42 protein-coding genes (1 of these 42 cut by a window edge) are annotated in these 42,225 nt (G+C 72.3%); 30 read left to right on the forward strand and 12 right to left on the reverse strand.

What is annotated here, in order from left to right; all coding sequences use genetic code 11:
- Window positions 1–34, reverse strand: partial view of an iron-siderophore ABC transporter substrate-binding protein gene (locus LV457_RS18935; protein ID WP_232173083.1) — the beginning only. 1,052 nt of this gene lie to the left of the window's left edge; the window shows 34 of its 1,086 coding nt (coding positions 1–34); it begins with the start codon at window positions 32–34; its stop codon lies off the left edge, out of view.
- A gap of 143 nt (window positions 35–177) precedes the next feature.
- On the opposite strand from LV457_RS18935, the gene ctaD reads away from it, so the two are divergent.
- Window positions 178–1,923, forward strand: coding sequence for a cytochrome c oxidase subunit I (gene ctaD / locus LV457_RS18940; protein WP_232173084.1), 1,746 nt, complete (start codon window positions 178–180; stop codon window positions 1,921–1,923).
- A gap of 4 nt (window positions 1,924–1,927) precedes the next feature.
- On the forward strand, window positions 1,928–3,154 hold the full coding sequence (serB, locus tag LV457_RS18945; protein WP_232173085.1) for a phosphoserine phosphatase SerB: 1,227 nt from the start codon (window positions 1,928–1,930) through the stop codon (window positions 3,152–3,154).
- A gap of 7 nt (window positions 3,155–3,161) precedes the next feature.
- On the opposite strand, the gene LV457_RS18950 is transcribed toward serB, so the two are convergent.
- A complete protein-coding gene (locus LV457_RS18950; RefSeq protein ID WP_232173086.1) occupies window positions 3,162–4,604 on the reverse strand; it encodes a PLP-dependent aminotransferase family protein in 1,443 nt (480 codons plus the stop codon).
- 62 nt (window positions 4,605–4,666) lie between these two features.
- Between LV457_RS18950 and LV457_RS18955 the strand changes: the two genes are divergently transcribed.
- The 8 genes from LV457_RS18955 to LV457_RS18990 are packed head-to-tail and all read left to right on the forward strand — an operon-like array spanning window position 4,667 to window position 10,839.
- On the forward strand, window positions 4,667–4,813 hold the full coding sequence (locus tag LV457_RS18955; RefSeq protein WP_232173087.1) for a hypothetical protein: 147 nt from the start codon (window positions 4,667–4,669) through the stop codon (window positions 4,811–4,813).
- Entirely contained in the window at window positions 4,810–5,532 is a 723-nt protein-coding gene (locus LV457_RS18960) for a YitT family protein (protein WP_232173088.1), read from the forward strand. The genes LV457_RS18955 and LV457_RS18960 overlap by 4 nt, the downstream gene beginning before the upstream one ends.
- Window positions 5,487–6,332 (forward strand): ABC transporter ATP-binding protein, encoded by an 846-nt coding sequence (locus LV457_RS18965; RefSeq protein WP_232173089.1) that lies wholly within the window; start codon window positions 5,487–5,489, stop codon window positions 6,330–6,332. Before LV457_RS18960 ends, LV457_RS18965 begins: the two co-directional genes overlap by 46 nt.
- A complete protein-coding gene (locus tag LV457_RS18970; RefSeq protein WP_232173090.1) occupies window positions 6,329–7,198 on the forward strand; it encodes an NUDIX hydrolase in 870 nt (289 codons plus the stop codon). The genes LV457_RS18965 and LV457_RS18970 overlap by 4 nt, the downstream gene beginning before the upstream one ends.
- Entirely contained in the window at window positions 7,195–7,950 is a 756-nt protein-coding gene (locus tag LV457_RS18975; RefSeq protein WP_232173091.1) for an enoyl-CoA hydratase, read from the forward strand. The genes LV457_RS18970 and LV457_RS18975 overlap by 4 nt, the downstream gene beginning before the upstream one ends.
- Window positions 7,951–7,959: 9 nt before the next feature.
- Entirely contained in the window at window positions 7,960–8,931 is a 972-nt protein-coding gene (locus LV457_RS18980; RefSeq protein WP_232173092.1) for a class I SAM-dependent methyltransferase, read from the forward strand.
- Window positions 8,865–10,100 carry a class I SAM-dependent methyltransferase gene (locus tag LV457_RS18985; protein WP_232173093.1) on the forward strand — a complete coding sequence of 412 codons (1,236 nt, stop codon included), beginning with the start codon at window positions 8,865–8,867 and terminating at the stop codon, window positions 10,098–10,100. The genes LV457_RS18980 and LV457_RS18985 overlap by 67 nt, the downstream gene beginning before the upstream one ends.
- A 58-nt stretch (window positions 10,101–10,158) precedes the next feature.
- Complete coding sequence (locus LV457_RS18990; RefSeq protein ID WP_232173094.1) at window positions 10,159–10,839, forward strand: esterase; 681 nt, start codon at window positions 10,159–10,161, stop codon at window positions 10,837–10,839.
- Window positions 10,840–10,854: 15 nt separating this feature from the next.
- Here LV457_RS18990 and LV457_RS18995 read toward each other — a convergent pair whose 3' ends face one another.
- Window positions 10,855–12,156 (reverse strand): PQQ-binding-like beta-propeller repeat protein, encoded by a 1,302-nt coding sequence (locus LV457_RS18995; RefSeq protein WP_232173095.1) that lies wholly within the window; start codon window positions 12,154–12,156, stop codon window positions 10,855–10,857.
- An 88-nt stretch (window positions 12,157–12,244) separates the two neighbouring features.
- On the opposite strand from LV457_RS18995, the gene LV457_RS19000 reads away from it, so the two are divergent.
- Window positions 12,245–12,982 (forward strand): acyltransferase, encoded by a 738-nt coding sequence (locus tag LV457_RS19000; RefSeq protein WP_232173096.1) that lies wholly within the window; start codon window positions 12,245–12,247, stop codon window positions 12,980–12,982.
- Between the two features lie 66 nt (window positions 12,983–13,048).
- On the opposite strand, the gene LV457_RS19005 is transcribed toward LV457_RS19000, so the two are convergent.
- The 3 genes from LV457_RS19005 to LV457_RS19015 all read right to left on the reverse strand — a co-directional run bounded on the left by LV457_RS19005 (window position 13,049) and on the right by LV457_RS19015 (window position 16,681).
- Window positions 13,049–14,281 (reverse strand): glycosyltransferase family 4 protein, encoded by a 1,233-nt coding sequence (locus LV457_RS19005; RefSeq protein ID WP_232173123.1) that lies wholly within the window; start codon window positions 14,279–14,281, stop codon window positions 13,049–13,051.
- Between the two features lie 79 nt (window positions 14,282–14,360).
- Entirely contained in the window at window positions 14,361–15,881 is a 1,521-nt protein-coding gene (locus LV457_RS19010; protein ID WP_232173097.1) for a glycoside hydrolase family 57 protein, read from the reverse strand.
- Window positions 15,878–16,681: a bifunctional 2-polyprenyl-6-hydroxyphenol methylase/3-demethylubiquinol 3-O-methyltransferase UbiG gene (locus LV457_RS19015; RefSeq protein WP_232173098.1), complete on the reverse strand. Its 804-nt coding sequence runs from the start codon at window positions 16,679–16,681 to the stop codon at window positions 15,878–15,880. Before LV457_RS19015 ends, LV457_RS19010 begins: the two co-directional genes overlap by 4 nt.
- 210 nt (window positions 16,682–16,891) lie before the next feature.
- Here LV457_RS19015 and LV457_RS19020 point away from each other — a divergent pair, with 210 nt between their 5' ends.
- The 6 genes from LV457_RS19020 (at window position 16,892) to mnmA (ending at window position 22,816) form a co-directional block, all read left to right on the forward strand.
- Window positions 16,892–17,683 (forward strand): electron transfer flavoprotein subunit beta/FixA family protein, encoded by a 792-nt coding sequence (locus LV457_RS19020; RefSeq protein WP_232173099.1) that lies wholly within the window; start codon window positions 16,892–16,894, stop codon window positions 17,681–17,683.
- Window positions 17,684–17,698: 15 nt separating this feature from the next.
- Window positions 17,699–18,655, forward strand: a complete 957-nt coding sequence (locus LV457_RS19025) for an electron transfer flavoprotein subunit alpha/FixB family protein (RefSeq protein WP_232173100.1) — start codon at window positions 17,699–17,701, stop codon at window positions 18,653–18,655.
- 172 nt (window positions 18,656–18,827) lie between these two features.
- A complete protein-coding gene (locus LV457_RS19030) occupies window positions 18,828–19,664 on the forward strand; it encodes a GNAT family N-acetyltransferase (protein ID WP_232173101.1) in 837 nt (278 codons plus the stop codon).
- Window positions 19,661–20,482 carry a 1-acyl-sn-glycerol-3-phosphate acyltransferase gene (locus LV457_RS19035; RefSeq protein WP_232173102.1) on the forward strand — a complete coding sequence of 274 codons (822 nt, stop codon included), beginning with the start codon at window positions 19,661–19,663 and terminating at the stop codon, window positions 20,480–20,482. Before LV457_RS19030 ends, LV457_RS19035 begins: the two co-directional genes overlap by 4 nt.
- 43 nt (window positions 20,483–20,525) lie before the next feature.
- Window positions 20,526–21,722, forward strand: coding sequence for a cysteine desulfurase family protein (locus tag LV457_RS19040; RefSeq protein ID WP_232173103.1), 1,197 nt, complete (start codon window positions 20,526–20,528; stop codon window positions 21,720–21,722).
- Window positions 21,722–22,816, forward strand: coding sequence for a tRNA 2-thiouridine(34) synthase MnmA (gene mnmA / locus LV457_RS19045; RefSeq protein ID WP_232173104.1), 1,095 nt, complete (start codon window positions 21,722–21,724; stop codon window positions 22,814–22,816). Before LV457_RS19040 ends, mnmA begins: the two co-directional genes overlap by 1 nt.
- Here the strand turns inward: mnmA and LV457_RS19050 are convergent.
- On the reverse strand, window positions 22,782–23,396 hold the full coding sequence (locus tag LV457_RS19050; protein ID WP_232173105.1) for a sensor domain-containing protein: 615 nt from the start codon (window positions 23,394–23,396) through the stop codon (window positions 22,782–22,784). The genes mnmA and LV457_RS19050 overlap by 35 nt on opposite strands.
- A 100-nt stretch (window positions 23,397–23,496) precedes the next feature.
- On the opposite strand from LV457_RS19050, the gene LV457_RS19055 reads away from it, so the two are divergent.
- Window positions 23,497–24,507: a methionine synthase gene (locus LV457_RS19055; RefSeq protein ID WP_232173106.1), complete on the forward strand. Its 1,011-nt coding sequence runs from the start codon at window positions 23,497–23,499 to the stop codon at window positions 24,505–24,507.
- Between the two features lie 20 nt (window positions 24,508–24,527).
- On the opposite strand, the gene LV457_RS19060 is transcribed toward LV457_RS19055, so the two are convergent.
- On the reverse strand, window positions 24,528–24,923 hold the full coding sequence (locus LV457_RS19060; protein ID WP_232173107.1) for an MmcQ/YjbR family DNA-binding protein: 396 nt from the start codon (window positions 24,921–24,923) through the stop codon (window positions 24,528–24,530).
- 58 nt (window positions 24,924–24,981) lie between these two features.
- On the opposite strand from LV457_RS19060, the gene ligA reads away from it, so the two are divergent.
- Entirely contained in the window at window positions 24,982–27,093 is a 2,112-nt protein-coding gene (gene ligA, locus LV457_RS19065) for an NAD-dependent DNA ligase LigA (RefSeq protein ID WP_232173108.1), read from the forward strand.
- Here the strand turns inward: ligA and LV457_RS19070 are convergent.
- Window positions 27,090–27,758 carry an amino acid-binding protein gene (locus tag LV457_RS19070; protein ID WP_232173109.1) on the reverse strand — a complete coding sequence of 223 codons (669 nt, stop codon included), beginning with the start codon at window positions 27,756–27,758 and terminating at the stop codon, window positions 27,090–27,092. The genes ligA and LV457_RS19070 overlap by 4 nt on opposite strands.
- A gap of 83 nt (window positions 27,759–27,841) precedes the next feature.
- On the opposite strand from LV457_RS19070, the gene gatC reads away from it, so the two are divergent.
- The 5 genes from gatC (at window position 27,842) to gatB (ending at window position 32,984) form a co-directional block, all read left to right on the forward strand.
- Entirely contained in the window at window positions 27,842–28,141 is a 300-nt protein-coding gene (gene gatC, locus LV457_RS19075) for an Asp-tRNA(Asn)/Glu-tRNA(Gln) amidotransferase subunit GatC (protein ID WP_232173110.1), read from the forward strand.
- A complete protein-coding gene (gene gatA, locus LV457_RS19080) occupies window positions 28,138–29,646 on the forward strand; it encodes an Asp-tRNA(Asn)/Glu-tRNA(Gln) amidotransferase subunit GatA (RefSeq protein ID WP_232173111.1) in 1,509 nt (502 codons plus the stop codon). Before gatC ends, gatA begins: the two co-directional genes overlap by 4 nt.
- Before the next feature lie 38 nt (window positions 29,647–29,684).
- Window positions 29,685–30,716: an ATP-dependent 6-phosphofructokinase gene (locus LV457_RS19085; RefSeq protein ID WP_232173112.1), complete on the forward strand. Its 1,032-nt coding sequence runs from the start codon at window positions 29,685–29,687 to the stop codon at window positions 30,714–30,716.
- Between the two features lie 94 nt (window positions 30,717–30,810).
- Entirely contained in the window at window positions 30,811–31,458 is a 648-nt protein-coding gene (locus LV457_RS19090) for a hypothetical protein (RefSeq protein ID WP_232173113.1), read from the forward strand.
- Between the two features lie 11 nt (window positions 31,459–31,469).
- Window positions 31,470–32,984, forward strand: a complete 1,515-nt coding sequence (gene gatB / locus LV457_RS19095) for an Asp-tRNA(Asn)/Glu-tRNA(Gln) amidotransferase subunit GatB (RefSeq protein WP_232173114.1) — start codon at window positions 31,470–31,472, stop codon at window positions 32,982–32,984.
- Here the strand turns inward: gatB and LV457_RS19100 are convergent, their stop codons facing one another.
- The gene (locus LV457_RS19100; RefSeq protein WP_232173115.1) at window positions 32,985–34,118 is read right to left on the reverse strand and encodes a sorbosone dehydrogenase family protein; all 1,134 of its coding nucleotides are present in this window, start codon (window positions 34,116–34,118) and stop codon (window positions 32,985–32,987) included. It abuts the gene before it with no gap.
- Window positions 34,119–34,256: 138 nt separating this feature from the next.
- Here LV457_RS19100 and LV457_RS19105 point away from each other — a divergent pair, with 138 nt between their 5' ends.
- On the forward strand, window positions 34,257–35,117 hold the full coding sequence (locus LV457_RS19105) for a DoxX family protein (protein WP_232173116.1): 861 nt from the start codon (window positions 34,257–34,259) through the stop codon (window positions 35,115–35,117).
- Window position 35,118: 1 nt separating this feature from the next.
- On the opposite strand, the gene LV457_RS19110 is transcribed toward LV457_RS19105, so the two are convergent.
- Entirely contained in the window at window positions 35,119–35,457 is a 339-nt protein-coding gene (locus LV457_RS19110; RefSeq protein WP_232173124.1) for a PH domain-containing protein, read from the reverse strand.
- 304 nt (window positions 35,458–35,761) lie between these two features.
- Here LV457_RS19110 and LV457_RS19115 point away from each other — a divergent pair, with 304 nt between their 5' ends.
- The 5 genes from LV457_RS19115 (at window position 35,762) to LV457_RS19135 (ending at window position 41,848) form a co-directional block, all read left to right on the forward strand.
- Window positions 35,762–37,630 carry an acetolactate synthase large subunit gene (locus LV457_RS19115; protein ID WP_232173117.1) on the forward strand — a complete coding sequence of 623 codons (1,869 nt, stop codon included), beginning with the start codon at window positions 35,762–35,764 and terminating at the stop codon, window positions 37,628–37,630.
- Between the two features lie 2 nt (window positions 37,631–37,632).
- Complete coding sequence (gene ilvN / locus LV457_RS19120) at window positions 37,633–38,142, forward strand: acetolactate synthase small subunit (protein WP_232173118.1); 510 nt, start codon at window positions 37,633–37,635, stop codon at window positions 38,140–38,142.
- A 49-nt stretch (window positions 38,143–38,191) separates the two neighbouring features.
- A complete protein-coding gene (gene ilvC, locus LV457_RS19125) occupies window positions 38,192–39,193 on the forward strand; it encodes a ketol-acid reductoisomerase (RefSeq protein ID WP_232173125.1) in 1,002 nt (333 codons plus the stop codon).
- Between the two features lie 61 nt (window positions 39,194–39,254).
- Window positions 39,255–40,841, forward strand: a complete 1,587-nt coding sequence (gene serA / locus LV457_RS19130) for a phosphoglycerate dehydrogenase (RefSeq protein ID WP_232173119.1) — start codon at window positions 39,255–39,257, stop codon at window positions 40,839–40,841.
- A complete protein-coding gene (locus LV457_RS19135) occupies window positions 40,838–41,848 on the forward strand; it encodes a 3-isopropylmalate dehydrogenase (protein ID WP_232173120.1) in 1,011 nt (336 codons plus the stop codon). The genes serA and LV457_RS19135 overlap by 4 nt, the downstream gene beginning before the upstream one ends.
- Window positions 41,849–41,973: 125 nt before the next feature.
- On the opposite strand, the gene LV457_RS19140 is transcribed toward LV457_RS19135, so the two are convergent.
- Window positions 41,974–42,225 (reverse strand): HNH endonuclease (locus tag LV457_RS19140; protein WP_374198895.1); only part of this gene is annotated, 252 nt, incomplete at its 5' end.

A 42,225-nucleotide genomic window follows, 5' to 3' on the forward strand; every position in this document is an offset into this window, starting at 1 on the left:
CCGCGGCGGCGGCCCAGACACCGGGTCTCTGCACGTGGCCGACGGTAACACCCGCCGTCGGTGACCCAATTACGACAGTTCGTAGGACCCATTCCCCCGGACCCGCTGACGGGGGATAGGATTTGGACACGTGCGCGTGGGTAATCCCGCCGACGCAACCGCGGTTTGGAGGAGCTCTTGACAGCCGAAGCGCCCCCTCTCGGAGGACTCGAGGCCCGTCGCCCGTTCCCGGCACGGCTCGGCCCCAAGGGCAGCCTGATCTACAAGCTGATCACCACGACCGATCACAAGCTGATCGGCATCATGTATTGCGTCGCCTGCTTCGCCTTCTTCCTCATCGGCGGCCTGATGGCGCTGTTCATCCGCACCGAGCTGGCCGTCCCGGGCCTGCAGTTCCTGAGCAACGAGCAGTACAACCAGCTGTTCACCATGCACGGCACCGTGATGCTGCTGTTCTACGCGACGCCCATCGTGTTCGGCTTCGCGAACCTGGTGCTGCCGCTGCAGATCGGCGCACCCGATGTCGCCTTCCCGCGGCTGAACGCCTTCTCGTTCTGGCTCTTCCTGTTCGGCGCGCTGATCGCCCTTGCCGGGTTCATCACCCCCGGCGGCGCGGCGGACTTCGGCTGGACCGCGTACGCGCCGCTGTCGGACGCCATCCACTCGCCCGGCGCCGGCCCCGACCTGTGGATCATGGGCCTGGCCGTCGGTGGCCTGGGCACCATCCTCGGCGGCGTCAACATGGTGACCACCGTGGTCTGTATGCGCGCGCCCGGCATGACGATGTTCCGGATGCCGATCTTCACCTGGAACATCCTGGTGACGTCGATCCTGGTGCTGCTGGCCTTCCCGCTGCTGACCGCCGCGCTGTTCGGGCTGGCCGCCGACCGCCACCTCGGCGCCCATGTCTACGACCCGGCCAACGGCGGCGTCCTGCTGTGGCAGCACCTGTTCTGGTTCTTCGGGCACCCCGAGGTGTACATCATCGCGCTGCCGTTCTTCGGCATCGTCACCGAGGTGTTCCCGGTGTTCAGCCGCAAGCCGATCTTCGGCTACTCGACGCTGATCTACGCCACCATCGCGATCGCCGCGCTGTCGGTGGCGGTGTGGGCACACCACATGTACGCCACCGGTGCGGTGCTGCTGCCGTTCTTCAGCTTCATGACATTCCTGATCGCCGTGCCCACCGGCATCAAGTTCTTCAACTGGATCGGCACGATGTGGAAGGGACAGTTGACGTTCGAGACGCCGATGCTGTTCGCCGTCGGCTTCCTGCTGACCTTCCTGCTCGGTGGGCTCTCGGGCGTGCTGCTCGCCAGCCCGCCGCTGGACTTCCACGTCACCGACTCCTACTTCGTGATCGCCCACTTCCACTACGTGCTGTTCGGCACCATCGTGTTCGCGACGTACGCCGGCATCTACTTCTGGTTCCCGAAGATGACGGGCCGGCTGCTCGACGAGCGGCTGGGCAAGCTGCACTTCTGGCTGACGTTCATCGGCTTCCACACCACGTTCCTGGTGCAGCACTGGCTGGGCAACGAGGGCATGCCGCGCCGCTACGCCGACTACCTGCCGTCCGACGACTTCATGGCACTGAACATCGTCTCGACGTCGGGCGCGTTCATCCTCGGGGCGTCCACCATCCCGTTCGTGTGGAACGTGTTCAAGAGCTGGCGGTACGGCGAGCCGGTGACCGTCGACGACCCCTGGGGCTACGGCAACTCGCTGGAGTGGGCCACCAGCTGCCCGCCGCCGCGGCACAACTTCACCGAGCTGCCCCGCATCCGCTCCGAGCGGCCCGCGTTCGAGCTGCACTACCCGCACATGGTCGAACGCATGCGCGCCGAGGCGCACATCGGCAAGCACGCCACCGTGGGCGAGTCGTCGGACGGCATGGGCCCGCGGACGGAGCCCGATCGCTGATCGCGTGCCCGCCGCGAAGGTCTCGGTCCTCATCACCGTCACGGGGGTCGACCAGCCAGGCGTGACCTCGGCGCTGTTCGAGGTGCTGTCCCGCCACCGGGTGGAACTGCTGAACGTCGAACAGGTCGTCGTCCGCAACCGGTTGACGCTGGGCGTGCTGGTCGCCTGCGATCCGGCGGCCGCCACCGGGTCGCTGCGACGCGACGTCGAGGCCGCGATCCACGGGGTCGGCCTGCAGGTGTCGATCGAGCCGTTCGGTGACACGCCGATCATCCGAGTGCCGTCGACGCACACCATCGTGGTGCTGGGCCGGCCGGTGACGGCCTCGGCGTTCTCGGCGCTGTCGCGGGAGCTGGCGAAGCTGGGCGTCAACATCGACTTCATCCGTGGGATCTCGGACTATCCGGTGACCGGACTCGAGCTCGGGGTGTCGGCGCCGGCGGAGGCCGAGACGTCGATGGCCACGGCGCTGGCCGCGGTGGCCACCGAGGAGCGGGTCGACCTGGCGGTCGAGCGGTACAGCCTGGCGCGGCGCGCCAAACGGCTCATCGTGTTCGACGTGGACTCGACGCTGATCCAGGGCGAGGTCATCGAGATGCTGGCTCACCGGGTCGGTGCGGGGGACGAGGTCGCCGCCATCACCGAGGCGGCGATGCGCGGCGAACTCGACTTCGCCGAGTCGCTGCGGCAACGGGTGGCGACGCTGGCGGGGCTGCCGGCCACGGTGCTCGACGAGGTCGCCGAAGAGCTCGAGCTGACGCCCGGGGCGCGGACCACCCTGCGCACGCTGCGGCGCCTCGGCTTCCAGTGCGGCGTGGTGTCCGGCGGGTTCCGGCAGGTGATCGAGCCGCTGGCGCGCGAGCTGATGCTCGACTTCGTCGCGGCCAACGAGCTGGAGATCGTCGACGGCAGGTTGACCGGCCGGGTCGTCGGGCAGATCGTCGACCGTCCCGGAAAAGCCAAGGCGCTGCGGGACTTCGCGCACCGGGCCGGGGTGCCGATGGAGCAGACGGTGGCCGTCGGCGACGGTGCCAACGACATCGACATGCTGACCGCCGCGGGCCTGGGCGTGGCCTTCAACGCCAAGCCCGCGCTGCGGGAGGTGGCCGACGCGTCGCTGAGTCACCCATACCTGGACACCGTGCTGTTCATCCTCGGGGTCACCCGCGCCGAGATCGAGGCGGCCGACGCCAGCGACGGCACCTACCGGCGCGTCGACATCCCCGACTGAGCGCCCGTCAGACCACCAGGGTGCGGCCCTGCGGCCCACACGATCCGGTGACGGTGCGCCAGGCGTGCGCGAGCAGTTCGACCGCCTCGGTCAGCTGCGGTTCGGGCAGCGTGTAGGGCACCCGGATGAAGCGTTCGAGGGTGCCGTCCACGCCGAACCGTGGGCCCGGCGGGATCTCCAGGCCGAGCCGTGACGCCGCCGCCGAGAGCGCCGAGCTGTTCGGCGCGGGCAGCCGCAACCACAGCGACATGCCGCCCGTCACCCCGCCGGCGACCGGCCGCCACTGCGGGAGGTGGGTCGCCAGCAGCGACAGCAGCAGATCGCGGCGCCGGCGCAGCAGGGCGCGACGGTCGGGCAGCACGTCGTCGGCGACGGCCAGCAGCCGCGCGGCGGCCAGCTGCTCGACGATCGGCGTGCCCATGTCCACCGACGGGCGCAGCGCCGCGAGGGTGGCGACGGTGCTGCGCTCACCGCGGATCCAGCCGATCCGCAGACCGCCCCAGAACGATTTCGACATCGACCCGACGGTGAGCATCAGGTCGTGGCGACGCCCGGCCGCGGCGACGGGCGCCGGCACCGGATCGGTGAGCCACATGTCGGTCATCGTCTCGTCGACGACGGTGGGCGTGCGGGTGGCGGCCACGATCTCGCCGAGGCGCTCGCGGTCCGGCGCGGGCATCGTCACGCCGGTGGGGTTCTGGTTGTCGGGAATCAGGTAGGCCAGTGCGGGCGCGACCTGCCGGATCGTGGCATACATGGCGTCCAGATCCCACCCGTCGTCAGTCATGGGCACCGGCACCGCCCGGGCGCCCGACGCGGCGATCGCCGCGAGCGCGCCGTGGTAGGTCGGCTGCTCGACGAGCACCTGGTCACCGGGCGTCGTGTACATGCGGACGATCAGCCCGATGGCCTGCAGGGCGCCGGTCGTCACCAGCACCTCGTCGGGATCGGTCGGCAGCCCGCGCGCGTCGTAGCGACGGGCGATCGCCTCCCGCAGCACCGGGACGCCGGCCAGCTCGTGTCCGGGACCGTCAAGGTGGGCAGGGAGCGCGCGCAGCGCGTCGGCGAACGCCTCGGCCACCGCGGGGGAGGCGGACATGGCCGCCGCGGCGAGGTTCACCGTCGCGGGTGCGGCGGGCGCGGCGGGTGCCGGGCCGACCGGCAGCATCGTGGTGCTCCGCGCGCCGCGGCGGGCGTGGAGATAGCCCTCGTCGCGCAGCTGCGCATACGCGGCGGTGACGGTGGTGCGCGACACCCGCAGGCCGTCGGCGAGCGCCCGTTCGCTGGGCAGCCGGGCGCCCACCGGAATCCGGCCGTCGACGATCAGCAGCCGCAGGGCGTCGGCGAGCCCGCGGTACACCGGGCCGGCGGCCGCCGCCGTCCGCCAGTTGCCCAACGCGCGAACCAAGGTGTCCACTTCGACGTGCCGGATGTCCAGATAGCTCGTCATTGCCGGCCAGTCTGCGCCAACTGGCTATTGATGGCAAGGCCACATGCGGGAACGATGAGACCATGAACTACAACTGGCTATCTCGCATCCGCGGGCTGATGTCCAGCGCCGGCTCGGCGTTCTTCGACGACTTCGACGCCGACGCGGACGGCCGCCGCGTCCGCAGCGAACTCGACGCCATCCGGGCGCGGTTCCCGGACCACGCGTGAGGCGGGCCGCTGGGCGGGGGTCGGCGCTGCTCGTCGGCCTCGTCGGCTACGGCGTCTCCATGGCGATGATGGTCGAGGCCGGTCTCGGCCTCGACCCGTGGGACGTCTTGCACCAGGGGCTGGCGCTGCGGACGCCCATGTCCATCGGCGTGGCGTCGGCCGTCGTCGGCGTGGCGGTGCTGCTGGCCTGGATCCCCCTGCGCAACCGGCCCGGCGTCGGAACCGTGGCGAACGTCGTCGTCATCGCGGTGACCGTCGACGCCGCGCTCTGGCTGCTGCCGACGCCGACGGGGCTGCCGCTGCGCAGCGCCGTGATGGTCGGCGGGGTGGTCCTGAACGCGGCGTCGACGGTGCTCTACGTGGGCGCCGGGCTCGGACCCGGGCCGCGCGACGGGCTGATGACGGGTCTGGTCCGGCGGACCGGCTGGTCGGTGCGCGTGGTGCGCACTGGCATCGAGGTCGCGGTGCTCACCGCCGGATGGCTTTTGGGCGGCACCGTGGGGATCGGCACCGTGGTGTACGCGCTCGGCATCGGCCCGCTGGTGCAGCTGTTCATCCGGCTGACGCCGCGGCGCTGGCTCGCCGCAAGCGGCTGGGCGACCGTGTCCCGGGGCGCCCGCGCCCGGCGTCGCCGACGGCGGGCGGCGCCTGACCCGGTGGCTACGATGAGCGGGTGCCCGCAACCGGCGACGACGACGCACCAGACCCCGACCTGCTGATCGACTTCCGCAACGTGTCGCTGCGCCGCGGCGGTCGGGTGCTGGTGGGGCCGGTGTCGTGGCAGGTCGAGCTGGACGAACGATGGGTGGTGATCGGCCCCAACGGCGCCGGCAAGACATCGCTGCTGCGGATCGCGGCCGCCATGGAGCACCCGTCGTCGGGCCGGGCGTACGTGCTGGGCGAACGGCTGGGCCGGGTCGACATGTCGGAACTCCGCAGCCGGGTCGGCCTGTCCAGTTCGGCGCTCTCGCAGCGCATCCCGGACAACGAGGTGGTCCGCGACCTGGTGGTGTCCGCCGGCTACGCGGTGCTCGGGCGGTGGCGCGAACGCTACGAGGACGTCGACTACCACCGGGCCGTCGACATGCTGGAGAGCGTCGGGGCCGAGCACCTGGCCGAGCGCGTCTACGGCACGCTGTCCGAGGGCGAACGCAAGCGGGTGCTGATCGCCCGGTCGCTGATGACCGATCCCGAACTGCTGCTGCTCGACGAGCCCGCCGCCGGGCTGGACCTCGGGGGCCGCGAGGAGCTGGTGGCGCGGCTCGCCGATCTGGCCGCCGATCCCGACGCCCCGGCCATGGTGCTCGTCACCCACCACGTCGAGGAGATCCCGCCAGGCTTCAGCCATGCGCTGGTGCTCAGCGAGGGCACGGTCGTCGCGGCCGGGCTGCTGCCCGACGTGCTGACGGCCGACAACCTGTCGCAGGCGTTCGGGCAGAACATCGCGCTGGACGTCATCGACGGGCGGTACTTCGCGCGGCGGGCGCGCGCCCGGGCCGCACACCGGAGGCGGGCATGAGCGACGACGACGAACCGCTGCCGACCCGGCCGGCGGCCACGGTGATGCTCATCCGGTCCGCGGCAGGGACCCGGAAGAACATCGAGGTGTTCCTGATGCGCCGCCACGCGGCGATGGAGTTCGTCGCCGGCGTCATGGTGTTCCCCGGTGGCGGGGTCGACGACCGCGACCGGGACGCCGGCGTCGCCTGGGCGGGGCCCGAACCGGCCTGGTGGGCCGAGCGGTTCGGCGTCGACGTCGACCTCGCGGGGGCGCTGGTGTGCGCCGCCGCCCGCGAGACGTTCGAGGAGTCCGGTGTGCTGTTCGCCGGATCGCCCGACGATCCGGACGGCATCGTCGACGACGCCTCGAAATACGCCGCCGAACGCGCGGCGCTGGCCGACCGATCGCTGTCGTTCGGCGAATTCCTGCGGCGGGAGAACCTGGTGCTGCGGGCCGACCTGCTGCGGCCGTGGGCGAACTGGGTGACGCCCAAGGAGGAGCGCACCCGCCGCTACGACACCTACTTCTTCGTCGCGGCGCTGCTCGAGGGCCAGCGCGCCGACGGCGAGAACACCGAGACCGACCAGGCGGGCTGGGTGACGCCGGAGGCCGCGCTCGACGACTTCGCCGCCGGCCGGTCGTTCCTGTTGCCGCCGACCTGGACCCAGCTCGACTCGCTCGCCGGCCACACCGTCGCCGAGGTGCTCGCCGTCGAACGGCACATCGTGCCCGTCGAACCGCACCTGGCCGCGGACGCGGTGACCGGAAACTGGGAGATCGAGTTCTTCGACAGCGAGCGCTACAACGCGGCCCGCAACCGCCGCGCACCGCAGGGCTACGGCGACGCGGGCGGACCCGCGAGCACGGGAGCCGCCGCGCGGTGACCGAGTTCGTCTCCGTCCACGTCGCCGACGACCGGCCCGGCGTGGCCACCGTGCTGCTGCACCGACCGCCCCGCAACACCCTCACCCGCCAGGTGTACCGCGAACTCGCGGAGGTCGCCGCCGAGGTGAGCCGCCGCGAGGACATCGACGCCGTCGTGCTGTTCGGCGGCCACGAGGTGTTCTGCGCCGGTGACGACCTCGACGAGCTGCGCACCCTGTCGGTCGACGAGGCCGCCGCCGGCGCGGCGCTGCGCGAACGGGCCCTGGCGGCGGTCGCCGCGATCGCCCAGCCGACCGTCGCCGCGGTCACCGGATACGCGCTCGGCGCCGGCCTGGGGGTGGCGTTGGCCGCCGACTGGCGCGTGTGCGGCGACAACGTCCGGGTCGGCAGCACCGAGATCCTCGCAGGCCTGGTGCCCACGGGTGGCACCAGCCGGCGGCTGACGGCCGCCGTCGGTGCGGCCGCCGCCAAGGACCTGGTGCTGTCCGGCCGGTTTCTCGACGGCCCCGAAGCGCTGCGGCTGGGGCTGATCGACGAGATGGTGGCGCCCGACGGCGTGTTCGACGCCGCCGCCGAGCGCGCCGCGCGGTTCGTCGGGCTGCCCCGGCGCAGTGTCGCCGCGGCGAAGGCGGCCATCACCGCGGCGGTCGATGCAGCACCGTCCGACGCGCTGGACGCCGAGCGACGCGGCTACATCGCTGCCTTCGGCGAGGCCTGCGGGCGGTTCGGAACCGCCGCCGACGGCCGTTAGGCTGCGGTCATGACCACCACTTCGGAACCGGCGCCCAACCCGCACGCCACGGCCGAGCAGGTCGAAGCCGCGCGGCACGACAGCAAGCTCGCGCAGGTGCTGTATCACGACTGGGAAGCCGAAACCTACGACGACAAGTGGTCGATCTCCTACGACCAGCGCTGCATCGACTACGCCCGCGGCCGCTTCGACGCGATCGTTCCCGAGCGGGTGCAGCGCGACCTGCCCTACGACCGCGCCCTCGAACTCGGTTGCGGCACCGGTTTCTTCCTGCTCAACCTGATCCAGGCGGGGGTGGCCCGCCGCGGCTCGGTGACCGACCTGTCGCCGGGCATGGTGAAGGTGGCCACCCGCAACGGCCGGTCGCTGGGCCTCGACATCGACGGCCGGGTCGCCGACGCCGAGGGCATCCCGTACGACGACGACACGTTCGACCTCGTCGTCGGCCACGCGGTGCTCCATCACATCCCCGACGTGGAGCTGTCGCTGCGCGAGGTCGTGCGGGTACTCAAGCCGGGCGGCCGGTTCGTCTTCGCCGGCGAACCGACGACCGTCGGCAACACCTATGCGCGCACGCTGTCGACGCTGACCTGGCGCGTCGCCACCAACGTCACCCGGCTGCCCGGACTGCAGGGCTGGCGGCGGCCGCAGGAGGAGCTCGACGAGTCGTCGCGCGCCGCGGCGCTGGAGGCGGTGGTGGACCTGCACACCTTCGATCCGGCCGAGCTGGAGCGGATGGCGCGGGGCGCCGGCGCCGTCGACGTCGAGACCGCCAGCGAAGAGTTCACCGCCGCGATGCTCGGCTGGCCCATCCGCACCTTCGAGGCGTCGGTGCCCCCGGGCCGGTTGGGGTGGGGCTGGGCGAAGTTCGCGTTCAACAGCTGGACGACGCTGTCGTGGGTCGACGCCACCGTGTGGCGCCGCGTCGTGCCGAAGGGCTGGTTCTACAACGTGATGGTCACCGGGGTCAAACCGTCCTGACCTTCACGCTCGACGACGTCCGCTATCTCGCCTCGCCGGCGGGTGCGGACGCCCTGGCGGCGGTGTCGCGCCAGCCACTGACCGCCGCCTCCCGGATCGCCGATGTCGCGGAGATCCGGCGTCGCCACGGCGACCGCGCGCCCGCGCTGGTGGAGACGACGCTGCTGCGCCGTCGGGCGATCGCGAAACTGCCCGGCGCTGCGGGGTGGCTCTTCACCGACGAGGCGCTGCAGCAGGCGACGCCCGCCGCGGTGGCCCGCCACCGCGCCGCCCGGCTCGGCGGCCGCGCGGTGCACGACGTCACCTGTTCGGTGGGCGCGGACCTCGCCGCGCTGCGCGACCACGCCACCGTGCTGCTCGGCAGCGACCTCGACCCCGTGCGGCTCGCGATGGCCCGCCACAACGTTCCGGGTGCGCAGCTGTGCCGCGCCGACGCGCTGCGACCGGTCAGCCGCGACACCGCCGTCGTCGCCGATCCGGCCCGCCGCACCCGGGGCCGCCGCAGTGTCGATCCGCGCGGCTACGCGCCGCCGCTCGACGCGCTCCTCGACCGCTATCGCGGCGCCGACCTGGCGGTGAAGTGTGCGCCCGGGCTGGATTTCGACCGGCTCGCCGACCTCGGTTTCTCCGGCGAGGTGGAGGTCACGTCGCTCGACGGCGACGTGCGCGAGGCCTGCCTGTGGTCGGGCGGGCTCGCCGGCGAGGGGGTGCGGCGCCGGGCCACGGTGCTCGCCGGCGACCGGGTCGTCGAACACCTCACCGACCGCGATCCCGACGACTGCGGCGTCGCGGCGGCCGGACGCTGGATCGTCGACCCCGACGGTGCGGTGGTGCGGGCCGGACTGGTCCGGCACTACGGCGCCCGCCACGGCCTGTGGCAGCTCGACCCGCACATCGCCTACTTGTCCGGCGACCGGTTACCGGCCGGCGTGCGCGGCTTCGAGGTGCTCGACGAGCTCGCCTACAGCGAGAAGCGACTGCGCCAGGCGCTGGCGGCCCGGGACTGCGGGGCGGTCGAGATCCTGGTGCGGGGCGTCGATGTCGACCCGGCGGCGCTGCGCCCGCGGCTGCGGGTGCGGGGGTCGGCCGCGCTGACCGTGGTGCTCACCCGCATCGGAGCGGGTGCCGCTGCCCGCGCCACCGCGTTTCTCTGCCGGCCGTCCCGGTGACGGCCGTCGCGCAGGTATCCTGGCGGCTCCGTTCCGTCCGGCCCCCGAGGATCGCATGATGCGCACATCCGCCCTGTTCAGCGCGGCCGCGGCGACGGCGCTGCTCACGCTGGGCGGGCTCACCGCACCGGCGTCCGCGCAGCCACCGTGCGGCGACCTGGGCGGCGTCGTCGACGGCGGCACCTGCCGCATCGACACCCACACCGCCGCCTACGGCTTCTCCGCCAGCTACCCGCTGGACTATCCCGACGAGGCGGCGCTGACCGCGTATGTGCGCGAGACCCGCGACGGGTTCGTCAACGTCGCGGACGGCCCGTCGGCGTCGAGGATGCCCTACGAGCTGGATATCACCACCCGCGACTACCGCTCGGGCCGGATCCGCAGCGTGGTGTTCGAGGTCTACCAGAACGTCGGCGCGGCGCACCCGCTGACCTGGTACAAGTCGTTCAACTACGACACGGCGGCCAAGGCGCCGCTGAGCTTCGAGCAGCTCTGGGCGCCCGGCGCGCAGCCGATGCCGGCGGTGCTGCGCGCCGTGCAGCGCGAAGTCGACCGCCAACTCAGCCAGCCCGTCGCGATCGACCCCGAGGACGGCCTCGATCCGGCGCACTACCAGAACTTCGCCGTCACCGACGACGCGCTGATCCTGTTCTTCGGCCAGGGCGAGTTCCTGCCCTCGGCGGCCGGCGCCGTCAGCGTGGCGGTACCGCGCGCGGAGCTGCCGCCGCTGGCCCGCTGACTTCGCGGCGCCGTCTCACGGGCCGAAGCTGAACACCTGGCCGTCGCTGGTCGCGGCGACCACCCGCCGGTCGTTCGCCACCGCCACCCCGACCGGCCAGCCCGTCGCCCGTGGCATCGGCAGGCGCGCGCGGGTCGAGCCGTCGGCCGGATCCACGACCAGCAGCGCCAACCCGTTCGGGCCGTCGCCCACCACCGAGTAGGCGGCGGCGCCGCCCGCCTGGCTGACGGCGGTGAGCGGCGCGACGTCGTCGTGGCGCCACTGCTCGTCGGCGTGGTCACCGCGGTCGCGCAGCGCGACGAGCTTCGCGCCCGCGCTCGCCCCGCCGACCAGCAGCAGCCCGTCCGGCGACACCGACGGCGGGAACTGCGGGTCGAAGCCCGGGTCCACGGACCAGCGGGCCTCGCCGGTGGCGGTGTCGATGGCCCACAGCCGGCCGTCACGAGCGGTCACGTAGGCGGTCTTGCCGTCAGCGGCCATCACCGGGCTGTTGACCGGACCGGACGCGACGGCCTCGCTGGTCCAGAGCTGTGACAGCACCGGTTGCTGGTCGGCGGCGTAGCGCAGCCCGACGAGCACCGGGGTGCGGGCGCCGGGCTGCCACACGCTGAGCACCGCGATGCCGGTGGCTGCGGAGTAGGCCGGCGCGGCGGCCACCGGGCAGCCCGGGCCGGCGGACTGGCAGGCGTCGAGTCCGCGTTCGGGTTCCCGCGGGTTGACCCCGGCCACCAGGTCCAACGGGGCGCCGTCGACCGTGCCGCGGTGGGCGTCGAAGATCAGTACCTGCCCGAGGTGGGTGACGACGAGCAGCCGGTCGCCGGCCACGAAGCGGGGGGTCAGCGGCATGCCGATGACCGGCTTGCGCCAGCGGATCCACTGCGTCGGCGGGAACGACAGCAGGTAGCCGGGCTGGCCGACGTAGAGGTTGTCGAAGCCGTCGAAGAGCGGGCTCGCGAAGCCCCCGCCGAGCACCAGCCGAGTGCACCACCGCTGCCGGCCGTTGTTGTCGTTCTCCCACACCATGAGCGAACAGCCGGCCGCGGTCTGGCCGTTGAGGGCGAGGTATCCGTCGACGCCGAGCGCCGGGCTGGCGAACAGGCTGCCCTTGACCTCGCGGGTCCACTGCAACACCAACGCCTCGGCGCCCGCGGTGGCGGTGTAGCCGCTGTTCGCGGCGTCGGCGTACTGCGCGGCCCAGCCCTCGGCGGCCTTGGCGTCGACCCAGTCGTCGGTGTTCCCGCAGCCGGCGACCACGAACGCGGCGGCGGAGATCGCGGCCGTCAGTTTCACCAGCCCGCGCGTCGTCTGGCGGAACACTCGCGTCCTTTCTCCGGGCTCGATCGGCGGCCGGCGACGCCACGAGACTAACGCGGTGCCGCCGGCGCCCCGCGTAGGCTGGTCGGCCATGACGACCATGTGGGGTGCACCGATCCACAAGCGCTGGCGCGGCTCCCGGCTGCGCGATCCCCGGCAGGCGCGATTCCTCACCATGGCCTCGCTCAAGTGGGTGCTCACCAACCGGGCGTTCACCCCGTGGTACCTGATCCGCTACTGGCGGCTGCTGAAGTTCAAGCTCGCCAACCCGCACATCATCACCCGCGGCATGGTGTTCCTCGGCCGCAACGTCGAGATCCACGCCACCCCTGAGCTGGCGCAGCTCGAGATCGGCCGCTGGGTGCACCTCGGCGACGGCAATTCCATTCGGGCCCATGAGGGTTCGGTGCGGATCGGCGACAAGGTCGTGCTCGGCAAGGACAACGTCATCAACGGCTACCTCGACATCGAGCTCGGCGATTCGGTGCTGATGAGCGACTGGTGCTACGTCTGCGACTTCGATCACCGGATGGACGACATCAACGTGCCGATCAAGGACCAGGGCATCGTCAAGAGCCCGGTGCGGATCGGCCCGGACACCTGGGTGTCGACGAAGGTGACGGTGCTGCGCAACACCAGCGTCGGGCGCGGCTGCGTGCTCGGCGCGCACGCGGTGGTCAAGGGCGTGGTGCCGGACTACTCGATCGCGGTCGGGGCGCCGGCGAAGGTCGTCAAGAACCGCAAGCTGGCGTGGGAGACGTCGGCGGCGCAGCGCGCCGAGCTGGCGGCCGCGCTCGCCGACATCGAGCGGAAGAAGGCGTCTCGCTGAGTCGCTGAGCCGTGGTGCGCTCGGCGCCTCTCGCGCAGCTCGGACCGGCCGAGCGGTACGGTCAGCTCATCGACCGTGGCGTGGCGGCAGCGCCTGCTCGGGTATCGGGCGTCGCGAGAGAGGTTCGCGCACAAGGCGTTTGGCTGATCCGTACACCTCGGCGGTGCGCTGCGCGACGGAGGGCCAGGCGAACTCCGCGGTGAGCCGGTCGCGGGCGGCGACGGCCCGTTGCTGCGCGGCGTCCGGGTCGTCGAGCAGCTCCCGGATGGCCGCGGCGAGCGCGCCGATGTCCTTGGGGGGAGCGCACAGTCCGGTGTGGCCGTGCACCACCGCCTCGCCCAGCCCGCCGACGTCCGACACCACCAGCGGGCAGCCGGCCGCAGCCGCCTCGAGTGCGACGATGCCGAAGGGCTCGTAGAAACTGGGCAGCACGGCGCCGTCGTGGGAATGCAGCGCCGCCAGCAGCGCCGGCTGGTCGAGTTGGCCGACGAAGCGAACGCTGCTGTGTACCTTGTGTTTTCGCGCCTTGTCGACGAGCCAGTCGCGTTGCGTGCCCGCACCGGCGATCGTCAGCGTGGTCCCGGGATGGGTGCGGCGCACCTGCGCCAGCGCCGCAATGGCGTCGTGCACGCCCTTCTCGTACTCGAGCCGACCGACGAACAGCAGCCGGGCGGGCCCGGTGCGCGGCCGCCGGAGCGCGAACGGCCAACCGGCGACGTCGATTCCGTTGGGGATGACGGTGACGCGCGGCAGGTCCGGGCCGAACAGGTCGGCGATCTCGGCGCGCATCGACTGCGAGCATGCGATCAGCGCGTCCGAGCTGCGGGCCAGCCACGATTCGAGGGCGTGCACCTGCCGGCTCACCGCGCCGGAGATCCAGCCCGCGTGCCGGCCGGCCTCGGTGGCGTGCAGGGTGGAAACCAGTGGAACGCCGTGGAATTCGGCCAGGGTGAGCGCGGGGTGCGCCACCAGCCAGTCGTGGGCGTGCACGACGTCCGGGCGAAAGGCCGCCGCCAGCGCGGCGCGGACCATCGCGTGCCCCATCGCCAGCGTCCAGGCCATCAGGTCGTCGGAGAAGGTGAACGCGTGCGGATCCTCGGCCGCGGCCACCACCCGCACGCCCTCGCGGCGGGTGTCGGTGGTGGGATGCGTCGCCGGATCGGTGCCGGTGGGCCGACGGCTCAGCACGCACACGTCATGCCCGGCAGCGGCCAGCTCGGTCGCGAGGTGGTGCACGTGGCGGCCCAGCCCGCCGATGACGACCGGCGGGTACTCCCACGAGACGAGCAGGACCCTCATCTCGTCCTCGGCGAGCGTGCGCCGCGGTACGGCCATCGCGGCGTGGCGGCGTACAGACACGCACGCTCGCGCAGACGGGTCACGGGAGGCGGCGGGCGTCCAGGGCGCCGAAGAGGCCGTCGGCGCGGTTCCAGCCGTCGGCGAGCCGCACGGCCTGGTCGCGGCGGCCCGACGCGAGCGCCGCCGCGATCTCCCGCGTGGCATGGGCGTGCAGATGCGCCCGGTAGCGCGCATAGTCGGCCGCCGAGTCCTTACTCACCATGAACGGCCAGTCGCTGGACACCGTGAGCAGCGTCTCGCGCAGGATCTGGTCGGCCACCCGGTCGCGGGCTCGCGGCGCGCCGGTCTGCTCCAGCGCCTTATCGACGGTCGCCAGCGCGGTGTCGACGACCTCGGCGTTCAGCGCCACCAGGTCGGCGACCTGCTCACCGGACCACACCTGCCAGTCCTTGCCCGAACCCCAACTGCTGGGCGGCAATTGGACCGGCTCGCCGACGAAACCCGCGGCCGCCGCGTCGGCGAACGTGCCGACCCGCACGCCGGCCTCGGGCAGGGCCCGCAGCACGCTGCGCAGCCACCGCGGGCCCTCGTACCACCAGTGGCCGAACAGCTCGGTGTCGAACGCCGCGATGACGTGCGCGGGCCGGCCGATGCGCGCCGACTCGTCGGCCAGCCGGCGGCGGACGACGTCGACGAAATCGGCGACGTGCGCGTCGACGGCACGGTGCGCGCGCTGCGGGTCGTAGGGCGCCTTCTCGTCCGACGGCACGTTGCGGCCGGTGACCCGCGACGCCTTGAGGCCGGTGTGGTGGTCGAACGTGTGGAAGTCCCGGTAGGCGGCGTGGCCGGGATAGCCCGACTTCGGCGACCACACCCGGTAGCTGACCTGCAGGTCGCGGCCGAACGCCACCACACCGCTGTCGGTCACCGGGCGTCCGAGCGCGGTGTCGCCGTGCAGCGACGGCCCGTCGACCATGAAGTGGCGTACCCCGGCGGCGGCGTAGTCGTGCTCCATGCCCGGCGCGTAGGCGCATTCGGGCGCCCAGATGCCCGCGGGCACGTGCGCGAACCGGCCCGCGGCGTCGGCCAGGCCCTCGCGCAGCGCGAACTCCCGCAACCGCGGGTTGAGCAGCGGCTGGAAGGGGTGGGCGAGCGGACCTCCCAAGAGCTCCACCGTGCCGGCGTCGACGAGCGAGCGCAGCAGCGGCGACGCGCCGTGCCGCCAGTGCTGCTCGAAGTCGGCGAGCGCCGCACCCGCCTCGGCGAACTCGCGGCGGCCGAACGCACGCAACGGCTCGCCCATGACCGTCGTGGTGGCCTCCAGCGCCCGCAGCTGCCAATTGCCCAGCCACTGGTGCATGCCGTCGAGGCAGTATGGGTCGTCGAGCTGGGCCGCGACCACCGGCGTGACGCCCAGCGTCAGCAAGTGCTGCCGGCCCTCGTCCGCGAGCTCGCGCAGCACGCGCAGCAGCGGCAGGTAGGACGCCGACCACGACTGGTAGAGCCACTCCTCGCCGACGGGCCAGCGGCCGTGGTGAGCCAGCCACGGCAGGTGCGTGTGCAGCACCAGCGTGAACATGCCGGGCGAAGCGGTCGTCATGGGCGCACCGCGATCGCCACCAGGTCCAGGCTGGCATCGATCTCGGAGTTGTCGGGTCCGCCGGTCTCGAGCAGGTCGAAGTCGTCGGCCGTCACCGACGCCACGTCGGCGAGCAGGTCCGCCGGCCACGGCGCGTCGGCGACGGCGCGGGCGATCTGGGCGTCGATCAGCGAGCCGCCGTGGCGGGCGTCGAGCTCGCGGAGCCGGCTGCCGTGAAAGACCCCGTAGACCCCTTCGACGCTGAAGCCGGCGTCGGTCAGCAGGTCGGTGAGCTCGCGGGCGTTCAGCTCGCGGGTGTGGAACGGGTTGAGCGGGGTGTCGCTGCCGGGGGAGAAGGTGATGCGGTTGGGCGTCGACATCAGCAGCAAGCCGCCGGGCCGCAGCACCCGGGCGCACTCGCCGACGAACTGCGGCTGGTCCCACAGGTGCTCGATCACCTGGAAGTTGACGACGACGTCCACCGAGCCGTCGGCAAGCGGCAGAGCGGCGAGGTTGCCGTGGCGTACCTCCACCCGGGGATACCGGCGGCGGACGTGCTCGACGGTGGTGGCGTCGTAGTCGACGGCGACCACCGAGCGGGCCACCGCCGCGATGGCGTCGGCCCCATAACCCTCACCGCAGCCGGCCTCCAACACGTCGCGGCCCACGCAGTGGGCGAGCAGCCGGCGGTAGACCACCTCGTGGCGGCGGAACCAGTAGTTCTCCACGTCGAGACCGGGAATCGTGCGCTCGCCGGTGAGGGCGAGCGTGTCTGGAGTTCCTTCGCCCGGCGCGCCGCCGCCGGTGATCTGTGCGCTCATCGGTTGGCAGGCTAACCCGACGGGCGGCCCGGCGGCTGCCGCGCCCGGTATGGGCAGGGCAAACGTCGGAAATCGCTCCGCTATGGTGTTTGACGGAACCGCTGCAAGTTACCGGCGAGTAACATCGGCGCGCAGTGGTTGCGAATGCGACCCATGCATGTCCTGCGGCCGGCTGGCCACAGGATCACTTCAGGAGGACGAACCAGACCAATGACGAACATCGTGGTCCTGATCAAGCAGGTCCCGGACACCTGGTCGGAGCGCAAGCTCTCCGAAGGTGACTGGACCCTCGACCGTGAAGCCGCCGACGCCGTTCTCGACGAGATCAACGAGCGCGCCGTCGAAGAGGCCCTGCTGATCAAGGAGAAGGAAGGCGGCGACTCCACGGTCACCGTCCTGACCGCCGGTCCCCAGCGCGCCACCGAGGCCATCCGCAAGGCGCTGTCCATGGGCGCCGACAAGGCCGTACACCTGCTCGACGACAAGCTGCACGGCTCCGACATGGTGCAGACCGGCTGGGCGCTCGCCCGCGCGCTGGGCCAGATCGAGGGCACCGAGCTCGTCATCGCCGGCAACGAGGCCACCGACGGCGCCGGCGGCGCGGTCCCGGCGATCATCGCCGAGTACCTGGGCCTGCCGCAGCTGACCCACCTGCGCAAGCTGACCGTCTCCGACGGCAAGGTCATCGGCGAGCGGGAAACCGACGACGGCGTGTTCACCGTCGAGGCCCCGCTGCCCGCCGTGGTGAGCGTCAACGAGAAGATCAACGAGCCGCGCTTCCCGTCCTTCAAGGGCATCATGGCCGCCAAGAAGAAGGAAGTCACGACGCTCACGCTGGCCGACATCGGGGTCGAGGCCGACGAGGTCGGACTGGAGAACGCCGGCACCAAGGTGCTCGCCGCCACCCCAAAGCCGCCGAAGACGGCCGGCGAGAAGATCACCGACGAAGGTGAGGGCGGCAGCCAGATCGCCCAGTACCTGGTGTCGCAGAAGCTCATCTAGGAGAAGGCAGAACTCATGGCTGAAGTACTCGTACTCGTCGAGCACGCCGACGGCGCCATCAAGAAGGTCACCGCCGAGATGCTGACCGCCGCCCGCACCCTGGGCGAGCCGTCGGCCGTCGTCGTCGGTGCGCCGGGCACCGCCGAACCGCTGATCGCCGACCTGAAGGCCAACGGGGCGGAGAAGATCTACGTCGCCGAGTCCGACATCGTCGACCAGTACCTGATCACCCCGCCGTTGGATGTGCTGGCCTCGCTCGCCGAGTCCGCCAGCCCCGCCGCGGTGCTGCTGGCGGCCAACGCCGACGGCAAAGAGATCGCCGGGCGCCTCGCGGCCCGGATCGGCTCGGGCGTGCTGACCGACGTGGTCGGTGTCAAAGAAGGTGGAGTGGGCGTCCACAGCATCTTCGGTGGCGCGTTCACCGTCGACGCCCAGTCCACCGGCGAGGTCGCGGTGATCACGCTGCGCGCCGGTTCGGTGGACGCCGAGCCGGTCGAGGGCGCCGGCGAGGTCGTCAAGGTCGAGGTGCCCGAGCAGGGCGAGAACGCCACCAAGGTGATCTCGCGCGAGCCGGCCGTCGCCGGCGACCGGCCGGAGCTCACCGAGGCCAGCGTCGTCGTGGCCGGCGGCCGCGGCGTGGGCAGCGCCGAGAACTTCCGCGTGGTCGAGGAGCTCGCCGACTCGCTCGGCGGTGCCGTGGGCGCCTCGCGCGCCGCGGTCGACTCCGGCTACTACCCGGGCCAGTTCCAGGTGGGCCAGACCGGCAAGACCGTGTCGCCGCAGCTCTACATCGCGCTCGGTATCTCCGGCGCAATCCAGCACCGCGCCGGCATGCAGACCTCGAAGACCATCGTCGCCGTCAACAAGGACGAAGAGGCGCCGATCTTCGAGATCGCCGACTACGGCGTCGTGGGCGACCTGTTCAAGGTGACCCCGCAGCTCACCGAGGCGGTCAAGAGCCGCAAGGGCTGAGCGAACCACACCGAGGAGCCCCCGTCCGCCGCCCGCGGACGGGGGCTTCCTGGTGTGCCGCCGGTGAACTCCCGACGACACCGCGGTGCGCGCGGACATTCGTCACCTGACGTGCACGGACGCGTCACGCCGGCGATGCCGTCCGGCCGGGCGGATCCGCGACCGTCGGGCCATGAGCAGTGCAGCTGTCCTCATTCCCGCCGACCACCCCACCTCCACCACCGCGCCCCGCTACACCCTGCTGCTGTCCACCGACCCCGCGCTGATCGAGGCCGCGCAGCGGCTGCGCCACGACGTCTTCGCCGCCGAACCCGGTTACGCCTTCTCCGGCGACGGCGCGGCCGACGGGCTCGACGCCGACCGCTTCGACGAGTTCTGCGACCACCTGCTGGTGCGCGACGACACCTCGGACGCCGTCGTCGGCTGCTACCGGATGCTGCCGCCGCCCGCCGCGATCGCCGCCGGCTCGCTGTACCTGGCCACCGAGTTCGAGATCTCGGCGCTCGACCCGCTGCGGCCCTCGCTCGTCGAGATGGGCCGCGCGGTGGTGCACCCTGCACACCGCAACGGGGCCGTGGTGCTGCTGATGTGGTCGGGAATCCTCGCCTACCTCGACCGCTGCGGATACGATCACGTCACCGGCTGCGTCTCGGTGCCCGTCGCGGACGGCGGCCAGCCGCCCGGCGCCCTGCTGCGTGGGGTGCGCGACGTGGTGCGACGCCGGCACGCGGCGCCCCCGGAGTTCACCGTCCACCCGTACCGGCCGGTGGTCGTCGACGGTCGACTTCTCGACGAGCTGCCCGCACCCGCCCGGGTGGCCGTCCCGCCGCTGCTGCGCGGCTACCTGCGCCTGGGCGCCGGCATCTGCGGCGAACCCGCCCACGACCCCGCGTTCGGCGTCGGGGACTTCCCGGCGCTGCTGGACAAGCGCCGCGCCGACGTCCGCTATCTGCGCAGGCTGCGGTCCGCGGCCCGAGCGGCCGGGCCGGCCCCGGAGTCGGCGCGGTGACCACCCACGCCTGGCTGCCCCACTCCGGCTGCTCCGCGGCCTGCCTGCCGGACGCCGCCGCGCGGCGGGGTCTCGGCGCACTGCGCGTGGCGCTGCGGTTCCCGGCGCTGCTGGCCGTGCTGTCGGCGTTCGCGCTGCTCGTCGTTCCGGTGCCGGGCCGGCCCGCGCTGCAGCGCGCGCTGTGCCGGGCGCTGCTGCGCTGCCTCGGCATCCGGGTGGCCGTCACCGGCGGACCGGTGCGCAACGTGGCCGGGGTGCTGGTGGTGAGCGACCACGTGTCATGGGTCGACGCGGTCGTGATCGCCGCGGTGATGCCCGGCACGTTCGTCGCCCGCGCCGACCTGTTGACCTGGCCGGCGCTGGGCGCGCTGGCCCGCCGCACCGGCGTCATCCCCATCGACCGGGCCAGCCTGCGCGGCCTGCCCGCCGTCGTGACCGCCGTCGCGGCCCGGCTGGGCGCCGGGCGCACCGTCGTCGCGTTCCCGGAGGGCACCACCTGGTGCGGCCGCAGCCGCGGCACCTTTGCGCCCGCGATGTTCCAGGCCGCAATCGACGCCGGCCGGCCGGTGCAGCCGCTGCGGCTGGCCTACCGCGACGGGGCCGGCGCCGCGTCGACGGTCCCGGCGTTCGTCGGCGACGACACGCTGCTGCGGTCGGTGCTGCGCACCATCCGCGCCGGCCGCACGGTCGCCGAGCTGGAGGTGGCGTCGCTGCAGCTGCCCGGCGCCGACCGCCGGAACCTCGCGGCGCGCTGCCAACGCGAAGTCCGCGGACCCGTCGCGAGCCGGCGCGTCACCGGCTCCGCGGTCGCCGCCTAGCAGGCCCGGCCGCGACCACCGCGAGGGCTAAACTGGGCGGTCTATGTCCTCCCGGCCTCGCGCGTACCTCGATCACGCCGCCAACACCCCGATGTTCCCCGCGGCCATCGAGGCGATGACGGCAGTGCTCGCGACGGCCGGCAACGCCTCGTCGCTGCACACCGCGGGTCGCACCGCCCGCCGGCGCGTCGAGGAGTCCCGCGAGACCGTGGCGTCGGCGCTGGGAGCGCGGCCCTCGGAGGTCGTCTTCACCGCCGGCGGCACCGACAGCGACAACCTGGCGGTGAAGGGCATCTACTGGGCCCGTCGCGACGCCGATCCCGCGCGGCGGCGCATCGTGTCCACGGCGATCGAGCACCACGCCGTCCTCGATTCGGTCGAGTGGCTGGCCGAGCACGAGGGCGCCGAGATCACCTGGCTGCCGTCCGGCCCCGACGGCGCGGTCTCGCCGGCCGCCCTGCGCGAGGTGCTGCAGGCGCACGACGACATTGCCCTGGTCACCGCGATGTGGGCCAACAACGAGATCGGCACCATCCTGCCGATCCACGACCTCGCCGCCGTCGCCGCCGAGTTCGGGGTGCCGATGCACTCCGACGCGGTGCAGGTGGTCGGCCAGCTGCCGGTGAGCTTCGCCGAGAGCGGGTTGTCGGCGATGAGCGTGGCCGCCCACAAGTTCGGCGGGCCCACCGGCGTGGGCGCCCTGCTGCTGCGGCGCGACACGGCCTGCGTGCCGCTGCTGCACGGCGGCGGGCAGGAACGCGACGTGCGGTCCGGCACCGCGGACGTCGCGGCCGTGGTGGCGATGGCGGTCGCGGCCCGCATCGCGGTGGACGGTGTCGCCGCCCACAGCGCCCGCGTCCAGGCCTTGCGCGACCGTCTCGTCGCCGAGGTCCTCGCGCGCATCCCCGACACCTACGTCAACGGCGCGGCGGGCGCTCACCGGCTGCCCGGCAACGCGCACTTCACGTTCCGCGGCTGCGAGGGCGACTCGCTGCTGATGCTGCTCGACGCCAACGGCATCGAGTGCTCGACGGGCTCGGCCTGCACCGCCGGCGTCGCGCAGGCCTCCCACGTGCTGCTGGCGATGGGCGCCGACCCGGTGGACGCGCGCGGCTCGCTGCGGTTGTCCCTCGGCCACACCAGCACCGCGGCCGACGTGGATGCCGTGCTCGACGTGCTGCCCGGGGCGGTGGCGCGGGCCCGCGACGCGGCGCTGGCCAGTGCGGGAGCCCGAAGCTGATGCGCATCCTGGCGGCGATGAGCGGTGGCGTCGACTCGTCGGTGGCCGCGGCGCGCCTGGTCGACGCCGGCCACGACGTCGTCGGTGTCCACCTGGCGCTGTCGGCGTCGCCCGGCACGCTGCGCACCGGCGCCCGCGGCTGCTGCTCGAAGGAGGACGCCGGCGATGCCCGCCGCGTCGCCGACATCCTCGGCATCCCGTTCTACGTGTGGGACTTCGCCGACCGGTTCGCCGCCGACGTGGTCGACGACTTCGTGGCGCAGTACGCGGCCGGCCGCACGCCCAACCCGTGCGTGCAGTGCAATCAGCGGATCAAGTTCGCGGCGCTGGCCGACCGGGCGCTCGCGCTGGGCTTCGACGCCGTCGCCACCGGCCACTACGCGCGGCTGCGCGACGGTCGGCTGCGGCGCGCCGTCGACGCCGACAAGGACCAGTCGTACGTGCTGGCGGTGCTCACCGCCGAGCAGCTGCGCCACGCGGTGTTCCCGGTGGGCGACTCCCCCAAGGCGCAGATCCGCGCCGAGGCCGCGGCGCGCGGGCTGGCGGTCGCCGACAAACCCGACAGCCACGACATTTGCTTCATCCCGTCGGGGGACACCCGGGCCTTTCTGGGTGCGCGGATCGGCGTGCGGCCCGGTGCCGTGGTCGACCGCGGCGGGCAGGTGCTCGCCGAGCACGCCGGCGTCCACGGCTTCACCATCGGCCAGCGCAAGGGCCTCGGCATCGCCGGCCCCGGGCCCGACGGCCGGCCCCGCTACGTCACCGCCATCGACCCGGACACCGCGACCGTGCACGTCGGCGCCGCGGAGGACCTCGACGTCACCGCGCTGACCGGCGAGTCCCCGGTGTTCCCCGCGGGACAGCCGTTCGACGGTCCGGTGGAATGCGTGGCGCAGGTGCGCGCCCACGGCGGGATCGCCGATGCGGTCGCGCAGTACGACGGCGCCACGCTGCAGATCGCGCTGCGGTCACCGGTGCGGGGCGTCGCCGCCGGGCAGACCGTGGTGCTCTACCGGCCCGACCCCGCCGGCGACGAGGTGATCGCCGGCGCGACCATCGCTAGTGCTCGCCGGCCTTCTCCGCCAGCCGGCTGACCACCTGATCGGCCGTCTCCGCGGCGAACCCGCAGCTGCTGGACGCCACGACGGCGTTGGCGATCAGGCGGTAGGACCGGCCGCAGGTCTGGGTGCGGCTGCTGATCGACTCGCCCTCCACCCGCAGCTCGCCGACCAGCACCGGGGCGAACGGATCGGCACCGCAGCGCTTCACCGTGTCCGCCAGCGCGTCGAAGGCGGTGCTCGCGGCGTCGGCGTCGGAGTAGCCGGCGGCGGTCTCGGTGACGAATGCCTGCGGGTCGGCCACGGTGTAGCGGCGCGACGCGAAGTGGGCGACCGTGCCGAACGCCGCGGTGTCGCGGTAGATGAACTGGCAGGGCTCGGGAAGGCTCTTGGCGTGGTCCTCGTCGTCGGCGGGCTGGGTCACCTCGCCGCCCGACTCGGTGAGCTTGTCGCCGGCGCCGGTGAGCCGGGCCAGCTCGGCCTTGTCCAGCAGCACGCCCCCGACGTCCACCTGGTGTTCGGCGCCACCACCGCCGCCACCACCACCGCCGCACGCCGCGGTCAGGCCGGCCGCGACGGCGCCGATCGCCACTACACGCATCGCGCGTGTCACCATGAGCCCTCCTTGCCTGCCAGCCGGTTGTCCGCCCGCCGACAGTAGCGGAGGGCGGTGCCACCCGCGCACCTCCCATCGCGCGGTCGAATAGTGTTGGACGGTGAGTGTTTTCGCTGCTGCCACCGGTGTGGGTTCGTGGCCCGGCGGCAATCCGCACGAAGCGGCCGCCACCGTGGTCGGCGAGCTGCACACCCTGCCGCACCTGGTGGAGCTGCCCGCGCGCGGTGTCGGTGCGGACGTCATCGGCCGCGCGGGCGCGCTGCTCGTCGACATCGCGATCGACACCGTCCCGCGCGGCTACCGGATCGCCGCCCGCCCCGGCGGCGTCACCCGCCGCGCGATCGGCCTGCTCGACGAGGACCTGGACGCGCTGGAGGAGGCGTGGGAGCGCGCCGGGCTGCGGGGGGGCGGACGGCCGGTGAAGGTGCAGGCCGCCGGGCCGGTGACGCTGGCAGCTGAGCTGGAGCTGCCGAACGGGCACCGGGCGATCACCGATCCCGGCGCGCTGCGCGATCTCACCGCGTCGCTGGCCGAGGGGCTTGCCGTGCACCGCGCGGAGGTGGCGCGGCGGTTGCAGACCGACGTGGTGGTGCAGCTCGACGAGCCTTCGTTGCCGGCCGCCCTGGCCGGCAGGCTCACCGGGGTGACGAGCCTGAGTCCGGTCCATCCGGTCGACGAACCGGTGGCGGTCGAACTGCTCGACGCGGTCGTCGCCGCGGTGGGTCCGGCGGTCGCGGTGCACTGCTGTGGCGCCGAGCCGCCGTGGCGGGTGTTCGGCCGCAGCACCGTCGCCGCGGTGTCGGTCGACGCGGCCACGCTGGGCGCCGCCGACCTCGACGGCATCGGCGAGTTCGTCGACAGCGGCCGGACCGTGCTGCTCGGCGTCATCCCCGCCGCGGCGCCCGCCGGACAGCCGTCGGCGCAGCAGGCGGCGGAGGCGGCCGCGCAGCTCACCGACCGGCTGGGCTTTCCGCGGCCGGTCCTGCGCGACCGCGTCGGGGTGACGCCCGGCTGCGGCCTCGCCGGCGCCACGCCGAGCTGGGCACGCCGGGCGGTCACCCTCGCTCAACAGGTCGCCGACGCCTTCGCCGACGACCCCGACGCGATCTGAGCGCCGTCGCCGGTGAAGCCTCAGCCGCCGTCGAGGCGCTTGAGCAGCCGCTTCGGCGCCACCAGCCGGTACGAGGCGTCGATGAGCTCACCGACCTCGTCCCAGTCGACGTCCGCCGCGTCGAAGTCGAGCCCCAGCCAGGCGTGCGGCCCCAGGTAGGCGGGGGTGAAGAACCGGGGATCCTGCGCCAGCGCGGGGCGGTCCTCGTCGCCGACCTTCACCAGCAGCGAGTGGGGCACCGGCGTCATCGCGCCCTCGCCCTTGATCCTGCCGCCGTACACCGCGAACATCTTCGGGGCGCTGAACGTCGGCCGGCCCCACGACACCTTCTCGACGGCCTCCGGATAGCTCAGGGCGATGCGGCGCACCTCGCGCAGCCAGGGGTCGTCGTCGTCGAACATGGCGGGATGCGGCACGCCGGCAAGCCTAACGAGCGTCCCCGGCGCTGTCGGCCCCCTTCGATAGCCTGCTCGAATGGGTTCTGCAGAGGCTGACGCGCAGCTGCGGCGGCGCTGGCAGTCGTTGGCCGACGAGGTGCGCGGACACCAGTTCCGCTACTACGTCAAGGATGCGCCGATCATCACCGACGCAGCGTTCGACGCGCTGCTGCGCGAACTGCAGCAGCTCGAAGACGCCCATCCCGAGCTGCGCACGCCGGACTCACCGACGCAGCTGGTAGGCGGCGCCGGCTTCGCCACCGAATTCGCCCCGGCCGAACACCTCGAGCGCATGCTCAGCCTCGACAACGTGTTCACCCCCGACGAGCTGGCCGCCTGGGCGGCGCGACTCGAGGGCGAGCTCGGTCCCGACGTCGCACGCGACGCGCACTACCTGTGCGAGCTCAAGATCGACGGCGTCGCGCTCGCGCTGGTCTACCGCGACGGCCGGCTCGCGCGGGCCGCCACCCGCGGCGACGGGCGCACCGGGGAGGACGTCACGCTGAACGCCCGCACCATCGAGGACATCCCCGAAACCCTCACGGCGGGCACGGAATTCCCGATCCCGGCGGTGCTCGAGGTGCGGGGCGAGGTGTTCTTCCGGGTGGCCGACTTCGAGGCGCTCAACGCCTCCCTCGTCGCCGAGGGCAAGGCGCCGTTCGCCAACCCCCGCAACAGCGCGGCGGGCTCGCTGCGCCAGAAGAACCCCGCGGTCACGGCACGGCGGCGGCTGCGGATGATCTGCCACGGCCTCGGCCGCGTCGAGCACGCCGCGGGGTTTTCGTTCACCACCCAGCACGACGCCTACCTCGCGCTGCGGGCCTGGGGCCTGCCGGTCTCCGCCCACACCGCCCGGGTGCAGGGCGTCGAGGCGGTCGGCGAACGGGTGGCGTACTGGGGCGAACACCGCCACGACGTCGAGCACGAGATCGACGGGCTGGTGGTGAAGGTCGACGAGGTGGCGCTGCAGCGGCGGCTCGGGTCGACGTCGCGGGCGCCGCGCTGGGCCATCGCCTACAAGTATCCGCCGGAGGAGGCGCAGACCGAGCTGCTCGACATTCGGGTCAACGTCGGGCGCACCGGGCGCGTGACGCCGTTCGCCTACATGCGGCCGGTCAAGGTCGCCGGATCCACCGTCGGTGTCGCGACACTGCACAACGCCTCGGAGGTCAAACGCAAGGGCGTGCTGATCGGCGACACCGTGGTCATCCGCAAGGCCGGCGACGTGATCCCCGAGGTGCTCGGGCCGGTCGTCGAGCTGCGCGACGGCACCGAGCGGGAATTCGAGATGCCCACCCACTGCCCGGAGTGCGGCAGCCCGCTGGCGCCGAGCAAGGAGGGCGACGCCGACATCCGCTGCCCGAACTCCCGGTCGTGTCCGGCGCAGTTGCGCGAGCGCGTGTTCCACGTCGCGGGCCGCGGCGCCTTCGACATCGAGGGCCTGGGCTACGAGGCCGGCATCGCGCTGCTGCAGGCCCATGTCATCGCCGACGAGGGCGATTTGTTCACGCTCACCGAGCAGGACCTGCTCCGGACCCCGCTGTTCACCACCAAGGCCGGCACGCTCAGCGCCAACGGCAAACGGCTGCTGGCGAACCTCGACAAGGCCAAGGCGCAGCCGCTGTGGCGGGTGCTGGTGGCGTTGTCCATCCGGCACGTGGGACCCACCGCGGCCCGCGCGCTGGCCGGCGAATTCGGCAGCCTCGACGCCATCGAGGCCGCCACGCAGGAGCAGCTCGCGGCCGTCGAGGGCGTCGGCCCCACCATCGCGGCGGCGGTCAAGGAGTGGTTCGCCGTCGACTGGCACCGGGCGATCGTCGACAAGTGGCGGGCCGCCGGGGTGCGGATGGCCGACGAACGCGACAGCGGGGTGCCGCGCACGCTCGAAGGGCTGACCATCGTCGTCACCGGTTCGCTCACCGGGTTCTCCCGCGACGAGGCGAAGGAGGCCATCCTGGCGCGCGGCGGCAAGGCGGCGGGCTCGGTGTCGAAGAAGACGTCCTACGTCGTCGCCGGTGACGCGCCGGGGTCGAAGTACGACAAGGCGATCGAGCTGGGCGTGCCGGTGCTCGACGAGGACGGGTTCCGCGCCCTGCTCGAGCACGGCCCGCCCGCCGCGCCGGCCACCGACGGCGAGGAAGACGGCTAGCGCAGGATCGTCGCGACGATGCCGGCGAGGTAACCGAGCCGGGCGACCTCGGAGGGCCGGAACTCCGGGCCGCCCGGACGGCCGAGCACGACGGCGGTGGTCGGCTCCCCGAGCGGCGCGGCCGCCATCGTGATGTCCATGTCCCGCCACACCGGTGGCACCCAGTCGGCGGAGCCGTCGAGCACGGTGGCGCGGTCGAGGGGCAGCCACGGCGCCGACTCCGCCAGCGTTTCGGGCGCCCCGGCGCTGCCGGCGAGCCGCCGCAAGCTGCCCGGCTCGTCGGCGGTCGACCGCACCACCGAGCACCAGCCCACCCGCAGCACGCGCGGCGCCTGGTCGGCGAGCACCTGCAGCCGCTGCTCGCGGCCCCGGGCGGCCGCGACCCGATCGATCAGCTCCAATTCGCGGTGGGCCTCCAACAGGCCGGTGTGCGGACGGATGCTGTCGACGTACACGCCCTTGAGCGACTCGGCGGCGGTGATCAGCACGTCGGGCATGGCGCCCGGCGGCAGGTCGACCACCAGGTCGTCGATCGCATAACCGGAGCTGCGCTCCACCACGTCGAGGGACAGGATGTCCGCGGCCACCGAGCCGAGCGCCACCGCCAGCGAACCGAGCGTGCCGGGCCGGTCCTCCAGCTGAACCCGCAGCAGATAGGAAGGCACGCGAACACTGTTCCACAGCGCGGGGTCCCGGGCATGTCGCGCCGGAGCGGTCGCCGCCGGCGAAGTCAGTAGGCTTGTCACCCGTGTCGGAACTCTCCACAGCAGACGTCGCCCATCTCGCGCGGCTGGCCCGGCTCGCGCTGACCGACGACGAGATCGCCGGCTACACGACGCAGCTCGGCGCGATCCTCGACCACGTGAGCCGCATCCAGGCCCTCGACACCGGGGACGTCCCGCCGACCGGCAATCCGCTCAAGGAGCAGAACGTCACCCGCCCCGACGTCGTCACCCCGTCGTTGCCGCAGGCCGACGCGCTGGCGGCGGCGCCCGCGGTCGCCGACGGCCGGTTCGCGGTGCCGCAGATCCTCGGGGAGGAGGCGTGACCGGCAGGGCGGGCGGCGGCCAGGGCGACCTCGTCCGGCTCGATGCGGCCACGCTCGCCGCGAAGATCGCGGCCAAGGAGGTGTCCTCGGTGGAGGTGACCCGGGCGTGCCTCGACCGGATCGCCGCCACCGACGGCACCTACCACGCGTTCCTGCACATCGCGGGCGAGCGTGCGCTGGCCGCCGCGGCCCGGGTCGACGCCGCGGTCGCGGCCGGCGAGGCGCTGCCGTCGCCGCTGGCCGGCGTGCCCGTCGCGCTCAAGGACGTCTTCACCACCACCGACATGCCGACCACCTGCGGCTCGAAGATCCTCGAGGGCTGGCGCTCGCCGTATGACGCCACGGTGACCATGCGGCTGCGAGCGGCGGGCCTGCCGATCCTGGGCAAGACCAACATGGACGAGTTCGCGATGGGCAGCTCGACGGAGAACTCCGCGTTCGGTCCGACCCGCAACCCGTGGGACACCGACCGGGTGCCCGGCGGCTCGGGCGGCGGCAGTGCGGTGGCGCTGGCGGCGTTCCAGGCGCCGCTGGCCATCGGCACCGACACCGGCGGATCCATCCGGCAGCCGGCCGCGCTCACCGCCACCGTCGGCGTGAAGCCGACCTACGGCACGGTGTCGCGCTACGGGCTGGTGGCGTGCGCGTCGTCGCTCGACCAGGGCGGGCCGTGCGCGCGCACCGTGCTCGACACCGCGCTGCTGCACCAGGTGATCGCCGGCCACGACGCGCGGGACTCCACCTCCGTCGACGTCGCGGTGCCCGACACCGTCGCCGCCGCCCGCCGCGGCGCCACCGGAGACCTGGCGGGCGTGCGGATCGGCGTGGTGCGCCAGCTCAGCGACGGCGAGGGTTTCCAGCCGGGGGTCCTGGCGTCGTTCCACGCCGCGGTCGACCAACTGCGCGCGCTGGGCGCCGAGATCTCCGAGGTGGACTGCCCGCATTTCGAGTACGCGCTGCCCGCCTACTACCTGATCCTGCCGTCGGAGGTGTCGAGCAATCTCGCCCGCTTCGACGCCATGCGCTACGGGCTGCGGGTCGGCGACGACGGCACCCACAGCGCCGAGGAGGTCATGGCGCTCACCCGCGCGGCGGGCTTCGGCCCGGAGGTGAAGCGCCGCATCATGCTCGGGACCTACGCGTTGTCGGCGGGGTACTACGACGCCTACTACAACCAGGCGCAGAAGGTGCGCACGCTCATCGCCGCCGACCTCGACCGCGCCTACGAGCAGGTCGACGTCCTGGTCACCCCCACCACGCCGGCGACGGCGTTCCGGCTCGGCGAGAAGGTCGACGACCCGCTCGCCATGTACCTGTTCGATCTCTGCACGCTGCCGCTCAACCTCGCCGGGCACTGCGGCATGTCGGTGCCGTCGGGCGTCTCGGCGGACGACGGGCTGCCCGTCGGTCTGCAGCTCATGGCGCCGCCGCTGGCCGACGACCGGTTGTACCTCGTCGGCGCCGCCTACGAAACTGCGCGCGGTCCGCTGCCGAGCGCGGTCTGACGGGGGAGGATGGAGCGCACGCGAGGAGAGGAAGAGCGATGCGCATCGGAGTCCTGACCGGCGGCGGCGACTGTCCCGGCCTCAACGCGGTGATCCGGGCCGTCGTGCGCACCTGCGACGCCCGCTACGGCTCGTCGGTGGTCGGCTTCCTCGACGGCTGGCGGGGGCTGCTGGAGGACCGGCGGATCCAGCTCGCCAACGACGACCGCAACGACCGGCTGCTCGCCAAGGGCGGCACGATCCTGGGCACCGCCCGGGTGCATCCCGACAAATTGCGGGCGGGTCTCGACCAGATCATGCAGACGCTCGACGACAACGGCATCGACGTGCTGATCCCGATCGGCGGGGAGGGCACGCTGACGGCGGCCCGCTGGCTGTCGGAGGAGAACGTGCCGGTGGTCGGGGTGCCCAAGACCATCGACAACGACATCGACTGCACCGACGTCACGTTCGGCCACGACACCGCGCTCACCATCGCCACCGAGGCCATCGACCGCCTCCACAGCACCGCCGAGTCGCACCAGCGCGTGATGCTCGTCGAGGTGATGGGCCGGCACGCCGGCTGGATCGCGCTGAACGCCGGACTCGCGTCGGGCGCGCACATGACGCTGATCCCCGAGCAGCCGTTCGACGTCGAGGAAGTGTGCCGGCTGGTGAAGAAGCGCTTCCAGCACGGCTCGTCGCATTTCATCTGCGTGGTCGCCGAGGGCGCCAAACCGGCCGCCGGGTCGATGAGCCTGCGCGAGGGCGGCATCGACGAGTTCGGCCACGAGCGGTTCACCGGCGTCGCCGCGCAGCTGGCGATCGAGATCGAGAAGCGGGTGAAGAAGGAGGTCCGCACCACGGTGCTGGGCCACGTGCAGCGCGGCGGTACGCCCACCCCCTTCGACCGGGTGCTGGCCACCCGGTTCGGCGTCAACGCCGCCGACGCCGCCCACGCCGGCGAATACGGGATGATGGTCGCCGCCCGCGGCACCGAGATCGGCCGCGTCTCGCTGGCCGACGCCACCCGCCAGCTCAAGCTGGTGCCGCAGAGCCGCTACGACGACGCGGCGGCGTTCTTCGGCTGAGTCCGCGAACTTCGCGACGCGCCGCGCGAACAGCGGGCCGCACGGCGCCCGGAGTGGTTGGCTGTCGGCACACCGTTCACCGGGGAGGGCAGCCGTGCTGACGTTCTCGTCGTCGCCCTGGGCGCAGCTCGCGGATTTCTACGGCGCGCCCGACACCGAGCGGCCCGCAGCCGGGGCAGAACCGCGCCCGCCCGCCCGAGCGCCGGCGCGACGCATGCGGACCCGCGCCGAACGCGCCCGGTTGGCCGGGCTGGTGGTCGCCTCGCTGGCGACGGTCGCGGTGGTCGCCGTGACGCTTCCCGACTGGCGGGACGGGCCACCGACCACCCCGACCGCTTCGTCGCCGACCGCTTCGACCCCGACCGCAGGGGCGCCGCCGGCCGCTCCCGGCCCGGCACCCGCGTCGACCGCCGCACGTGCCCCGGCCGCCCCGGCGATGGACGACCACGGTTTCGTCGGCACACCGGCCCGCTGTGCCGGCGCCGCCGCACCGGTGGTCAGTGCTCGCACCCGGCGTTCGGTGCTGGTGGTGTGCCGGGCGCCGAACGGCCGGCTGGCCTACACCGGCGTTCGACTGCAGGACGGCGCGGTGCTGCACCTCGACGACGTGCGACCCGTCGGCGCGGGGTTCGTTGCCGACAACGACGGCGCCAGCTACGACATCTCGGCCCGCGAACTGCTCGTGCGGGCCGGGGACGCGGTGCTGCGCCGCGAACCGATGGTGGAGTACCGCCGCAACTAGGATCGGTGGCCATGACCGTGGCGTCCCGCGCATCCGAGACCGACCTGCTCGACTACGACGACGTCGTCGCCCGCTACGACCCCGTCATGGGGCTCGAGGTGCACGTCGAGCTGTCCACGGCCACCAAGATGTTCTGCGGCTGCGCCACGACGTTCGGCGCCGAACCCAACACGCAGGTATGTCCGGTGTGCCTCGGGCTGCCCGGCTCGTTGCCGGTGCTCAACGAGGCGGCCGTCGAATCCGCCATCCGCATCGGGCTGGCGCTGGGCTGCGACATCGCGCCGTGGGGCCGGTTCGCCCGCAAGAACTACTTCTACCCCGACCAGCCGAAGAACTACCAGATCAGCCAGTACGACGAGCCGATCGCCGTCGACGGCCACCTCGACGTCCCGCTGGACGACGGCTCGACGTGGCGCGTCGAGATCGAGCGCGCGCACATGGAGGAGGACACCGGCAAGCTGACCCACCTCGGCAGCGAGACGGGCCGCATCGAGGGCGCGACGACGTCGCTGCTGGACTACAACCGGGCCGGGGTGCCGCTGATCGAGATCGTCACCAAGCCGATCGAGGGCGCCGGCGCCCGCGCGCCGGAGATCGCCCGCGCCTATGTCACCGCGCTGCGGGATCTGCTGCGGGCGCTCGGCGTGTCCGACGTGCGGATGGACCAGGGCTCGATGCGCTGCGACGCCAACGTGTCGCTGCGGCCGGTCGGGCAGCGCGAGTTCGGCACCCGCACCGAGACGAAGAACGTCAACTCGCTGCGCAGCGTCGAGGTGGCGGTGCGCTACGAGATGCGCCGCCAGGCAGCGGTGCTCGACGCCGGCGGCACCGTCGTGCAGGAGACGCGCCACTTCCACGAGGACGGCTACACCAGCCCCGGCCGCCGCAAGGAGACCGCGGAGGACTACCGGTATTTCCCGGAGCCCGACCTGGAACCGGTTGCGCCGAGCGACGAATTGGTCGAGCGGTTGCGCGCCACGATCCCGGAGATGCCGTGGTTGCGGCGCAAGCGGATCCAGCAGCAGTGGGGCGTCTCCGACGAGGTGATGCGCGACCTGGTCAACAACGACGCGGTCGAGCTGGTCGCCGCCACCGTCGACGCCGGCGCGTCACCCGACGCCGCCCGGGCGTGGTGGGGCAACTTCTTGGTGCAGAAAGCCAATGAAAGCGGAGTGCGGGTGTCCGGTTTGGCCATCACGCCGGAGCAGGTGGCGCGCACCCAGGCGCTCGTCGACGAGGGCACGCTGTCGAACAAGCTGGCGCGCCAGGTCATCGAGGGCGTGCTGGCCGGTGAGGGCGAGCCCGACGAGGTGATGACGGCCCGCGGGCTCGCGCTGGTTCGCGACGACTCCGTCATCCAAGCCGCCGTCGACGAGGCGCTGGCCGCCCACCCCGACATCGTCGAGAAGATCCGCGGCGGCAAGGTGGCCGCGGCGGGGGCCATCGTCGGTGCGGTGATGAAGGCGACCAAAGGCCAGGCCGACGCCGCGCGGGTCCGCGAGCTGGTGCTGGCGGCCTGCCGCTAGCTACATGTTGCTTTCTTCGGGCCGCGGGAAGCCGCCGCTGGAGAACAGCGGGAACACCACGTCGTCGACCTTCTCGGCGTCGCCGAACGACTTGTTGACCGTTGCGCCCCACACGTTGCCGTCGGCGGAGAGCTGCAGCGCCCAGGCGTGGCCGTGCATCTCCTCGCGCACCACCTGCGGCTCGCCGGAGACGGCGCCGGTGCCGGGGGCGAGCTGCACGGACACCGTCTTCTTGGTGTTGACGAGGTTCACCAGCACGGTGCCGTCCAGTGCCGCACACCCGCCGACGCCCGGCCGGTCGGGCCAGGTCCACACGGTGGTGATCTTGGAGTCGGGGGTCATGCGCTGCAGCCGGTCGCCGGTGGGCGTGCGGTCGGTGACGTAGAGCGAGCCGTCCGCGGGGTCGGTGCACATGCCGCCGCCGGCGCCCAGTCCCGACATCGCGGTGGTGGGCGGCGCCTGGTCGACCGTGGTGGGCTGTTCGATGCGGATGAGCTTGCCGGCCAGCGATCCGGGGTTCGCCGCCTGCGCCGGTTCGCCGGCGTCGCCGGTGAGCACCAGCAAGGTGGTGGGACTGCTGAACATCAGCGCGCCGGTGTTGCCGGTGGCGCCTTTCGGAATGCCGGTCAGGATGTCCTTGGGGACGTCGCCCTCGGCGATCCGCACCACCCGGTTGTCGGAGGGCGTGCTGATGTAGGCGTACATCAGCTTGTCCTGGCTGTAGGTCGGCGACAGCGTGATGTCGAGCAGGCCGCCGTCACCGGACGGATCCACCGCGAAGGTGGTCTTGATCTTCGGCTCGGCCTGGAACGACACCTCCTTGACGGCCCCGGTGGTGCGCTCGGCGACCAGCGCGGACTTGCCGTCGGGCGCCATGATGAGCCCGCTGGTGGTCTCCAGGCAGCCCTGCATCACGCCCGGCGCCGGGCACTGCTTGTCGATCTGGTTGGGGGGTATCGGCGGTGGCGGTGTGGGGGAGGTCTGCGGCTGGGCGTACTCCGGCTCTTCGGTGAACGGCTGATCCTGCGCCGCGTCGAACCGCGCGCACCCCGCCGACACGAGCAGTGCGACGCACAGTACGGCGCCCGGCCGGACCGCCCGCTCCAGCCGCCGCCTCCCACCACGCCACCGCATGCCCGCAAGGTTACGGATCGCTGTTCGGCTCCCGCCACGTCCGCCCGGAGCGACGGCCAGGTCGCAATCGGATAAAGGCACGGGAACAGCCGGTCTCAAATCCTCGCTTCGGGCGACGGCGTCCCTACGCTGACACCCGTGACCACAGATCACCAGGACTCCCGGCTCTGGCAACGGCCCGACGAGACCGCGACCCGCGCCGCATCGCGGCCGGCCTCGGCCAGCCTGGTCGACCCCGAGGACGACCTGCTGCCCGGCGACACCTACGGCGGCAATTACGGCGGCGGCGACTTCACGACCACCAACATTCCCCGCTACGACTCGGGCACCGGTTCGGCCGCCAGCGGCTTCGGGGTGCTCGGCGACCCCGAACCGCTGCCGTACGTGCAGCCGGCGCGGACGGCCCGGCACGCGGCCGACGGACCCGACACCGGCTACGACGACTTCTACGAGGACCGCGTCCGCGACGCCGGCCGGCGCGGCACCCAGGACCTCGGGCTGGCCGTGCTGCGGATCGGGGTCGGCGTCCTCTTCGTGGCGCACGGCCTGCGCGACGCGTTCGGGTTGTGGGGCGGCCCCGGCATGAGCGGCTTCGGGGCGTCGCTCACCGAGGTCGGCTTCCGGTCGGCGGGCGCGTTGGCGATCGTGTTCCCGGGCATCGAGCTGGTCGCCGGTGTGCTGCTGATCCTCGGGCTCTTCACGCCGATGGCGGGCGCGGCGCTGCTGGCGTTCATGGTCAACGTCTTCCTCGGCAACCTGACCGCACAGCACGACGACGGCTTCGTCACGCTCTTCCTGCCGGGCGGCAACGAGTACCAGCTGACGCTCCTGGTGGCGCTTTCGGCGGTGATCCTGTCCGGCCCCGGGCGTTACGGCTTGGACATCAGCCGCGGCTGGGCCCGGCGCCCCTTCGTCGGCTCCGCGACGGCGTGGGTACTGGGAATCGGGGCCGGCGTGGCGCTGTGGTGGCTGCTCAACGGGACCAACCCGCTCGGCTGACTCAGCGGTAGGGGTTGGGCACCCGCCCGTCGCTGGCCTCGGTGAGCAGCGGCAGCGTCGCGAAGGTCACGGCCGGCAGCCGCAGGTCGGTCCCGTCGGTCAGGGCGGCGCGGGCCCAGGAGCTCTTGTCGAACCGCAGCCCGGCGATGTCCTCCCAGGCGACGGTGCGGCTGCGCAGCAGTTCGCGGGCGGTCACGGTGTCGCGGTCGGCGACGGTGCGCAGTCGCTCGATCGCCACCGACAGCAGCGCCGACAGCAGCAGGATCGGCGCCGACGGCGGCCACACCAGCACCGGGATGAGCAACCCGAGGGTGAAGAAGCCGACGCCCAGGTGCGCCATGCGCGAGATCCGGATCACCACGCGCTCGCGGGGGTCGGTGCGTGCTGCCACCAGCCGATCATCCCACCGCCGCGGCCGCGCCCGGAGCCGCCCGGTGCCGCGGCCCGCGATTTGACCGGTGACCAGTGCGGCGGCTACCGTTTGCGCCATGAAATCCCGTCTGCTCGTAGTAATCGGTCGGCGCGTTGGTGCATAGCCGGTCCTAGCTGCAAGCATCGACGCGCAACCCTCGTTCAGCCTCGTCGCTGTCGAGGGTTTTTTGTTGCCCGCCCCCAGCCCCTCCGACGCGAAGACGAGGAACATCGTGAGCGCACCCACCACCCGGCCGCCGGAATCCCCGGCGCCGACACCGCCCGGCGCGCGGGGAGCGACGGCGGTAGCCCTCACCCGCAGCAGCATCGCCAAGGCGAAACCCGTTGCGCCGCAGCGGCTCACCGGAGCGCAGGCCGTCATCCGGTCGCTGGAGGAGCTGGACGTCGACGTCATCTTCGGCATCCCCGGCGGCGCGGTGCTACCGGTCTACGACCCGCTGTTCGACTCGGTGAAGCTGCGCCACGTGCTGGTGCGCCACGAGCAGGGCGCGGGGCACGCCGCCAGCGGCTACGCCCACGCAACCGGCAAAGTCGGTGTCTGCATGGCGACGTCGGGTCCCGGGGCCACCAACCTGGTGACCCCGCTGGCCGATGCGCAGATGGACTCGGTGCCCGTCGTCGCGATCACCGGCCAGGTGGGCCGGTCGTTGATCGGCACCGACGCCTTCCAGGAGGCCGACATCTCCGGCATCACGATGCCGATCACCAAGCACAACTTCCTGGTGCGCAGCGGCGACGAGATCCCCCAGGTGATCGCCGAGGCGTTCCACATCGCCGCGTCGGGGCGGCCCGGCGCGGTGCTCGTCGACATCCCGAAGGACGTGCTGCAGGGGGAGTGCACCTTCAGCTGGCCCCCGGCCATCGACCTGCCCGGCTACAAGCCCAACACCAAGCCGCACAGCAAGCAGATCCGCGAAGCGGCCAAGCTGATCACCGAGGCCCGCCGGCCCGTCCTCTACGTGGGCGGCGGGGTGATCCGCGGTGACGCGTCGCCGGAGCTGCTCGAGCTGGCCGAGCTGACCGGCATCCCGGTCGTCACCACGCTGATGGCGCTCGGGGCGTTCCCGGACAGCCATCCGCAGCACCTGGGTATGCCCGGCATGCACGGCACCGTCTCCGCGGTGGCGGCGCTGCAGCGCAGCGACCTGCTGATCACGCTCGGCGCCCGCTTCGACGACCGGGTGACCGGCAAGTTGGACTCGTTCGCGCCGGAGGCCAAGGTCATCCACGCCGACATCGACCCCGCCGAGATCGGCAAGAACCGGCACGCGGACGTGCCGATCGTCGGCGACGTCAAGGCCGTCATCACCGAGCTGATCGAGGCGCTGCGCAAGACCGGCACCGCGACCGCGAACCTCGACGACTGGTGGACCTATCTGCGCGGCATCAAGGAGACCTATCCGCTGAGCTACCCGCCGCAGCACGACGGCAGCCTGAGCCCGGAGTTCGTCATCTCCAAGCTCGGCGAAATCGCCGGGCCGGACGCGGTGTACGTCGCCGGCGTGGGGCAGCACCAGATGTGGGCGGCGCAGTTCATCTCCTACGAGAAGCCGCGCACCTGGCTGAATTCCGGCGGGCTGGGGACCATGGGCTTCGCCGTGCCCGCCGCGATGGGCGCCAAGCTCGCCCGGCCCGAGGCCGAGGTGTGGGCAGTCGACGGCGACGGCTGCTTCCAGATGACCAACCAGGAGCTCGCGACCTGTGCGATCGAGGGCGCGCCGATCAAGGTGGCGCTGATCAACAACGGCAACCTCGGCATGGTGCGGCAGTGGCAGACGCTGTTCTACCAGGAGCGCTACAGCCAGACCGACCTCGCCACGCACTCGCAGCGCATCCCGGACTTCGTCAAGTTGGCCGAGGCCCTGGGCTGCGTGGGCATGCGGTGCGAGCGTGAGGAGGACGTCGAGGACGTCATCAACGCCGCGCGCGAGATCAACGACCGGCCGGTGGTCATCGACTTCATCGTCGGCGGCGACGCGCAGGTATGGCCGATGGTGGCGGCCGGCACGAGCAACGACGAGATCCAGGCCGCGCGCGGCATCCGGCCGCTGTTCGACGACGACTCGGAAGGGCACGTCTAGCCATGGCCGTCACGACGCACACGCTGTCCGTCCTCGTCGAGGACAAGCCGGGTGTCCTGGCCCGGGTGTCCGCGCTGTTCTCGCGGCGCGGGTTCAACATCGAGTCGCTGGCCGTCGGCGCCACCGAGCAGAAGAACATGTCGCGCATGACGATCGTCGTGTCGGTCGAGGACTACTTCCCGCTGGAGCAGATCACCAAGCAGCTCAACAAGCTCATCAACGTCATCAAGATCGTCGAGCAGGACGAGGACAACGCGGTGTCCCGCGAGCTGGCCCTGATCAAGGTGCGCGCCGACGCCACCACCCGCGGCCAGATCATCGAGGCGGTGAACCTGTTCCGCGCCAAGGTGGTCGACGTCTCCGCCGAGTCGCTCGTCGTCGAGGCGACGGGGACGCCGGGCAAGCTGACGGCGCTGCTCAACCTGCTCGAGCCCTACGGCATCCGCGAGATCGCGCAGTCCGGCATGGTGACCCTGGCCCGCGGCCCCCGCGGCATGGTGTCCGCGAAATAGTTCACGAAGCACCATCGATCAGGAAGAAGAAGCAACTGTGGCAGTTGAGATGTTCTACGACGACGACGCCGACCTGGCGATCATCCAGGGCCGCAAGGTCGGCGTCATCGGCTACGGCAGCCAGGGGCACGCGCATTCGCTGAGCCTGCGCGACTCCGGCGTCGAGGTGAAGGTCGGCCTCAAGGAGGGCTCGAAGTCCCGCGAGAAGGTCATCGAGCAGGGCCTCGAGGTCGACACGCCCGCCGCGGTCGCGGCGTGGGCGGACGTGATCATGGTGTTGGCGCCCGACACGGCGCAGGCCGAGATCTTCACGCGTGACATCGAGCCGAACCTCGACGACGGCGACGCGCTGCTGTTCGGCCACGGCCTCAACATCCACTTCGGGCTGATCACCCCGCCGGCGAACGTCACCATCGGCATGGTCGCGCCCAAGGGCCCCGGTCACCTGGTGCGCCGGCAGTTCGTCGACGGCAAGGGCGTGCCCTGCCTGGTCGCCGTCGAGCAGGACCCGAAGGGCGAGGGCCTGGCGCTGGTGCTGTCCTACGCCAAGGCCATCGGCGGCGCCCGCGCCGGCGTCATCAGGACCACCTTCAAGGACGAGACCGAGACCGACCTGTTCGGTGAGCAGGCCGTGCTGTGCGGCGGCACCGAGGAGTTGGTGAAGACGGGGTTCGACGTCATGGTCGAAGCCGGCTACGCGCCCGAGCTGGCCTACTTCGAGGTGCTGCACGAGCTGAAGCTGATCGTCGACCTGATGTACGAGGGCGGCATCGCGCGGATGAACTACTCGGTGTCCGACACCGCGGAGTTCGGCGGGTACCTGTCGGGCCCCCGGGTCATCGACGCCGGCACCAAGCAGCGGATGCAGCAGATCCTCGCCGAGATCCAGGACGGCACCTTCGTCAAACGGCTCGTCGCCAACGTCGAGGGCGGGAACAAGGAACTCGAAGAGCTCCGTAAGAAGAACGCCGAGCACCCCATCGAGGTCACCGGCAAGAAACTGCGCGACCTGATGAGCTGGGTCGACCGGCCCATCACCGAGACGGCCTGACCGCTCGTGGGGCACCCGGTGTGACGACGGTCGCTCCGGGCGCCCCGTTAGGCTGACGCAGGTGAGCTTGCCTGTGGTGCTGATCGCCGACAAACTCGCGCCCTCGACGGTCGCCGCGCTCGGTGACCAGGTAGAGGTGCGCTGGGTGGACGGACCCGATCGCGAGAAGTTGCTGGCTGCGGTGCCCGACGCCGACGCGCTGCTGGTGCGTTCGGCCACCACGGTGGACGCCGAGGTGCTGGCCGCCGCGCCCAAGCTGAAGATCGTCGCCCGCGCCGGCGTCGGCCTGGACAACGTCGACGTGGACGCGGCCACCGCGCACGGCGTGCTGGTCGTCAACGCCCCGACGTCGAACATCCACAGCGCGGCCGAGCATGCGATCGCGCTGCTGCTGGCCGCGGCCCGCCAGATCCCGGCCGCCGACGCGACGCTGCGCGCACACACCTGGAAGCGGTCGTCGTTCTCGGGTACCGAGATCTTCGGAAAGACCGTCGGCGTCGTCGGGCTGGGCCGCATCGGGCAGCTGGTGGCGCAGCGGCTGGCGGCGTTCGGCACCCACATCGTCGCCTACGACCCGTACGTGTCGGCCGCCCGAGCCGCGCAACTGGGCATCGAGCTGCTGTCCCTCGACGACCTGCTGGGCCGCGCCGACTTCATCTCGGTGCACCTGCCGAAGACGCCGGAGACCGCCGGGCTGATCGGCCGCGAGGCGCTGGCGAAGACCAAGCCCGGCGTCATCATCGTCAACGCCGCGCGCGGCGGGCTGGTCGACGAGGCCGCGCTCGCCGAGGCGGTCACCAGCGGGCAGGTGCGGGCCGCCGGTCTCGACGTGTTCGCCACCGAACCGTGCACCGACAGCCCGCTGTTCGAGCTGCCGCAGGTCGTCGTCACACCGCACCTGGGCGCGTCGACCGCCGAAGCGCAGGACCGCGCCGGCACCGACGTGGCGGCGAGCGTCCGGCTGGCGCTGGCCGGCGAGTTCGTGCCCGACGCGGTGAACGTCGCCGGCGGCGTGGTGGGCGAGGAGGTCGCGCCGTGGCTCGACCTGGTGCGCAAGCTCGGGGTACTGATCGCGTCGCTGTGCGATGAGCTGCCGGTGTCGCTGGCGGTGCAGGTGCGCGGCGAGCTGGCCTCCGAGGACGTCGGCGTGCTGCGGCTCTCGGCGCTGCGGGGGCTGTTCTCCGAAGTCATCGAACAGCAGGTGACGTTCGTCAACGCCCCGGCACTGGCCGCCGAACGCGGGGTCGACGCCACCATCGACACCGCACCGGAGAGTCCCAACCACCGCAGCCTGGTCGACGTCCGGGCCGTCTACGCCGACGGGTCCACCGTCAACGTCGCGGGCACGCTGTCCGGGCCGACGCAGGTGGAGAAGATCGTGCAGATCAACGGCCGCAATTTCGACCTGCGCGCCGAGGGCATCAACCTCATCATCAACTACGTCGACCAGCCGGGCGCGCTCGGCAAGATCGGGACGCTGCTCGGTGCGGCGGGCGTCAGCATCCTGGCGGCGCAGCTGTCGCAGGACGCCGACGGCCCGGGCGCGACCATCATGTTGCGGCTCGACCGCGACGTGCCCGCCGACGTGCTCGCCGAGATCGGGCCGGCGGTCGGGGCTGTGACGCTCGAAGTGGTGAACCTCGCATGAGGCTTGCGGTGATCGCCGGTGACGGCATCGGCCCCGAGGTGATCGGGGAGGCGCTGAAGGTGCTCGACGCCGTGCTGCCCGGCGTCGACCGCACCGAGTACGACCTGGGCGCCCGGCGCTACCACGCCACCGGGGAGACCCTGCCGGAGTCGGTGCTCGACGAGCTCAAAGGCCACGACGCGATCCTGCTCGGCGCCATCGGCGACCCGTCGGTGCCCAGCGGCGTGCTGGAGCGGGGGCTGCTGCTCAAGGCGCGGTTCGCGCTCGACCACCACGTCAACCTGCGGCCGTCGAAGCTCTATCCGGGCGTCGCGAGCCCGCTCGCCGGCGACCCGCAGATCGATTTCGTGGTGGTCCGCGAGGGCACCGAAGGTCCCTACACCGGCAACGGCGGCGCCATCCGCGTCGGCACGCCGCACGAGATCGCCACCGAGGTCAGCGTCAACACCGCCTACGGCGTCCGGCGCGTGGTGCAGGATGCGTTCCAGCGGGCGATGCGCCGCCGCAAGCACCTGACGCTGGTGCACAAGAACAATGTGCTCACCAACGCCGGCAGCCTGTGGTCGCGCACCGTCGCCGAGGTCGGGCAGGAGTATCCCGACGTCGAGGTCGCCTACTCGCACGTCGACGCCGCGACCATCCACCTGGTGACCGATCCCGGCCGCTACGACGTGATCGTCACCGACAACCTGTTCGGCGACATCATCACCGACCTGGCCGCGGCGGTGGCTGGTGGCATCGGCCTGGCGGCGAGCGGCAACATCGACGCGACCCGCAACAACCCGTCGATGTTCGAGCCCGTCCACGGCAGCGCCCCGGACATCGCCGGACAGGGCATCGCCGATCCGACCGCCGCGATCATGAGCGTTGCATTGCTGCTCGCCCATGTCGGCGAGGAGGCGGCGGCCGCGCGCGTGGACCGCGCCGTCGAACAGCACCTCGCGACCCGCGGCGACGCGCGACATTCGACGGCCGAGGTCGGCGAGCGGATCCTCGCGCAGCTCTAGCAATTTCCTGCGGACGCGCGACCGCAAACCCGGTGAATTTCCCTAAGCGGACGGCGACCGGCGAATGATGTCCCCGGTGACAGGTGTGGCCGAAAGCCTCGCGCCTTACGCACTACCCGAGCTCGTCAGTTGTTGGACGTCGGTCGGTTGGGCTGGAACGGTTCGTACCACCACCAGTTGGCGCGTTCTCCTGATGGCCCGTTCCAGGGTGGGATGTCGGGTGGGGGTTCGGTGGGTGGTCGGGCCAGTGATGTCGAGGTCAGTCGTCGTCCGGTGCTGTCGGTGACGATCGGGGTGGGTGCGGGTCCGGTGATGGTGATGTGGCCGCGGTGGTGCAGCCGGTGGTGATGTGGACAGAGCAGCACGAGGTTGTCCAG

Source organism: Mycobacterium sp. MYCO198283 (assembly GCF_021213805.1).
Lineage (GTDB): Bacteria > Actinomycetota > Actinomycetes > Mycobacteriales > Mycobacteriaceae > Mycobacterium.

Excerpts from the sequence above, each read along its gene's own strand:
- LV457_RS18980 (WP_232173092.1), top strand. The coding sequence starts at position 7,960 with ATGACCACCACTTCGGAACCGGCGCCCAACCCGCACGCCACGGCCGAG.
- LV457_RS18950 (WP_232173086.1), bottom strand. The coding sequence starts at position 4,604 with ATGACGAGCTATCTGGACATCCGGCACGTCGAAGTGGACACCTTGGTT.
- LV457_RS19025 (WP_232173100.1), top strand. The coding sequence starts at position 17,699 with ATGGCTGAAGTACTCGTACTCGTCGAGCACGCCGACGGCGCCATCAAG.
- LV457_RS19005 (WP_232173123.1), bottom strand. The coding sequence starts at position 14,281 with ATGAGGGTCCTGCTCGTCTCGTGGGAGTACCCGCCGGTCGTCATCGGC.
- ligA (WP_232173108.1), top strand. The coding sequence starts at position 24,982 with ATGGGTTCTGCAGAGGCTGACGCGCAGCTGCGGCGGCGCTGGCAGTCG.
- LV457_RS19020 (WP_232173099.1), top strand. The coding sequence starts at position 16,892 with ATGACGAACATCGTGGTCCTGATCAAGCAGGTCCCGGACACCTGGTCG.
- LV457_RS19030 (WP_232173101.1), top strand. The coding sequence starts at position 18,828 with ATGAGCAGTGCAGCTGTCCTCATTCCCGCCGACCACCCCACCTCCACC.
- mnmA (WP_232173104.1), top strand. The coding sequence starts at position 21,722 with ATGCGCATCCTGGCGGCGATGAGCGGTGGCGTCGACTCGTCGGTGGCC.
- ilvC (WP_232173125.1), top strand. The coding sequence starts at position 38,192 with ATGTTCTACGACGACGACGCCGACCTGGCGATCATCCAGGGCCGCAAG.
- LV457_RS19100 (WP_232173115.1), bottom strand. The coding sequence starts at position 34,118 with ATGCGGTGGCGTGGTGGGAGGCGGCGGCTGGAGCGGGCGGTCCGGCCG.
- LV457_RS19010 (WP_232173097.1), bottom strand. The coding sequence starts at position 15,881 with ATGACGACCGCTTCGCCCGGCATGTTCACGCTGGTGCTGCACACGCAC.
- LV457_RS19085 (WP_232173112.1), top strand. The coding sequence starts at position 29,685 with ATGCGCATCGGAGTCCTGACCGGCGGCGGCGACTGTCCCGGCCTCAAC.
- LV457_RS19040 (WP_232173103.1), top strand. The coding sequence starts at position 20,526 with ATGTCCTCCCGGCCTCGCGCGTACCTCGATCACGCCGCCAACACCCCG.
- LV457_RS18970 (WP_232173090.1), top strand. The coding sequence starts at position 6,329 with ATGAGCGACGACGACGAACCGCTGCCGACCCGGCCGGCGGCCACGGTG.
- ilvN (WP_232173118.1), top strand. The coding sequence starts at position 37,633 with ATGGCCGTCACGACGCACACGCTGTCCGTCCTCGTCGAGGACAAGCCG.
- LV457_RS19000 (WP_232173096.1), top strand. The coding sequence starts at position 12,245 with ATGACGACCATGTGGGGTGCACCGATCCACAAGCGCTGGCGCGGCTCC.
- gatB (WP_232173114.1), top strand. The coding sequence starts at position 31,470 with ATGACCGTGGCGTCCCGCGCATCCGAGACCGACCTGCTCGACTACGAC.
- LV457_RS19015 (WP_232173098.1), bottom strand. The coding sequence starts at position 16,681 with ATGAGCGCACAGATCACCGGCGGCGGCGCGCCGGGCGAAGGAACTCCA.
- LV457_RS19050 (WP_232173105.1), bottom strand. The coding sequence starts at position 23,396 with ATGGTGACACGCGCGATGCGTGTAGTGGCGATCGGCGCCGTCGCGGCC.
- LV457_RS18955 (WP_232173087.1), top strand. The coding sequence starts at position 4,667 with ATGAACTACAACTGGCTATCTCGCATCCGCGGGCTGATGTCCAGCGCC.
- LV457_RS18990 (WP_232173094.1), top strand. The coding sequence starts at position 10,159 with ATGCGCACATCCGCCCTGTTCAGCGCGGCCGCGGCGACGGCGCTGCTC.
- LV457_RS19135 (WP_232173120.1), top strand. The coding sequence starts at position 40,838 with ATGAGGCTTGCGGTGATCGCCGGTGACGGCATCGGCCCCGAGGTGATC.
- LV457_RS19110 (WP_232173124.1), bottom strand. The coding sequence starts at position 35,457 with ATGGCGCACCTGGGCGTCGGCTTCTTCACCCTCGGGTTGCTCATCCCG.